At 70.9% G+C, this 57014-nt stretch carries 49 protein-coding genes and 1 tRNA gene (2 of these 50 running past the window's edge); 20 read left to right on the top strand and 30 right to left on the bottom strand.

Annotation, left to right across the window (positions count from 1 at the left end):
• On the bottom strand, positions 1-36 hold the 5' portion of the coding sequence (locus ACIA5C_RS26105; RefSeq protein WP_396058992.1) for a low temperature requirement protein A. It extends 1140 nt beyond the left edge of the window; the window shows 36 of its 1176 coding nt (coding positions 1-36); its start codon is at positions 34-36; its stop codon lies beyond the left edge, outside the window.
• Positions 29-451, bottom strand: a complete 423-nt coding sequence (locus tag ACIA5C_RS26100; protein WP_396058990.1) for a GNAT family N-acetyltransferase — start codon at positions 449-451, stop codon at positions 29-31. Before ACIA5C_RS26100 ends, ACIA5C_RS26105 begins: the two co-directional genes overlap by 8 nt.
• A 203-nt stretch (positions 452-654) precedes the next feature.
• Here ACIA5C_RS26100 and ACIA5C_RS26095 point away from each other — a divergent pair, with 203 nt between their 5' ends.
• Positions 655-3996 (top strand): Hsp70 family protein, encoded by a 3342-nt coding sequence (locus ACIA5C_RS26095; RefSeq protein ID WP_396058988.1) that lies wholly within the window; start codon positions 655-657, stop codon positions 3994-3996.
• Positions 3997-4041: 45 nt separating this feature from the next.
• Here ACIA5C_RS26095 and ACIA5C_RS26090 read toward each other — a convergent pair whose 3' ends face one another.
• The gene (locus tag ACIA5C_RS26090; RefSeq protein WP_396058986.1) at positions 4042-5127 is read right to left on the bottom strand and encodes an ABC transporter ATP-binding protein; all 1086 of its coding nucleotides are present in this window, start codon (positions 5125-5127) and stop codon (positions 4042-4044) included.
• A 136-nt stretch (positions 5128-5263) separates the two neighbouring features.
• Between ACIA5C_RS26090 and ACIA5C_RS26085 the strand changes: the two genes are divergently transcribed.
• Positions 5264-5337, top strand: a tRNA-Thr gene (locus tag ACIA5C_RS26085).
• 56 nt (positions 5338-5393) lie between these two features.
• On the opposite strand, the gene ACIA5C_RS26080 is transcribed toward ACIA5C_RS26085, so the two are convergent.
• Both ACIA5C_RS26080 and ACIA5C_RS26075 read right to left on the bottom strand, forming a co-directional pair.
• Positions 5394-6095: an HAD family hydrolase gene (locus tag ACIA5C_RS26080; RefSeq protein ID WP_396058984.1), complete on the bottom strand. Its 702-nt coding sequence runs from the start codon at positions 6093-6095 to the stop codon at positions 5394-5396.
• A gap of 21 nt (positions 6096-6116) precedes the next feature.
• A complete protein-coding gene (locus tag ACIA5C_RS26075; protein WP_396058982.1) occupies positions 6117-6959 on the bottom strand; it encodes a helix-turn-helix transcriptional regulator in 843 nt (280 codons plus the stop codon).
• Between the two features lie 135 nt (positions 6960-7094).
• Between ACIA5C_RS26075 and ACIA5C_RS26070 the strand changes: the two genes are divergently transcribed.
• Together ACIA5C_RS26070 and ACIA5C_RS26065 are read left to right on the top strand one after the other, a co-directional pair.
• Positions 7095-8279: an MFS transporter gene (locus ACIA5C_RS26070; RefSeq protein ID WP_396058980.1), complete on the top strand. Its 1185-nt coding sequence runs from the start codon at positions 7095-7097 to the stop codon at positions 8277-8279.
• 107 nt (positions 8280-8386) lie between these two features.
• A complete protein-coding gene (locus ACIA5C_RS26065; protein WP_396058978.1) occupies positions 8387-8965 on the top strand; it encodes a helix-turn-helix transcriptional regulator in 579 nt (192 codons plus the stop codon).
• Here the strand turns inward: ACIA5C_RS26065 and ACIA5C_RS26060 are convergent.
• On the bottom strand, positions 8958-10289 hold the full coding sequence (locus tag ACIA5C_RS26060; RefSeq protein ID WP_396058976.1) for a glycoside hydrolase family 16 protein: 1332 nt from the start codon (positions 10287-10289) through the stop codon (positions 8958-8960). The genes ACIA5C_RS26065 and ACIA5C_RS26060 overlap by 8 nt on opposite strands.
• 176 nt (positions 10290-10465) lie before the next feature.
• On the opposite strand from ACIA5C_RS26060, the gene ACIA5C_RS26055 reads away from it, so the two are divergent.
• Complete coding sequence (locus ACIA5C_RS26055) at positions 10466-12298, top strand: BTAD domain-containing putative transcriptional regulator (protein ID WP_396058974.1); 1833 nt, start codon at positions 10466-10468, stop codon at positions 12296-12298.
• 17 nt (positions 12299-12315) lie between these two features.
• Here the strand turns inward: ACIA5C_RS26055 and ACIA5C_RS26050 are convergent, their stop codons facing one another.
• Both ACIA5C_RS26050 and ACIA5C_RS26045 read right to left on the bottom strand, forming a co-directional pair.
• Entirely contained in the window at positions 12316-13734 is a 1419-nt protein-coding gene (locus ACIA5C_RS26050) for an aldehyde dehydrogenase family protein (protein ID WP_396058972.1), read from the bottom strand.
• 222 nt (positions 13735-13956) lie between these two features.
• Positions 13957-14862: an AraC family transcriptional regulator N-terminal domain-containing protein gene (locus tag ACIA5C_RS26045; protein ID WP_396058970.1), complete on the bottom strand. Its 906-nt coding sequence runs from the start codon at positions 14860-14862 to the stop codon at positions 13957-13959.
• Between the two features lie 80 nt (positions 14863-14942).
• Here ACIA5C_RS26045 and ACIA5C_RS26040 point away from each other — a divergent pair, with 80 nt between their 5' ends.
• Positions 14943-16517 (top strand): aldehyde dehydrogenase family protein, encoded by a 1575-nt coding sequence (locus ACIA5C_RS26040; protein ID WP_396058968.1) that lies wholly within the window; start codon positions 14943-14945, stop codon positions 16515-16517.
• A gap of 65 nt (positions 16518-16582) precedes the next feature.
• Here ACIA5C_RS26040 and rlmB read toward each other — a convergent pair whose 3' ends face one another.
• The 3 genes from rlmB to ACIA5C_RS26025 are packed head-to-tail and all read right to left on the bottom strand — an operon-like array spanning position 16583 to position 20527.
• Entirely contained in the window at positions 16583-17701 is a 1119-nt protein-coding gene (gene rlmB / locus ACIA5C_RS26035; RefSeq protein WP_396058967.1) for a 23S rRNA (guanosine(2251)-2'-O)-methyltransferase RlmB, read from the bottom strand.
• Positions 17701-19116, bottom strand: coding sequence for a cysteine--tRNA ligase (gene cysS, locus ACIA5C_RS26030; RefSeq protein ID WP_396058965.1), 1416 nt, complete (start codon positions 19114-19116; stop codon positions 17701-17703). The genes rlmB and cysS overlap by 1 nt, the downstream gene beginning before the upstream one ends.
• 22 nt (positions 19117-19138) lie before the next feature.
• Positions 19139-20527: a class II fumarate hydratase gene (locus tag ACIA5C_RS26025; RefSeq protein ID WP_396058963.1), complete on the bottom strand. Its 1389-nt coding sequence runs from the start codon at positions 20525-20527 to the stop codon at positions 19139-19141.
• 135 nt (positions 20528-20662) lie between these two features.
• Here ACIA5C_RS26025 and ACIA5C_RS26020 point away from each other — a divergent pair, with 135 nt between their 5' ends.
• Positions 20663-21175: a hypothetical protein gene (locus ACIA5C_RS26020; protein ID WP_396058961.1), complete on the top strand. Its 513-nt coding sequence runs from the start codon at positions 20663-20665 to the stop codon at positions 21173-21175.
• On the opposite strand, the gene ACIA5C_RS26015 is transcribed toward ACIA5C_RS26020, so the two are convergent.
• The 4 genes from ACIA5C_RS26015 to ACIA5C_RS26000 form a co-directional block, all read right to left on the bottom strand.
• Positions 21121-24090, bottom strand: a complete 2970-nt coding sequence (locus ACIA5C_RS26015) for a BTAD domain-containing putative transcriptional regulator (protein ID WP_396058959.1) — start codon at positions 24088-24090, stop codon at positions 21121-21123. The two genes, ACIA5C_RS26020 and ACIA5C_RS26015, sit on opposite strands and share 55 nt — an antisense overlap.
• Before the next feature lie 293 nt (positions 24091-24383).
• Positions 24384-26051: a fumarate hydratase gene (locus tag ACIA5C_RS26010; protein ID WP_396058957.1), complete on the bottom strand. Its 1668-nt coding sequence runs from the start codon at positions 26049-26051 to the stop codon at positions 24384-24386.
• A gap of 70 nt (positions 26052-26121) precedes the next feature.
• A complete protein-coding gene (locus ACIA5C_RS26005; protein ID WP_396058955.1) occupies positions 26122-27420 on the bottom strand; it encodes a hypothetical protein in 1299 nt (432 codons plus the stop codon).
• Positions 27421-27483: 63 nt separating this feature from the next.
• Complete coding sequence (locus tag ACIA5C_RS26000) at positions 27484-27969, bottom strand: Lrp/AsnC family transcriptional regulator (RefSeq protein ID WP_396058953.1); 486 nt, start codon at positions 27967-27969, stop codon at positions 27484-27486.
• 88 nt (positions 27970-28057) lie between these two features.
• Here ACIA5C_RS26000 and hppD point away from each other — a divergent pair, with 88 nt between their 5' ends.
• From hppD to hisC, 3 genes are all read left to right on the top strand, one after another.
• Positions 28058-29194 (top strand): 4-hydroxyphenylpyruvate dioxygenase, encoded by a 1137-nt coding sequence (gene hppD, locus ACIA5C_RS25995; protein ID WP_396058951.1) that lies wholly within the window; start codon positions 28058-28060, stop codon positions 29192-29194.
• An 85-nt stretch (positions 29195-29279) separates the two neighbouring features.
• Positions 29280-30371: an RDD family protein gene (locus tag ACIA5C_RS25990; RefSeq protein ID WP_396058949.1), complete on the top strand. Its 1092-nt coding sequence runs from the start codon at positions 29280-29282 to the stop codon at positions 30369-30371.
• A complete protein-coding gene (hisC, locus tag ACIA5C_RS25985) occupies positions 30368-31456 on the top strand; it encodes a histidinol-phosphate transaminase (RefSeq protein WP_396058947.1) in 1089 nt (362 codons plus the stop codon). The genes ACIA5C_RS25990 and hisC overlap by 4 nt, the downstream gene beginning before the upstream one ends.
• Positions 31457-31476: 20 nt before the next feature.
• Here hisC and ACIA5C_RS25980 read toward each other — a convergent pair whose 3' ends face one another.
• Entirely contained in the window at positions 31477-32700 is a 1224-nt protein-coding gene (locus ACIA5C_RS25980; protein ID WP_396058945.1) for an MFS transporter, read from the bottom strand.
• A 51-nt stretch (positions 32701-32751) separates the two neighbouring features.
• On the opposite strand from ACIA5C_RS25980, the gene ACIA5C_RS25975 reads away from it, so the two are divergent.
• A complete protein-coding gene (locus ACIA5C_RS25975) occupies positions 32752-33864 on the top strand; it encodes an ROK family transcriptional regulator (protein WP_396058943.1) in 1113 nt (370 codons plus the stop codon).
• Here the strand turns inward: ACIA5C_RS25975 and ACIA5C_RS25970 are convergent.
• The 4 genes from ACIA5C_RS25970 to ACIA5C_RS25955 are packed head-to-tail and all read right to left on the bottom strand — an operon-like array spanning position 33851 to position 37087.
• On the bottom strand, positions 33851-34642 hold the full coding sequence (locus ACIA5C_RS25970) for an SMP-30/gluconolactonase/LRE family protein (protein WP_396058941.1): 792 nt from the start codon (positions 34640-34642) through the stop codon (positions 33851-33853). The two genes, ACIA5C_RS25975 and ACIA5C_RS25970, sit on opposite strands and share 14 nt — an antisense overlap.
• A gap of 21 nt (positions 34643-34663) precedes the next feature.
• Positions 34664-35107: an SRPBCC domain-containing protein gene (locus ACIA5C_RS25965; protein WP_396058939.1), complete on the bottom strand. Its 444-nt coding sequence runs from the start codon at positions 35105-35107 to the stop codon at positions 34664-34666.
• 31 nt (positions 35108-35138) lie between these two features.
• Positions 35139-36245: a fumarylacetoacetate hydrolase family protein gene (locus ACIA5C_RS25960; protein ID WP_396058937.1), complete on the bottom strand. Its 1107-nt coding sequence runs from the start codon at positions 36243-36245 to the stop codon at positions 35139-35141.
• Complete coding sequence (locus ACIA5C_RS25955) at positions 36242-37087, bottom strand: hypothetical protein (RefSeq protein WP_396058935.1); 846 nt, start codon at positions 37085-37087, stop codon at positions 36242-36244. The genes ACIA5C_RS25960 and ACIA5C_RS25955 overlap by 4 nt, the downstream gene beginning before the upstream one ends.
• A gap of 80 nt (positions 37088-37167) precedes the next feature.
• On the opposite strand from ACIA5C_RS25955, the gene ACIA5C_RS25950 reads away from it, so the two are divergent.
• Positions 37168-38322: a homogentisate 1,2-dioxygenase gene (locus ACIA5C_RS25950; protein WP_396058933.1), complete on the top strand. Its 1155-nt coding sequence runs from the start codon at positions 37168-37170 to the stop codon at positions 38320-38322.
• A 39-nt stretch (positions 38323-38361) separates the two neighbouring features.
• Here ACIA5C_RS25950 and ACIA5C_RS25945 read toward each other — a convergent pair whose 3' ends face one another.
• Positions 38362-39570: a chitosanase gene (locus ACIA5C_RS25945; RefSeq protein ID WP_396058931.1), complete on the bottom strand. Its 1209-nt coding sequence runs from the start codon at positions 39568-39570 to the stop codon at positions 38362-38364.
• A 193-nt stretch (positions 39571-39763) separates the two neighbouring features.
• Here ACIA5C_RS25945 and ACIA5C_RS25940 point away from each other — a divergent pair, with 193 nt between their 5' ends.
• From ACIA5C_RS25940 to ACIA5C_RS25930, 3 genes are read left to right on the top strand one after another with little or no spacing between them, the layout of a single operon-like run.
• Positions 39764-40939, top strand: a complete 1176-nt coding sequence (locus ACIA5C_RS25940) for an ROK family protein (protein ID WP_396058929.1) — start codon at positions 39764-39766, stop codon at positions 40937-40939.
• Positions 40940-40962: 23 nt separating this feature from the next.
• Positions 40963-42228 (top strand): 6-phospho-beta-glucosidase, encoded by a 1266-nt coding sequence (locus ACIA5C_RS25935; protein WP_396058927.1) that lies wholly within the window; start codon positions 40963-40965, stop codon positions 42226-42228.
• Positions 42225-43238 carry an N-acetylglucosamine kinase gene (locus tag ACIA5C_RS25930; RefSeq protein ID WP_396058925.1) on the top strand — a complete coding sequence of 338 codons (1014 nt, stop codon included), beginning with the start codon at positions 42225-42227 and terminating at the stop codon, positions 43236-43238. Before ACIA5C_RS25935 ends, ACIA5C_RS25930 begins: the two co-directional genes overlap by 4 nt.
• A gap of 134 nt (positions 43239-43372) precedes the next feature.
• On the opposite strand, the gene ACIA5C_RS25925 is transcribed toward ACIA5C_RS25930, so the two are convergent.
• The 4 genes from ACIA5C_RS25925 to ACIA5C_RS25910 all read right to left on the bottom strand — a co-directional run bounded on the left by ACIA5C_RS25925 (position 43373) and on the right by ACIA5C_RS25910 (position 46339).
• The gene (locus ACIA5C_RS25925; protein WP_396058923.1) at positions 43373-44545 is read right to left on the bottom strand and encodes a hypothetical protein; all 1173 of its coding nucleotides are present in this window, start codon (positions 44543-44545) and stop codon (positions 43373-43375) included.
• 71 nt (positions 44546-44616) lie between these two features.
• On the bottom strand, positions 44617-45108 hold the full coding sequence (ispF, locus tag ACIA5C_RS25920) for a 2-C-methyl-D-erythritol 2,4-cyclodiphosphate synthase (RefSeq protein ID WP_396058921.1): 492 nt from the start codon (positions 45106-45108) through the stop codon (positions 44617-44619).
• Positions 45109-45114: 6 nt separating this feature from the next.
• Positions 45115-45807 carry a 2-C-methyl-D-erythritol 4-phosphate cytidylyltransferase gene (gene ispD, locus ACIA5C_RS25915; RefSeq protein WP_396058919.1) on the bottom strand — a complete coding sequence of 231 codons (693 nt, stop codon included), beginning with the start codon at positions 45805-45807 and terminating at the stop codon, positions 45115-45117.
• Positions 45808-45853: 46 nt separating this feature from the next.
• Entirely contained in the window at positions 45854-46339 is a 486-nt protein-coding gene (locus tag ACIA5C_RS25910; protein ID WP_026206027.1) for a CarD family transcriptional regulator, read from the bottom strand.
• A 333-nt stretch (positions 46340-46672) separates the two neighbouring features.
• Between ACIA5C_RS25910 and ACIA5C_RS25905 the strand changes: the two genes are divergently transcribed.
• Positions 46673-47458 carry a hypothetical protein gene (locus ACIA5C_RS25905; protein ID WP_396058917.1) on the top strand — a complete coding sequence of 262 codons (786 nt, stop codon included), beginning with the start codon at positions 46673-46675 and terminating at the stop codon, positions 47456-47458.
• A 34-nt stretch (positions 47459-47492) separates the two neighbouring features.
• Here the strand turns inward: ACIA5C_RS25905 and ACIA5C_RS25900 are convergent, their stop codons facing one another.
• The 4 genes from ACIA5C_RS25900 to ACIA5C_RS25885 are packed head-to-tail and all read right to left on the bottom strand — an operon-like array spanning position 47493 to position 50897.
• Entirely contained in the window at positions 47493-47948 is a 456-nt protein-coding gene (locus ACIA5C_RS25900; RefSeq protein WP_396058915.1) for a DUF6023 family protein, read from the bottom strand.
• Positions 47945-49012, bottom strand: coding sequence for a type III polyketide synthase (locus ACIA5C_RS25895; protein WP_396058913.1), 1068 nt, complete (start codon positions 49010-49012; stop codon positions 47945-47947). The genes ACIA5C_RS25900 and ACIA5C_RS25895 overlap by 4 nt, the downstream gene beginning before the upstream one ends.
• Positions 49013-49035: 23 nt before the next feature.
• Positions 49036-50190, bottom strand: a complete 1155-nt coding sequence (locus ACIA5C_RS25890) for an acyl-CoA dehydrogenase family protein (RefSeq protein ID WP_396058911.1) — start codon at positions 50188-50190, stop codon at positions 49036-49038.
• On the bottom strand, positions 50187-50897 hold the full coding sequence (locus ACIA5C_RS25885; RefSeq protein WP_396058909.1) for a methyltransferase domain-containing protein: 711 nt from the start codon (positions 50895-50897) through the stop codon (positions 50187-50189). The genes ACIA5C_RS25890 and ACIA5C_RS25885 overlap by 4 nt, the downstream gene beginning before the upstream one ends.
• A gap of 47 nt (positions 50898-50944) precedes the next feature.
• Between ACIA5C_RS25885 and ACIA5C_RS25880 the strand changes: the two genes are divergently transcribed.
• From ACIA5C_RS25880 to disA, 4 genes are all read left to right on the top strand, one after another.
• Entirely contained in the window at positions 50945-51772 is an 828-nt protein-coding gene (locus ACIA5C_RS25880) for a UbiA family prenyltransferase (RefSeq protein ID WP_396058907.1), read from the top strand.
• Positions 51773-51854: 82 nt separating this feature from the next.
• The gene (locus tag ACIA5C_RS25875; RefSeq protein WP_396058905.1) at positions 51855-52616 is read left to right on the top strand and encodes a hypothetical protein; all 762 of its coding nucleotides are present in this window, start codon (positions 51855-51857) and stop codon (positions 52614-52616) included.
• A 29-nt stretch (positions 52617-52645) separates the two neighbouring features.
• The gene (gene radA, locus ACIA5C_RS25870) at positions 52646-54067 is read left to right on the top strand and encodes a DNA repair protein RadA (RefSeq protein ID WP_396058903.1); all 1422 of its coding nucleotides are present in this window, start codon (positions 52646-52648) and stop codon (positions 54065-54067) included.
• A 73-nt stretch (positions 54068-54140) separates the two neighbouring features.
• Positions 54141-55325, top strand: coding sequence for a DNA integrity scanning diadenylate cyclase DisA (gene disA, locus ACIA5C_RS25865; RefSeq protein WP_396058901.1), 1185 nt, complete (start codon positions 54141-54143; stop codon positions 55323-55325).
• A gap of 1318 nt (positions 55326-56643) precedes the next feature.
• Here disA and ACIA5C_RS25860 read toward each other — a convergent pair.
• Positions 56644-57014, bottom strand: the 3' portion of a protein-coding gene (locus ACIA5C_RS25860) for a 2'-5' RNA ligase family protein (protein WP_396058899.1). Its footprint extends 148 nt past the window's final position; the window shows 371 of its 519 coding nt (coding positions 149-519); its start codon lies off the right edge, out of view — the gene reads right to left on this strand; the stop codon is at positions 56644-56646.

Here is a 57014-nt window from a genome sequence, read left to right as displayed (position 1 = left end):
CATCGGGCTGATCCAGCTGCGCACCGGGCTAGACATTTTCCACCAGATCCCAGTTGAGCAGCACGAACGTAGTCTCCTCGCCGGAACCCGCCCGCCGGTAGGTGGCCAGCGCCGCCTCGTTGTCGGTCTCGGTGCCCACCCACATGCCGTAGCAGCCGCTCGCCCGCGCAACCTCGGCCAGCGCCGCCACCAGACCCGAGCCGACCCCCTGCAACCGAGCCGCCGGCGCCACCCCCAGCTCGTAGATGAACATCTCGGTGCCCTTGTCGGGATGGGTCATCTCCACCCCCGAGATCATCCCGACCGGCCGCCCCGCATCGTCGTAGGCGAACAGCAGATGATGCCCCGGCGCGGCCAGAAACTTCTCGGTAGCCGCCGGCAGCGGCGGCGAATCGAAGAGATCGGCCCCCCGCAACACCGCCGCGACGTCGGTGACCCGCTCAATCCGCATGGGGCCAATCTAGGACGTGGTCCGGCCGGACGGCCCGCCGCCGACTCCGGAAGAGATACGGGGCCGTCCCACCCGCCCCGGCCACTCCGCCGGGCGCCGTCGCTGCCCACCCTCCGCGCGCCGCCGCCGGGCGGGCCCGCCCGGTCACCCTGGTCGGCCCGTAGAGTGTCGGCCGAGACGGATGGGGCGGAAGGGTGAGCGGCATGTTGCTCGGCGTCGATCTGGGCACCTCTCACACTGTCGCGATGCTGCGGCGGCCCGACGGTCGCACCCGGCCGCTGCTGTTCGACGGGCGGCCACTGCTGCCGTCCGCCGTCTATCTCGACACCACCGGCCGGCTGCACGTCGGGCCGGACGCGCTGCGGCTCGGGCACGCCGATCCGGGCCGGCTCGAACCCCATCCCAAGCGCCACATCGACGAAGATTCCGTGCTGCTGGGCGACACCGAGGTCCCGGTCGCCGACCTGCTGGCGGCGGTGCTCGGTGCGGTCGCACGGGAGGCGGTCGCCACGGCCGGGTTCCTGCCGCCGGCCGTCCTGACCTATCCGGCAAGCTGGTCCGCGCCGCGCCGGGAGGTCCTGGCCGAGGCGCTGGCCCGGGCGGGCTGGCCCCGCGACACCCGGCTGGCCCCCGAGCCGGTAGCGGCAGCGCACTACTTCACCGAGGTGCTCGGCCGCTCGGTGCCGGTCGGCGCCTCACTGGCCGTCTTCGACTTCGGCGGCGGCACCCTGGACGTGGCGGTGGCCCGCAACGACGGCGACCACTTCGCGGTGACCGCCTCCGGCGGCGACGACAACCTGGGCGGCCTCGACCTCGACGCGGCCCTGGTCGAACACTTGGGAAAGTCGTTGTCGGGCAGCGAGCCGCAGGCGTGGCGCACCCTGAACGCCCCGGTGACGCTGGCCCAGTGGCGGGCACGGCGCGAGTTCTTCCAGAGCGTCCGCGGCGCCAAGGAGATGCTGTCGCGCACCTCGTACGCTCCGGTCCCGGTCCCCGGCGTAGAGCAGGCGGCCAACCTCACCCGCGACGAACTCGAGGCCGCAGCCGCCCCCTTGACCGACCGCGCGGTGGCGGAAACCCGCGCCACCATCGCCGCAGCCGGCCTCACCCCACCCGACCTGGCCGCCCTGTTCCTGGTCGGCGGCGCCTCCCGCGTCCCGCTGGTCGCCCGCCTCCTGCACAGCACGCTGGGCATCGCCCCGACCATCCTCGAGCAGCCCGAATTCCCGGTAGCCGAAGGCGCCACCCTGATCCCTCCACCCACCACAACCGCACCAACGCAGCGGCCCGCCCCCACCCCCGCGAGCATCCCCTCGCCGGCCGCCGCACAAGCAGCCATCCCCAGCCAGCTTTCTCCGGCGGCAGGCGCTGCCTTGTCAACGCAGGCAGCCGACGCTACGCAAGCAGGCATCACCCACCCGGTTGCTCCGGGAGCCCCTTTCGATAGGACGGCCCCCACCCAACCGGGCCCTGACATGCATGCCGGACGGGCGGGTCACTCCCGGCCTACGGAAGGGGCCGGAAGCGGCAATCCGGCGAGGCCGGTGCAATTCGCGGTCGGCGTGGGCACCGCGGCCACCCCGACGCCGACTCCGCGGACGGTGCCCAATGAGCCACCGCCGATCACCGATACCCGGGCCGACAGTGCGCCCATCACGCCGACCATGCCGGGCAGCAACGGCATTTCCGCCGGTGAAGGGCGACCGAGCGGTCCCGCAGCGTCAGGCAACGCGAGCCCGAACGGCCGCGCCCCGGAGGCTGGCCCACCCACACCCGGCGAGAACATGAGACTCCCAGCGACAGCCGCCGAAAGCGCAGACCCCCCGGCGGCAGCCCCGAAGATCCCAGCCGGCTACCCAGTAGCGGCACAAACCCCCGCGGGTCACCCCGCCCCACCGCAAACCCCATTGGGTGGCCCCGCGACAGCGCCAAGGACACCAGCGGACCAGCCAGCAGCAGCGCCTGGCAACCCGCCCGGCCGCGCGGCGGCAGCAGCGCCCAAGGCACCGGAAGGCCCGGCTCGCCCGGCACCAGCACCACGAGCGGCCGCCCAGCACGACGACCGGGTCTATGCCGAGCCGGTCGACCCCTGGGCGACCGGCGAGGCGGCCGCGATCGCGGCCGGTGGGCACGGGCTGTTCCCCACCTCACCGGCGGCGCCCTCGCTGCATCACCCGGAGGCGCCGGCCGGAAACGAGCGCGGAAAAGCGCGCCGGAGGGCGTACGTCCTCATCGCCGGCGCCGTTGCCGTCCTGCTGATCGTCGGCGGGGTTTCGGTCTGGTACTTCTGGCCCGGCTATCGCGGGCTCGACTATCAGACGCTGAGTGTGGTCGGGCATGTGCCGGCGGCCGTCCCCCTGAGCTATTCGTTCGCGGACGCCGAGGTGCGCGGTGACCGGGTCTATTTTGCGAGCTCGGACGACGGCCGCATCGGCGTCGTCGCCGCCGACGCCGGCGGCGGGAAGAAGCCGGTTGTCTGGAGCAGCGCCGAAGGTGGCCAGGCTGATCGATGGGAGTCGATGACCGCGCTCGCCGACGGGGTGGCGCTGCTGTCCGGGAGTGATCTCAACAGCCAGCGCCGGCTGGTTGTGCTCCGCGGCAAGGACGGGCATTCCGCCTGGTCACGCACGATAGGCAGCAACGACTACGTCTACTACGTCGGTGACGTCGCGGTGCTCGCCGACAATGCCGGGCACCAGCTGATCGGGTTGCGGCAGAGCGACGGCACACCGAAGTGGCGGCTCGCCAACCCGAAAACCGACTACGGCTCGACCGCGGTCTTCTTGGCCACCACGACGAAAGACCTGAGCGGCCCGGCCACCGTGAAGGGGCGGCCGCTCGACCCCGACACCGGCGACGACACCCGCATCGTGCAGGTCAGCGCGGACCGGTCGGCCCGGGTGGTCGACGCGGAAGCCGGCACGGTGGTGACCGGGACGCCCGGCGTGGCCGGCACCGACGACGAAGTGGTCGCCAACGACGGGCGGTTGATCGTCCGGCAGTCCGAGGGCACCCAGCGGATCGTCTCGTACGACCTGGGCAAGCTCGGCGAACCCAAGGTGCTCTACACGGCGCAGGGCGAGAACGGCCACCTCAGCCACCTCGCCCCGTGCGGAACGAAGAAGATCTGTTTCGTGGAAGACGCCGGTTACGACTCGAAAACCGACGTGGTCACCGCCGTCGACCTCGACAAAGGCGGCCGGATCTGGAAACGCCCGCTCGCCGGCGTCGACGGCCTGGTGCCGGTCGGGCCGGCACTGCTCGTCGACAACCAGTCCCAGACCACGCTGCTCAACGGCAACGGCAAAACTGTCTGGGCCAACGGCGGCGCCGCGGCCCGGCTCGACGGCGGCAACCTGCTGCAGTTCGCGAAGCCGCTCTCCGGCTACTCCGACGACCCGGCCCTCGCCGGCCAGCATCTCGGCGACCAGCCGGTGCAACTCGGGCCGCTCAACGACGTCCGCACCGACACCTGCTCCTGGAACAAGTCGGTCATCGCGTGTGTCGGCGACAAAGACTTCGTCATCCTCAAGTTCGCAAAATAAAAACGGGCGACCCGAAAGGGCCGCCCGTTTCCGTAATGCCGGAACTCAGATGCGCTGGCCGGATGTGGCGTTGAACAGGTGGATGGAGCTCGTCTGCGGCCGGATGTAAACCGTCTCGCCCATGCTCGGCATGTTGCGCCGGTCGGTCCGCACCACGAACCGCTCCGAACCGCCGTCCAGCGCCGCGTGCCCGTACACGTTCGCGTCCGAACCGAGGTCCTCGACCAGGTCGACCACGACCGGCAGCGAGTTCGTCGACTCCGACACCAGGTCGGCCGCCTCCGGGCGGAAACCGACCGTGACCTTGCCGTCGCCGCTCTGCGCCGCCGCGACCTGCTCGCGGGTCAGCGGAACGTCCAGAGCGCCGAACGTGGCGCCCGTCTCGGTCAGCGGAACCGTCTTGAGGTTCATGGCCGGCGAACCCATGAAGCCGGCGACGAAAACGTTGCCGGGCGTGTCGTACAGCGCACGCGGGGTGTCGACCTGCTGCAGCTCACCGTCGAGGAGCACCGCCACGCGGTGACCCATCGTCATGGCCTCGACCTGGTCGTGCGTCACGTAAACCGTTGTGACACCCAGCTTGGCCTGGAGCGTCGCGATCTGCGAGCGGGTCTGCACCCGGAGCTTCGCGTCCAGGTTCGACAGCGGCTCGTCCATGAGGAAGACCTGCGGCTCACGCACGATCGCGCGACCCATCGCCACACGCTGACGCTGACCACCGGAGAGGGCCTTCGGCTTCCGCGAGAGGTATTCCTCGAGCTGCAGAAGCGCCGCCGCCTCCTTCACCCGGCGGTCGATCTCCGCCTTCGAGGTCTTACGCAGCTTCAGCGCGAACGCCATGTTCTCGTACACCGACATGTGCGGGTACAGAGCGTAGTTCTGGAAGACCATCGCGATGTCGCGGGACTTCGGAGGCAGGTTGGTGACGTCCTTGCCCTCGATCAGGATGCGGCCCTTGTCGACATCTTCAAGGCCGGCGAGCATGCGCAGGCTGGTCGACTTGCCGCAACCGGAGGGGCCGACCAGAACGAGGAACTCCCCGTCACCGATCTCCAGGCTGAGCTCGTTGACAGCCGGACGCTCAGAGCCCGCATAGATCCGGGAGGCATGGTCGTAAGTAACGGTGGCCATGGTTGAACCAACTTTCTTTCCACCGGCAGGAACGTGCCGGACGATCCGAGTGGAGGAACAGCGCTGTAAACGTAAAGCTTTTTACGTGACCTGCCAAGCAGGCCGCCGAGAAACAGGACGTTATGCTGATCCCCACGCCCCTGTAGCTCAGTTGGCCAGAGCACCCGTCTTGTAAACGGGAGGTCGTCGGTTCGACCCCGACCGGGGGCTCCGTTTTTGGCGCGTTTCCGTGGAAACTGTCCGCTGCCGCCGGGCCCGGCGGCAGCTCATCGCCGGACGGCGTCGTCCGGTGCGCCGACCAGGGCCGGGAGATCGGCCATCGCCGTGAAGACATGGCTGGCGCCGGCGTCCAGCAGCACCTTGGGCGGGTGGTGAGCGGGGCTGTCCGGCGGACAGAAGCCGAAGACGGTGGCACCGGCGGCCACGCCCGCGGTCACCCCGGGAACCGTGTCCTCGACGACGGCGGCCCGGGCGGGGTCGATGCCCAGCGAGGCCGCCGCGGCCAGGTAGACGTCGGGAGCGGGCTTGCTGCGGGGCTGGTCCATGCCGCTGAACATCTTGCCGGCGAAGACCTCGTCCAGGCCCACCTTGTGAAGCTGCAGCCGCACCTTGCCGAGGTCGGCGCCGCTGGCACAGGCAATCATGCCGCCGGTCAACTTGTCGATCTCGTGGACCGCGGCCACCGCCCCGGGAATGGGCTCCAGCGACGCCTCCAGGGCGGCGTTGCGGCGGAGGCGGAAGTCGAGCAGCCATTCCTCGGTGACCACGAAGCCCGTGTGGGCGGTGATGATCGCAGTCTCGTCCTTGAGCGCCCGCCCGACGAAGAGCCGGAAGCAGTCGTCGGCGCTGATCTGCCAGCCCAGCTCCTGAAGCATCGTCCGGAGCACCCCGTTCGTGATGCTCTCCGAGTCGACGAGAACTCCGTCGCAGTCGAACAGCACGGCGTCGAACGAATCGGGGTCGGCCATGACCGCGAGGCTACCCGGTTCTTATCGGTGCGCCGGCTGAGCTACGGGCAGCCCGGCCGAGGCCAGCAGGGCCAGTTTCTCGTCGTCGGCCGACCCGGCGTCCGGGTGATAGAGGACGAGCATCAGGCCGTCCGATCCGCCGATGGCCAGCCGTTCCCGGTTGAGCACGAGTTCCCCGACCTGCGGGTGGTTGAACCGGATCGTCGTTCCGACCTGGGCCCGCACCTCGTGGCGCGCCCAGAGCCGGCGGAAATGGGCGCTGCCCAGCGAGAGCTCCCCGGTCAGCTCGATGAACCGGGGATTTTCGATGTCGGTGCCCACGGCCTGGCGCAGGCTCGCCACGTAGCATTCCGTCATGGCCGCCCAGTCCGGGTAGTAGGCCTGCTCGGCCGGGCTCAGGAACAGATCTCTCAGCTGATTGCCGCCCTCGGTCAGGCCGGGCGAGAGGGCTCGGGCGAGGCTGTTCGAGGCCAGGATGTCGAAGTAGCGCCCCTCGATGAACGCGGGCTGGACCAGCGAGTCGAGCAGTTTGAGCGCGCCGGCCGGAACGACCTCCTTGCGGGGTCGGCGTGCGCGCTTGCGGGGAGCGTCCGCGACCAGCGTCAGAAGGTGGGCCAGATGCTCGTCGTCGAGCCGGAGCACCCGGGCGATCGATTCGAGCACCTGAACGGACGGGTGACGATCGCGGCCCCGCTCCAGGCGGAGGTAGTAGTCCGCGCTGATGCCGGCGAGCATCGCGACCTCCTCGCGCCGTAAACCCGGCACCCGCCGCACGCCCGTGTCCGGGATGCCGGCCTGCTCCGGTGTCACTCGCGCCCGCCGGGCGCTCAGAAACGCGCCGAGAGTGTTCGGTTTCTCGCTCACCGATCCATCGTATGGCCGGGCCGGGCGGTCTCCGGGGGTCCTGCTGGACCCCCGGCTCTTCAGGGCTCTGGGGCGGCCGGTCGGGCGCGCCTAGCGTCCGAATTCGAAGCCGACCACGACGACCAAGGTGGAATCTTGACCAACACGACCATGCCGGCCGAGGCGCCGGCCACGGAGCGTCCGCCCTCCTGGGCCGGCGTCCTCTCGCTGAGCCTGGGGATCTTCGCCATCGTCATGTCGGAGTTCCTGCCGGCCAGCCTGCTTCCGAGCATCGCCGGCGATCTCCATGTGTCGGCCGGCGCGGCCGGGCAGGCGGTGACCGTGACCGCGTTCGCCGGCGCCCTGTCGGCGCTGCTCATCTCGGTCGTCCTGCCCCGGGCCGACCGGCGGCGGGTGAAGATCGGCCTCACGCTGCTCGCCGTCGTCTCCAACCTCGCCGTCGCCGCGGCGCCGAACCTGTACGTCCTGCTGGCCGCGCGGCTCCTGCTCGGTGTCGCGCTCGGCGGATTCTGGGCGATGGCCACCGCGATGGCCGCGCATCTGGTGCCGTCCCAGCATCTCGGCCGGGCCCTGACGCTGATCAACTCCGGCGTCGCGGCGGCCACGGTGGCGGCCGTACCGGTCGGCGCCTGGCTGGGCCACGTCTGGGGGTGGCGGGGCGTGTTCCTGCTCGGCTCCGGTGTCGCGGGGGTTGCTCTGGCCGTACAGGCGGCGACTCTGCCGCACCTCACGCCCGCCGGAACGAGCGGGCTCCGCGCCCTCGGTTCGGTACTGCGTTCCGGCGTCGTCCTGGCCGGGCTGTCCGCCATCCTGCTGATCTTCGGCGGCCACTTCAGCGGATTCACCTACATCCGGCCGGCCGCGGAGAGCATGTCCGGAATGGGCGCCGACGGCTTCGCCGCGCTGCTTCTGGTGTTCGGCATCGCCAACTTCCTCGGTACGGCGCTCGCCGGGCCCTTGGCCGACCACTCGCCGCGTACCGGCGCGTTCCTGTTCCCCGCCGTGCTGGGGGTCGGAATGCTCGTCATGTATGTCAGTGGCGGTACGACGGCCGGCCTGTTCATCGCCGCCGTGGTGTGGGGCTTCGGCTTCGGCGGCGTGCCCACAACGGTGCTGAGCTGGGGCGCCCGAACCGAGCCGGAGCGGCTGGAACAGATCGGCGGGGTAATCGTCACGATCTGCAACATCGCGATCTCGCTCGGTGCGATCGTGGGCGGGATCCTCGTCGACCAGGTCGCGGCCGAGGTGCCCCTGCTCGTCGGCGGCATCGGCGCGATTGCCGGCGCGGCGCTGCTCACGAGTCTGCACAAGCGCGGATGACGAGGCCTCGCGCCGTCCTGACCTGCGCTTTCACCGCGATCTGACCTCGCAATGACCGTCGTGCCGATCCTCGGCCGAAAGCAGCGGACGGCACGAGGGGGAACGTCATGGGTTCTGTGATCCGGGTCGGGGTGCGCGGACTGCCGCCGGTGGTCGCGGACGGGGTGCGCGGGTGGTTGCGCGGCGACCGGCGATTCGTGCCGGTCGGAGCCGGGACCGCGGCGAACGTCGTCGTCCGGGACCCGGCCTACGACGGCGCCTCGGTCGCGCCGGGGGAACGCGTGGTGGCGTTCAGCCCGGTGACCTCGGCCGAGGCGGCCGGCCGGCTCATGGCGTACGGGGTCGAAGCCGTCGTGCCGCAGAGCCGCCACCGGCGGCACCTGATCGAAGCGATCGTGGCGGTCGCCGGCGGCGACGCGATGCTCATGCCGCGGCCATCCGCGCCCCGGCTGTCGGACCGGGAGCGGATGGCTCTGGCGTGGTGGCTGCGGTCGATGACCAAGGCGTCGGTCGCCCGCCGGATGGGGGTCTCGCCGCATACGGTGGACATGTACATCAAGCGGATCCGGGCCAAGTACGCCGCGGTCGGCTACGTGCTGCCGACCAAGGCCGACCTGCTGGCCCGCGCCCTCGAGGACGGGCTCGTGGGGCCGGAGGACGTGCTGACCGGCCCGGTCGTCAGCTGACCTGGGTGAGGCCCGGAATCGGGTAGACCCGGGTCCAGTCGACGTCGAAAGTGGCCGGTTGCTGGTTGGTGCCGTCGAAGTCGTCGAGCTGGAACGTCTGGTACATCGGCCCGGGCGGGCACTGGATGCACCCCTGGTCGAAGGTGAACCACTGGACGCCGTCGAGGTAGCCGGTGACATGGTTGCCGGTCCACTCGAAGCCGAAGTTGTGCCACTGGGTGAGGTCCACGCCGCACTTCTCGGCCTTCTCCTGCTTCTGGTCGTGCTGCGGGTAGTGCATGAATGCCACGGCGCACTGCTCGCCCGGCGCGCTGTTCTCCATGTAGTCGTACTCGCCGTCGTCCGGCCACGTGCCCGAGTCCGGCCAGAGCAGCGCGACCGGGTGATACTCGTTGCCGTTGTCCGCCCCGGTCGCCTGCGAGCGGGCCCGGATCTCCCAGCGCCCGTACTTCAGCGACGTCTTCGACCCCAGCCAGCCGCTGTCGCCGTCGGCCTCGCCGGTCTCGCGCACATAGGTGCCGGTCACCCGGGTGTTCTTGCCGCACCGCAGGCCGGCGGCGTGGCCGTTCCAGCAGGCGCTGCCGTCACCCGGCAGCGACCACTTCGCCGGGTCCGGGACCGCCGGCGCCGCCGCGCTGCCGTAGTTGAACTCGTCGGAGGCGGCCGTCAGCGGGGTGCCCCAGCCGAGACGGCCGGCCGCGGTGTCCTGATCGGGTGGGGTGGTGGTCGGCGGCGTAGAAGCAATGCTCACCGGCTGGTAGTCGCAGGCCGTCGCGGCCCACGACATGCCGGCCGGGGCGGCGAGCCGGGCGGTGACGTTGGCCCGGGTGGCCCCGGCCGGTGCCGTGAAGTCGCCCGCGATCCGGGTCCAGTGCTCGGTGCTGCCCGCGGTCACCGGCACCTCCGGACCGTTCGTGTGTCCTATGTACGCGCTACCGCTTCCGTACCAGTCGACCTGCATGCGCGCGGTCACCGCGGTGGCCGGGCCGTACGCCCAGGTGTCCATCGCCAAACGCCATTGCTCGCCGGCGGCGACGTCCTTCTGCGGCAGGTACATCTCGGGGTCGGCGCCGTTCGACGACGGCTGCACGTAGGCGTATTTGGCGACCACGTGCGCGGACACGGCAACGCGCGACCCCGCGGCGCCGTTGGTGTGCGCGCCCCAGCCGGTGGTGTCGCGCTCGAGCAGCGGGTTGGCGCAGGAGCTGACCACCGTGCCCGTACGGGCGCCCGCGGCCGTGGCCGCCCGGGCGGTCGCCGCGGCGGCGGTCGCGACCAGCAGACCGCAGGCTACGGCGGCGACCGGTTGTCTGAAGGATTTCATGAGCCCTCCGTGGGAGTGTTTCCCCGCACGCTAGGGGCCCCGCGGCGGTCGGCACACGACCCCCGAACCGGGAACACGACCACGCCCGTGCGGTCAATCCACGGTGAATCGGCAGGTCAGCAGGGGGCGCCGGTGCCCTACTGTGGAATCCGTCGATGTCGATGGGTGGAGTGGTCGTGTCAGAGGAAAACGTGCGGGCGGTGCCGGTTTTCGTGGCGCTCGGCCCGCTCACCGTCACCAACCCGGACGGGCTGCCGCAGGCCATGGCCCCCGGCAAGCGCCGCGACCTGCTGGCCGTGCTGCTGCGCCGCCGGAACGCCTGGGTGTCGGCCGACGAGCTGGCCGAGGCACTGTGGAGCTCCGACGATTACCCGAGCTCGGTGAGTGGCAGCCTCAAGACGTACGTACATCAGCTCCGCAAGATCCTCCCGCCCGGCGCCGACGGGGAACGTCTGGCCGGGCGCCGCGGGGCGTACCGGCTGACCGTACGTCCCGGCGAGCTCGACCTGGAACTGGTCGAGTCCTTGGTGACCTCGGGTGTCACCGCGTTCGGCGAGGGCCGCACCGACGACGCCGTCGCCCTGCAGCGGCGGGCGTTGTCGCTGTGGCGCGGGGCGCCCGACGACGACATCGTCGACGTGGTCACCGCCCGGCACCTGGACGAGGTCCGGTGGACGGCCCGCTACTGCCTGGCCGACGCGCTGCTGCGGCGCGGGGACGCGACCCAGGTCATCCTCCTGCTGCGAGCGGCGCTCGCCGAGGACGCCGTACGGGAACCGGGGTGGGAGCGGCTGCTGCTGGCCCAGCGTGCGGCGGGCTGGCAGGTCGACGCGCTGGCCAGCTACGAGCAGGTACGGGTGGTGCTGCTCGACCGTTTCGGTGCCGAGCCGGGCCGGCGCCTGCAGGAGATCTACCAGACCCTGCTGTCGGAAACGGCCGGCGGTCCGCCGCGCCGGCCGCCCGCCGCGCCGGCGCGCGCGCCCCGTTCTGATCGGGGCTGGACCCGCGCCCTGCTCGCCGCCGGTCTGGCGGTCCTGCTGCTGTCGGTTTCCGGGTCATCGGTCCCGGCGGTGCACTCGACGTCCCCGGCGACCCTGATGGCCCCGCCCACGGCCCGGTCGCCCAAAATCCTTTTCGGACTCGGCCCTGACCCGATCTCGGCCAACAAGTCGCCGCTCATGTCCGCGGGCATCGGCATGGTCAGCGTCTGGTATCACGGGGAATACCAGCTCGAACAGTACGTGAACTGGAAAGACGACGTGATCCCGCGGATCTACGCCTCCGGGCGGGCCGTCCACCTGATCGTCGGCCCGGACAAGCCGGGCGTCTCGATCGACACCAAGTACGGCCGCGCGTGCGGGCAGCAATACCCGCTGGAGCAGGACTTCCTGACCGACATGACCCGGCTGGCCCGCGCGTTCGCCGGTCCCGCCAACGGACCACCGCTCTACGTCTCGATGTTCCACGGCCTGCAGAAGCTCACGTGCGCCAACGACGGCTACCTCTCCGACCCCGCCACCACCGCGTACTACCTGGCGCTCAAGGACCGGTACTTCCAGGTTCTCGACATCTTCCACAAACAGGCGCCGAACGCGAAGGTCGGGCTGAACTGGGACGGCTGGATCGCCTCGTACGACGAACCCCGGAACGGCGCGGGCCGCTCGATGTTCCAGTACTTCGTCGAGGCGATGACCGCCTCCGACTTCCAGAGCTTCAACGCCTTCGTCCCGGAGGGCAACGCCGAGCAGATCCGGCAGATGGTCGCCACGCTCGGCCGGTACGGGCCGGTGATGGTGGCCTATTTCAGCCCGTACCGGGGGCGAGTGCCGAGCTATCAGGCCGATCTACAGGGGACGTTCACACCGGACGCACTGGCGAAACTGGTCTCGGAGGGCCTGTTCGCGTTCAGCTTCCGCGACGATGAGGTGCTCCGCGCGTCCCCGTCCACCATGACCATGGCCACCACCATCGTGCGCGACTACGGCGGGCCGGCGACCCGCGGCGGCTAGCGCCCGACCGCCGCCGGTCAGAGCATTATCGACCTGGGCTCCAGGAAGCCCTCAAGCCCGAAACTGCCGTACTCCCGTCCGAGCCCGGACTGCTTGAAGCCGCCGAACGGCGACAGTTGTTCGAAACCGCCGTTGACTGACACTCGGCCCACCTCCAGACGGGACGCGATACGGCGCGCTCGCGCGAGGTCGCCGGAGAACACGTAGGCGTGCAGGCCGAAGGTGGTGTCGTTGGCGATCTCGACGGCTTGGTCCTCGTCCCGGTAGGTGATGACTGTCAGTACCGGTCCGAAGATTTCCTCACGGGCGATCGTCATGTCGTTGCTGACGTCGGCGAACACCGTCGGCCGCACGTAGTACCCGTCGGGGAGTTCGTCGGGGCGATCGGGCCCGCCGACGACGACTCGGGCGCCTTCCTCGATACCACGGTGGATGTAGGACCGCACACGTTCCGCCTGCCGCTCGCTCACCATCGGGCCAATGGCGGTCGCGGGGTCGCGGGGGTCGCCGACGAGGTAATCGGTCTCCACCTTCTTAGTGATAAGTGCTAGGACATCGTCGAGATGGTTCTCCTGGACAAGGATGCGAGTGCCGGCGACGCAGGCCTGCCCGCTGTTCACGAATCCGGCCCGCAGCGCGCCGGTCAAGGCCTCCTCGAGGTCCGAGTCGTCGAGGATGATCGACGGAGACTTGCCGCCGAGTTCGAGCGTCAAGCTCTTCAAGGTGCCGGACGCCTCGCGCATGATGGTCTTTCCGACTTCAGTGGAGCCGGTGAATGAGATCTTGGCGATGTCGGGGTGCCGGTTGATGGTGGGGCCGAGGACCTCGCCACGGCCGGTCACGACGTTGAACACCCCGTTGGGCAGTCCGGCCGCGTGTAGTGCCTCGGTGAGGATCTGAGTTTGCGTCGCGCTCATCTCGCTCGGCTTGATGACGGCGGTGCAGCCGGCGGCCAATGCGGTCGCGAGTTTGTCGCAGATGAAGAACGCGTCGGAGTTCCACGGCATGATCAGGGCGGCAACACCGATCGGTGCCATCTCCACGATCGCGTTGCCGGCCTGCCGGGTGAACTCGAAGTTCTCCAATGTTTTGATCATGTCGCCGAACGCGCCAACGATCGAATCGACCAGGTAGGAGTTGCGCACGGGGCCGCCGTACTCCACCACGACGGCTTCCCGGAGATCCTCCAGGCGCGCGGCAGCTGCGTCACGAAGCCGGCGCAGCGCGTCGATCCGTTCCTCTCGCGAAGTCGCGGACCACGCCGGCAGCGCACGCTTCGCCGCTGCGATAGCGGCCTCGGCATCCGCTTCGTCGGCGAGCCGAACCTGGCCGATCACCTGCCCGGTGGACGGATTGTGCAGGTCGAAGAGTTCCGTGCCGTGCGGGGTGACGAACTCGCCGTCGATGTAGATCTTATTGATCAAGTTTTTTGGCATGAATGTGGAACTCCTGCTCTGGTTCGCGGCTGGATCCGGGTCGACGCACCGGCGGTTATGCGATGGGTAACCGGAGATGCGGACTACTCGGATGGGGCCATCCGGCACCGCAGTGGCGGAATCCGTAGCGCCTTCCGATATCCCCAATTACAGGCCGGCCGCGACAAGCGGGCTAGCGTAATGGTGTCGTGTGGTTGCACGATCCTCTTGGCTCGCGCTGGTTCACGGCAGCGCTGCGGCGGCCGAAGCGGCCCCGCCACGGATACGCGCCGCATCAACGCTGGGCGGAACACCGAACTGGCGCCGGTACTCCCGGCTGAACTGCGACGGATTGTCGTATCCGACCTTCTGGCCGACGCCGGTGATGTCGTTCGGACGGCTCGCCAACAGCAACCTCGCCGCCTGCAGCCGGAGGTGCTTCTGAAACTGGATGGGGGACATCGCCGTCACCGCCTGGAAGTTCTTGTGGAAGGCGGAGACGCTCATCCCCGAGAGTTGCGCTACTTCCTCCACCCGGAACGGCCGACGGTAATTTTCCCGGATCCACTGCACGGCACGCCTGATGTGCGCCAGGCTGCTGTCGGCCAGACCCAGCTGACGGACGACGTCACCCTGTTCCCCGGTCATCAACAGCCAGAGAATTTCCCGCTTGACCAGTGGGACCAGGACCTTCCGGTCTCTCGGCCGGTCAAGCAGTCGCAGTAGTCGCACGATGGCGTCGAGCAGTTCTCCTGGGGCCTCGGTCACGGCGATTCCCGGCCGTACGACGCCCGGCGACATCGGCAGATCCCCCGGGCCGGCCTCCAACAGCAGCTCCGCGATGACAGCGGGCTCGAGGGTCATGCCGAAACCGAGTGCGGGGCGGCCCGGGACCGCATCGACGTACTGGCCTGTCACCGGGAGGTCGACCGAGGCGATGAGGTACTGACCGGCGCCGTACTCGTAGATGTGGTCGCCCACTGCCAGACGCTTGGAACCCTGAGCGACGACCGCCAGCACCGTGCCGGACATTGAGGAGCCCGGCGAGACAGTGCGGTCGGCCGCGCAGACCCGGACACCGTCGATCGCAGTGCTCAAATCGGGACGCGCATGCCGTTGCAGCAGTTCACGAAGCTCCTCCGCAGACACGTCGCCAGTACAGCACAAACCCGCGCCTGCCTTCAGGCGCGAAAGGATCGCGCAACGCCCGGCGGGCAGCTGAGCCGATTGTGCAAGAAGCAGCGCGAATCGTGCTAGATGGCCAGGGCCCCGAGAGCTTGGATGGAGGCGCCGGTCGGCCGAAAATCCCGCTTTCACCAAGCCGGAAGAAGGAATTGATGTCCACTTATCCAGTCGACAGGACACGTCCTCCCGTTCATATCCGCATCGGGTCCGTCGCCCGCCCGACCGGCTCCGGCGGGACCTACGACCACGTCGATCCGACCAGCGGCGAAGTCGACGCGACAATCCCGATGGCCGGCCGAGCCGAGGTGGACGAGGCGGTCGCCTTGGCCGACGACGCTTTCCACGAATGGAAAAACGTCCGCCCCGCGCAGCGTGCCGGGCTGCTGTTGCGGCTCGCCGATCTGCTCGAGGAGCACCATGACGAGCTCATCCGCCGCACGGTGCTCGACAACGGCACCCCGGTTCGTACCGCCGAACTGGCGTTCCAGCTCGCGCCGGAGTGGATCCGCTACTACGCCGGTTTCGCCGACAAGATCGAGGGTCGCGTCGCCACGGCGTTCGGCCCCGACGGCGAGTTCGGATACACGTTGGCTCAGCCGTACGGCGTGATCGGCGCGATCACCACATGGAACGCGCCGCTGGCGTCGATCGCGATGAAGGTCCCGGCGGCGCTGGCCGCCGGCAACACCGTCATCATCAAGCCGTCTGAATTCACGCCCTTCGCGCCCGAGCTGTTCGGCGAACTCGCCGAAGTCGCCGGCTTTCCGGCCGGCGTCATCAATGTCGTGCCCGGTTCGGTCGAGGCGTCGTCGCGGCTGGTCGAGCACCCCAAGGTCCAGAAGATCACGTTTACCGGTGGGCCGGCGACGGCGCGTGCGATCTTGCGGTCCTGCGCCGAGCACATCAAGCCGGTGGTGATGGAGCTCGGCGGCAAATCGGCGAACCTCGTCTTCGAGGACGCCGACCTCGAGAGCGCTATCAAGTACGGCACGCTGCGCGTTCTTGGCCTGCAAGCCGGACAGGGTTGCGGGTTCCCCACTCGCATGCTCGTACAACGCTCGGTGTACGACCAGGTCCTCCGCGGCGTCATCGAGACCGCGGAGGCGATCAAGGTCGGCGACCCGTGGGACCCCACGACCGACATCGGGCCAGTCATCAACGCCGCCGCGGTCGACCGCGTCCTCGGGATGATCGAGCGCGCCGAGCGCGACGGCGCCAAGCTCGTCACGGGCGGCGGCCGGGTCAATGTCGACGGCTTCGAGGGCGGCTATTTCCTGCAGCCGACGGTCTTCGCCGACGTCGACCCGGACTCCGAGTTGGCACAGACCGAGGTGTTCGGACCGGTGCTCGCGGTGATGCCGTTCGAGGATGAGAAGGAAGCTGTCGAGATCGCCAACTCGACGAAGTACGGCCTCACTTCGTACGTGCAAACCAACAACCTGCGCCGCGCGCACCGTGTCGCCGAGCAGCTCGTCGCCGGCGGCACGATGATCGGGGGCGCCCCCAACGTCCACGCGCGGCGCCCGTTCGGCGGCCTCGGCATCAGCGGATTCGGCAAGGAAGGCGGACCCGAGGGCATCGCCGAGTTCTTGCGAGTGAAGGCGGTCGCCATCGTCTGACCCACGGCCGGGAACCGAAAAGCCGCCCCGAAGATGTGCTTCCGGGGCGGCTTACGGGGCGCGGTTTACGTGTAGAGACGGCGGCGGGTTACCTCGGCCAGGGTCACCGCGGCGGCGACGCTGGCGTTGAGGGACTCGACGTCTGCGGCCATCGGGATGCGGACCCGCAGGTCGCAGGTCTCGCCGACCAGGCGGGAGAGGCCGCGCCCCTCGGAGCCGACCACCACCAGCAGAGGACCGACCGCGGCCTCCAGCTCGTAGAGGTCGGTCTCGCCGTCGGCGTCTAGCCCGACGGCGGTGAAGCCGGCCTTCTGGGCCTCCTTGATCGACCTGGTCATGTTGACCACCTGGGATACGGGGACCCGGGCCGCGGCGCCGGCGCTGGTGCGCCAGGCCGTGGCCGTGATGCCGGCGGCGCGGCGCTCGGGCAGGAAGATGCCGTGGGCGCCGAACGCCGCCACCGACCGGATGACCGCGCCCACGTTGCGGGGGTCGGTGATGCCGTCCAGGGCGACCAGCAACGGCGCCGTCTGCTCCAGCGCGGCGGCGAGCAGGTCGTTGAAGTCCTCGTAGGCGAACGGCGGGATCTGCAGGCCGATGCCCTGGTGGAGCACGCCGCCGGTCATCCGGTCGAGCTCGTTGCGGCTGATCTCGAGGATCGGGATGCCGCGGTCGCCGGCCGTACGGACGATCTCCGTCACGCGGTCGTCGACGTCGATGCCCTGGGCCACGTAGAGAGCGGTCGCGGGAACCAGAGCGCGCAGCGCCTCGACCACCGGGTTTCGGCCGAGCAGCAGCTCGGGGCCTTCCCGGGTCGGGTTGGACTTGCGGCCGGGGGCGACGCGCGGGCCGCGGTTGGGCAGTTTGCCGCCGCGCTGCTGCTGCATCGTGCGTCCGGTCGCCCGGCCACCGCCGCGGCCCCAGGTGGTGTCCTTGCTGCCCGGCTGGCCGACCTTGGGCGCGCGTCCCTGTGCCGCCGCCTGACGGCGTTCCTTGTCCTGCTTACGGGCGGTCTTGTCGGGCAGTTGCTCGGTGCCCGAGTAGCCCTTGTGCCACGGCCGCTCGTCGGCGGGCAGGGTTTTGCCGCGACCCTTGAGGCTGTCGCGGTTCTTGCCACCCGTACCGCGGACCGCGGTCTTCTTGGACGTGACCCGCTTGCTGGCGTTACGCGAATTTCCTGGCATCAGTGCTGCTCTCCTACCGTCCATCGCGGCCCGGCCGGAGTGTCCTCCACCTGAACTCCCGCGTTCTTGAGCTGGTCGCGGACCGCGTCGGCGGCCGCCCAGTCCTTACGTGTGCGGGCCTGCGCCCGCTGCTCGAGCGCCAGCTTGACCAGCGCGTCGACGACCGGCTTGAGGTCGGCCTTGTCTTCCTTGCCACGCCACGCGGCGTCGAACGGGTCGAGGCCGAGCACGCCGAGCATGGCCCGGACCGCGGTGAGCGCGCCCCGGATGCCGGCCTCGTCGCCGGCCGCCAGCGCGGTGTTGCCCTCGCGGATCGTGTCGTGCACGACGGCCAGCGCGGCCGAGGTGTTGAGGTCGTCGTTCATCGCGGCGGCGAACGACGGCGGCACGTCCTTGGGCCGGCCCGGGCCGACCACCTCGGCGGCCCGCTTCACGAAGCCTTCGACGCGCCGGTAGGCCACCGCGGCCTCGCGCAGCGCCTCGTCGGAGTAGTCGATGCGCGAGCGGTAGTGCGGCGTGCCCATGTAGTAGCGCAGCTCGACCGGCCGGATGCCCATGGCCTGCACCGCGGCCAGGTCGATGACGTTGCCCAGCGACTTGCTCATCTTCGCCTCGCCCAGATTGAGCAGGGCGTTGTGCACCCAGTACCGGGCGAACGGCAGGCCGGCCGACCGGGACTGGGCCAGCTCGTTCTCGTGGTGCGGGAACGTCAGGTCGAGGCCGCCACCGTGAATGTCGAACTCGGCTCCCAGGTAGCGGCGGACCATCGCGGAGCACTCGATGTGCCAGCCGGGGCGCCCGCGGCCCCACGGCGAAGGCCACGCCGCGTCCTTCGGTTCGTCGGCCTTGGCACCCTTCCACAGGGCGAAGTCACGATAGTCGCGCTTGTCCGGCTCGCCGCCGTCGGTCGGCGGGCGCATGTCGTCCGGGTCCTGGCCGGACAGTGCTCCGTACTCCGGGTATGACGGGACGGAGAAGTAGACGTCGCCCGACCCACCCGCCGCCGGGTAGGCCCGCCCGCGCTCGACCAGCTCGGTGATCAGCTCGTGCATCTCGGGGATGTGACCGGTCGCGAGCGGCTCGTAGGTCGGCGGCAGAACGTTCAGCGCGCGGTAGCTCGCGTCGAGAGCCAGCCGGTTTTCGTACGCGAGGGCCCAGAACGGCCGGCCGGACGCGACCGACTTGTCGAGGATCTTGTCGTCGATGTCGGTCACGTTGCGGACGAGGGTGACCTCGAAGTTGGTGTGGAGCAGCCAGCGTCGAAGAATGTCATAGTTGATCCCGGACCGCAGGTGGCCGATGTGCGGGCTCGACTGCACGGTGAGACCACACTGGTAGATCCCGACCTGACCGGGCGTCAGCGGGACGAAGTCCCGGACGGATCGGGTCGCGGTGTCGTACAAGCGCAGAGTCACCGTACAAGGGTACCGACCTGGGTCAGGGCCGGGTCATGCGGAGCACGTCGAGTGCCGCGTCCAGCTGCTCCTCGGTCAGCGTGCCGTTCGCGACGTGGCCGCGCTCGATCACCACCTCGCGGATGGTCCGCTCCTCGGCCAGCGCCTGCTTGGCGATGGCGGCCGCCTCGTCGTAGCCGAGGACGCGGTTGAGCGGGGTGACGATCGACGGCGACCCCTCCGCGTACGCCCGCGCGACCTCGACGTTGGGTGCGAGGCCGTCGATGCAGCGGTCGGCCAGCAGGCGGGCCGCGTTGGCCAGCAGGCGAATCGACTCGAGCAGGTTGCGGGCCATCACCGGGAGCATCACGTTGAGCTCGAAGTCGCCCTGGGTGCCGGCGAACGCCACGGTGGCGTCGTTGCCGATGACCTGCGCCGCGACCTGGCGGACCGCTTCGGGCACGACCGGGTTCACCTTGCCCGGCATGATCGACGACCCGGGCTGCAGATCGGGCAGGCGCAGCTCGCGCAGGCCGGCGCGGGGCCCGGAGCCCATCCAGCGGATGTCATTGACGATCTTGTAGAGGCCGACGGCGATCGTACGCAGCTGACCCGACGTCTCGACCAGCGCGTCGCGGGCGCCCTGGGCCTCGAAGTGGTTGCGCGCCTCGGCCAGCGGCAGGCCGGTGACCGCCCGCAGCTTCTCGATCACCGCGGGGGCGAACCCGGCCGGCGTGTTCACGCCGGTGCCGACCGCGGTGCCGCCGAGCGGCAACTCGGCCAGCCGCGGCAGCGCCGACTCGAGCCGCTCGATGCCGTTGGCCACCTGCTGGGCGTACCCCGAAAACTCCTGACCCAGGGTGACCGGGGTGGCGTCCATGAGGTGGGTCCGGCCACTCTTGACCACTTCGGCCCAGGCCGAGGCTTTCGTGCCCAGTGCGGAGGCCAGGTGTTCGAGCGCGGGGATCAGGTCGCCGGTCACCGCCGCGGTGGCGGCGAGGTGGATCGAGGACGGAAAGACGTCGTTGCTCGACTGGGAGGCGTTGACGTGGTCGTTCGGGTGCACCGGCTGACCCAGCTCGCGGGACGCCAGCGTGGCGATGACCTCGTTGGCGTTCATGTTCGACGAGGTGCCCGAGCCGGTCTGAAAGACGTCGATCGGGAACTGGTCGTCGTAGCCACCGTCGGCGACGTGGGCCGCCGCGGTCGCGATCGCCGCCGCCAGCTCCTTGTCGAGCACGCCGAGTGACGCGTTGACCTGCGCTGCCGCGCCCTTGATCTGGGCCAGCGCCCGGATGTGGGCGGGCTCCAGGCCGCGCCCGGAGATCGGGAAGTTCTCCACCGCTCGCTGCGTCTGCGCCCGCCAGAGGGCGTCGGCCGGCACGCGGACCTCGCCCATGGTGTCCCGCTCGACCCGGAATTCAGAAGTCACTAGGCCATCCTCCCTCCTTTTCGGCGCGACGAGGACGGCGGAGGGGTATTGCGATGATCACGCACGGTTGGACGACTCCGGCCGCGGAACGTAACGTCGGGCAGGTTTGGTCCCCCCGACGACGAAGGAACTCTCATGCGACGCGCCCTGCTGGTCGTGCTCGCCGGCGGCCTCCTGCTGCCGGTGGCCGCCTGCGACAACGCGAAGAAGAGCACCGCGGCCCCGGCCGTCTCCGTCGCACCCCAGCCTTCCCTGCCCCCGCTGCCCGACTACTCGGTCGACACCCAGCAGCACTGCGCCCAGTTGCAGGCCGTCTACAGCGGTGAACTACGCGACTTCGGCACCGCGATGGGCAAGCTGGTCTCGCTCCGGGAGGCCAAGCAGACCGCCGACGCCGAGAAGGCGGAGACCGACGCGGCCGGTAAGCTCAAGGCGGCCGGCGCCAAGGTCCGGCAGGACACGGCCACCGCCCGAGACCCGGACTTCCAGGCCGCCGGCGAGACCTCGGCGGCCAAGTTCGAGCAGAGTGCGACCGACCGGAAGTATTTCGATCGGGTGAAAACGCTGACCGACCTCAACAACACGCTGCAGCCTCAGATGGCGCAGTGGCTGACCCCGGTCTCCTCGTTCTGCCAGTCGGCCTCCTGAAGCCGGGCCTCGGCCTCGTACCGCTCGGGCACTCCCAGCTGAATGAAGATGTCGGCCGCGGCCTGCCAGTGGGCCCGGGCCTCGGCCCGGTCGGACGCGCAGTCGCCCAGACCCAGGCGCGCCCGGCCGATCTCGGAGATCTGCGAGACGGTCTTCGCGATCTCGACCGCCCGCCGGTGCAACTCGGCCGCGGCCGTGGTGTCGCCGGCCGCGCACCGGATCGTGCCCAGCGTGTTCAGCGTGCGGGCCCGGAAGCGCAGCTCGTCGGACCGGTCGAACATCTCCAGGGCCTGCTCGAGCTGCTCGGCTGCCTCGGCGTAGCGGCCCTGCCGGCGCAGCACGTCGCCGAGTTCCGCGCGGGCCTCGGCGGCGACCTCCGGATAGCGGACCCGGATCGCCCGACGCAGGATGATCAGTAGAGCCCGCTCGGACGCCGGCGGCGCTATCCGGCCGGCCCGGCGCCGGATGATGATCAGATTTAGCAGGCAGTGCACCATGTTCGTCTCGTCCTGAGCCTCGAGCACGCCCTGCAGCCGGCGCCGCTGCAGGCGCAGCGCCTCCTCGTAACGACCGATCTTCTGCAGGCCCATCGAGTGCGCGTCCAGGCGCATCATCACGACGTGGTCGTCGCCGGCCCGCTCGGCCAGCCGCAACGCCTCCCCGGAGATCTCCACCGCCTCGACGAACCGGTCGGTCGAGGCGTAGATCGCGCCGAGGTTGCCCAGCGAGATCGACAGGGCGACCTGGTCGCCGAGGCCCCGCCGGATGCGGATCGCCTCCTGCAACAGGGCCAGCGCATCATCGAACTGGGCCCGCCGGAAATAGCTCGACGCCAGATAGTTGGCGCAGGTCGCCTGGGCAGCGCCGTTACCGACCCGGCGGGCCTCGGCCCGGGCCAGCGTGAACAGGTCACGGATCTCGTCGCCATAGCCCAAAGTCGACAGTCGCCACCAGGCCGCCCGCGCGAACTGCCAGGAATATTCGGAGCGCCCGGCCGCGATCGCGGCGGTGATCAATGCGCGCAGATAGAGCCGCCCGCGGTCGAGCCGGCCCAACGGGTCGGTCACCTGCTCGGCCGGCCCGGCACCGGGCACGTCCGGCAGGCCCAGCTCGCGCAGGACCGACCGACGCCGGGGCGGCGCCAGAGTCAGCAGCGCCGCGCCCAGTTCGAGATCGAGCAACCGGTGCAGGGCCGCCTGCCGCTCGTCCGGAGGCAATTCGGCGGCGAGGGCCGAGGCGTACTCGTGCAACAGGTCATGCATCCGGAACACGTCCGGCTCCGGCTCCTCGATCAGGTGCACGTCGATCAGATCGTCGAGCAGATCGTGCGCCTCGTCCGTCGGAAGGCCGGTCAGTGCGGCCGCGGCGGGAACGTCGAAGATCCGGCCGGGATGGACGCCGAGCAGCCGGAACGCGTTCCGCATCGGCTCCGGCAGCTGACTGAAGGAAAGGGCGAACGCCCCGGCCACCGTACGGCTCTCGGCCGCCAGCTCGGGCAGCGCCGCGTCGCCGAACCGCCGGACCAGATCGGCGACCTGCCAGCGCGGCCGGTGGGCGAGACGGGCACCGGCCAGCCGGATGGCCAGCGGCAGCCCGCCGCAGCGCCGGACCAGATCGGTGGCCGCCTCGGGTTCGGCGAGCACCCGGTCACCGGCGATCCGGGCCAGCAATGCGACCGCCTCGCTCTCGTCGAGCACCGGCAGCGATTCGGGGTGCACGCCGTCCAGGCCGAGGAGCCGGCGCCGGCTGGTGACCAGCACCAGCACCCGGGCCGAGGCGGGCAGCAGGTCGAGGATCTGGACGCTGGAGGCGGCGTTGTCGAGGATCAGCAGCGCGCGACGCCCGGCCAGCTCGCCGCGCCACAGGTCGATCCGCTCGTCGAGCGACTCCGGCACCCGGTCGGCGGCGACGCCGAGCCGGCGCAGCAGCACGAGCAGCGCGGCCGACGGGTCGAGCGGCTCACGCTCGCTGTGCCCGTGCAGGTCGATGTAGAGGTGGGCGTCCGGGTAGCGGTCGCCGAGGCGGGCCGCCAGGTGCAGGGCCACGGTGGTCTTGCCGCTGCCGGCCATGCCGTCCAGCGCCAGCACCGCCGGGCCGCCGGCGGCGGCCCGCCGCACCAGACGATCGATCAGCTCCGCACGGCCGGTGAAGTCGGCGACCGTACGCGGAAGGCTGCGCACCACCGGCCGCTCGGGCACCGGGGCCGGCGCCGTCCCGCCCGAAAGCAGCTGCCGGAAGACCTCCTGCAGCGGCCGCCCCGGATCGATGCCCAGCTCGTCGAGCAACTGCTCGCGGGCCTGCCGGAACTCGGCCAGTGCATCCGCGGTGCGTCCGGCCGCGGCCAGCGCCCGCATCAGCTGCCCGCGCAGACGCTCACGCAACGGGAACCGCTTGGCCAGGTCGGTCAGCGGGCTGATCAGGTCACGGTGGTTCCCGGCCGCCAGCTCGAGCTCGGCCCAGTCCTCCAGCGCCGCACCACGCTGCTCGTCCAGGGACGCGGCGAGCCGGCGTACGGTCTCACTCTCGACGCCGGAGAGTGCGTCGCCCCGCCAAAGATCGAGTCCCTCCCGCAGCAGCGCCGGGTCGCCTGCGGAGCGACCGGCCGCCACCAGTCGAGCAAAAACGACCGCATCCAGGTCGTCCGGACCGATAGTGATCTGATATCCGGCCGGATCGCTGCCGATCGTCGGAAATGGCAGAATTCGGCGCAAGCGAGAAATGCAGTTCTGCAATTGGCCGCGGGCGGTCGCGGGCGGCTCGGCTCCCCACACCGCCTCGATCAGAGCGTCCACGGTGACGACGCGACCCGGGTGGAGCAGCAGCATGGCCAGAACGACCCGGTCGCGGGCCGCGGTGATGACCACATTTTGTTCGTCCACAATGACGGAAAGTGGTCCGAGGATGCGAAACCGCATGACGCCCCCCGAGATACCCGGCAGAACCGCCAGCCTAGTCCGGCCGGCGAGAGCGGGATGAGAGCCGATCGACAGCGGCGCCGCGCAGCATAAACGGGCGGCGGCACGGAACGCGGATTCGCCCCTTGCGTTCCGTACCCGCTCACGGGGATGAACTGGCCCGCCTGCGCCCCAGAACGCGGGCGGGCCCGTTCAGAGTCGGGGGTCAGGGCGCGTTGATGATGTTCAAACCAGAACGGCTTCGTCTGTACGACTTCAAATCGAGCCTTCTGCCGAGGAGCAGGCCGACGCGCTCAGGGTCGGGCGCCGATCTGCATGACGCTCTTGGGACGGGTCACCTCGGCGAAGAAGTCGTTGCCCTTGTCGTCGACGACGATGAAGGCGGGGAAGTCTTCGACCTCGATCTTCCAGACCGCTTCCATGCCCAGCTCCGGGTATTCGAGGACCTCGACGTGCCGGATGCAGTCCTGGGCCAGCCGGGCCGCCGGGCCGCCGATCGAGCCGAGGTAGAAGCCGCCGTACGTGTTGCAGGCCCTGGTCACCTGGCCCGAGCGGTTGCCCTTGGCCAGCATCACCAGCGAGCCGCCCGCGGCCTGGAAGCTCTCGACGTAGGAGTCCATGCGGCCGGCCGTGGTGGGGCCGAACGAGCCGGACGCGTAACCCTCCGGGGTCTTCGCCGGGCCGGCGTAGTAGACCGCGTGGTCGCGCAGGTAGTCCGGCATCGGCTCGCCCGCGGCCAGCCGCTCGGCGATCTTCGCGTGCGCGATGTCGCGGGCCACGACCAGCGGGCCGGTCAGCGACAGCCGGGTCTGCACCGGGTATTTGGCCAGCTCGGCGCGGATCTCGGCCATCGGACGGTTGAGGTCGACGTTGACCACGTCGCCGGAGGAGAGCTCGACGTCGGGCAGGAAGCGGGCCGGGTCGGTCTCGAGGCGCTCCAGCCAGACGCCGGACGGCGTGATCTTGGCGAGGGCCTGGCGGTCGGCCGAGCAGGAGACCGCGATTGCGACCGGACACGAGGCGCCGTGGCGGGGCAGGCGGATCACCCGGACGTCGTGGCAGAAGTAGCGGCCGCCGAACTGGGCGCCGATGCCGAAGTCGCGGGTCAGTTCGAGGACCGCGGCCTCCAACTCGACGTCGCGGAAGCCGTGCGCCGACATGGTGCCGTGGCGGGGCAGGTTGTCGAGGTATTTCGCGCTGGCCAGCTTGGCGGTCTTCAACGCGTATTCGGCGCTGGTGCCGCCGATGACCACGGCCAGGTGGTAGGGCGGGCAGGCCGAGGTGCCGATCAGGCGGAGCTTGGAGTCCAGGAACTCCATCATCCGTGCCGGGTTGAGCAGCGCCTTGGTCTCCTGGTAGAGGTACGACTTGTTGGCCGAGCCGCCGCCCTTGGCCATGTAGAGGAACTTGTAGGCGTCGGGCTGGCCGCCCGGGTCTTCGGCGTACAGCTCGATCTGGGCCGGCAGGTTGGAGCCGGTGTTGCGCTCGTCCCACATGGTGAGCGGCGCGAGCTGCGAGTAGCGCAGGTTGAGCCGGGTGTAGGCCTGGTAGACGCCCTGCGCGATGGCCTCTTCGTCGGTGCCGTCGGTCAGCACGTGCCGGCCGCGCTTGCCCATCACGATCGCGGTGCCGGTGTCCTGACACATCGGGAGCACTCCGCCGGCCGCGATGTTGGCGTTGCGCAGCAGGTCGAGGGCGACGAACCGGTCGTTGGCCGACGCCCGGGGGTCGTCGATGATCGAGCGCAGCTGGGTCAGATGGGCCGGCCGGAGGTAGTGCGCGATGTCGTGCATCGCCTCGGCGGTGAGCTGGGTGATCGCGGCCGGGTCGACGGTGAGGAACTGCCGGCCGCCGGGCCCGCTGACCACGTCCACGCCCTCGTCCGTGACCAGGCGGTACTCGGTCAGGTCGTCGCCGAGCGGCAACAGCGGCGAGTACGAGAATGCGGCGCCTCTGCTCATGAGCGGAAAGCCTAGGCCAGCCGCCAGGCGAACTGCGAACCGCTCCCGCGTTGGCCGGATACCAGTTCGGTTAACGGAAAGGTAGGTAGGCCATGTCGCGTCCGGAAACAACGATCAGCCCGCCGGTGCCGGACGTGAACACTTTCGCGTCGGTCTTCACATCGACCAGAACCGATCCGCTGCGCGGGTCCAGCGCGAGGACCCGGCTCGGCTTCGTGGTCACGACGATTGACGCGTACGGCGTGACGGCCGCCGAGACGTTGGCGCCGACGTCGCGTTTCCAGGCCGTTCCGCCGGTCGAGAACGACCACGCGCGCACGCTGGCGTGGTTGGGGCTGCGGATCAGGGCGTACGCGTCGTTGACCGAGAGCACGTTCTCGCCCTTGTCGCCGTGCCAGAGGATCCGCCCGTCGTGGGCCGCGATCAGCTCTTCCCGGCCGACCGGGTCGACCCCGAGCACCACGTCCTCGCCACCGGCCGGGTCGCGGTCCTGCTTGCATGCCGACCCGTTGCCGGCGGTCCGCAGGTTGAGACCGTCCCGTTTCCAGATCGTCTGCCCGCCGGGCGGGTCGGTGGCGACCACCCCGTAGTAGCAGGTGCCGTCCCCGGCCGTACCGGTGACCGTGAGCACCCGTCCCCCGACCACCACCACCTTCTGCCCGGCACCCGGGGTGACCGTCTCGGAGACCTTGCCCGTCGCGGTGTTGATCACCCGGACCTTGCCGTCGTCGGGCAGGCCGATCAGGCCCGGCAGCGCGCCCCGCCCGGCCACGTCGTCGTCGATGCCCTTGCCGGTGATCTGCTTGGTGTCGGGCAGGTCGGGGTCGGCGGCGTCGAGCACGAACCCGATCCCGCCGGTGCTGACCTGCCAGCGCGGCTGGGTGCCGTTGGGCGACCACGCGGTGAGCGTGCAGTCGCTGCCCTTGGCGCAGGTCAGGTCGAGGACGGCGTCCTGGTAGGTCCAGACCGCGGTGGCCGAGGTGTCGGCTCGTTTGACCGCACCGCTGCGGGGGTCGAGCACCTGGTAGCCCTTGGTCAGCAGGCGGCCGGTGACGACCACCGCGTCGCTGCCCTGGCCGGCGACCGACGCCCAGTCGGCGTCGGAATGCCAGAGCTTCACGCCGGCGCCGAGGCCGTAGGCCTCGACCGAGGTCCGGTACGAGACGACGACGGCGTCGGAGGCGATCTGCACCTTCTGCGGGCTGCCGCCGATCCGCTGCTGCCACTGCGACGCTCCGGCGGCGATCGGGCTGCTGGTGTTGAACCAGTTCCAGAACTTGGGCCAGGGGTTCCAGGTGTGGGTGGTGGCGAGAACGATCAAAATGATCACGACAGCCAGCAAGTAGGACTTCCACCTGCCCTGGGCCATGTGGAGCAAGGTAGCCAGCGAGATCACCCGAGCGATGGATCTCCAATTGTCCGTGTCGATGGCTTATGCGTTGGATGCCGCTTTTACCAGAGGCAGTGTCCGGTAGGGAATCAGCTCGGCCAGGGCGATGATCGTCGACGCCCGCACGATGCCCTCGTAGCCCACGATCTGGTCGATCACGCGCTGGAGGTCGGCGTTCGAGCGGGCCACGATGCGGCACAGCACGTCGCCGGTGCCGGTGATCGTGTGCGCCTCGAGCACCTCCGGGATGTCGGCCAGGTGCTGGGCCACCTTCACGTGCCCGTACCGCTGGCTGATCTCCAGCGTCACGAAGCTCATCACGCCGAAGCCGATCACCGCCGGTGAGACCTCGGGACCGAAACCGAGGATCGCGCCTCGCGCAACCAGCTTGTCGAGCCGGGCCTGAACGGTTCCGCGCGCGACGGCGAGACGCCGCGACAGTTCCAGTACGCCGATCCGCGGCTCCGCTTGCAACAGTTGCAGGAGCCGTGCATCGAGGTCGTCGAGCTGAACAGATCGCTCAGTCATTCCTCAGTTTTACCGGACGGATTGTGCAGGCTGACCATCTTTTCGGTCAACTGTTGCCCAGCTCGGCGTTAGCGACGAGCCTCGGTCCATGACGCAGACGATGGAACACGCCCAAGGGACAGTCGACGTCTTCCCGGTCAAGGGCGTCGACTACCTGCAGTTCCTGGTGGGTAACGCCAAGCAGGCGGCCCACTACTACTCGACGGCCTTCGGCATGACGTGTGTGGCATACCGCGGTCCCGAGCAGGGCTACCGCGACCACGCCGAATATGTACTGGTCAGCGGCTCCGCCCGCTTCGTGATCACCGGCGCGGTGCACGCCGGCGCGCCCGGCGCCGACCACGTCGCGAAACACAGCGACGGCATCTACGACATCGCCATCGAGGTTCCGGACGTGGACGCGGCCTTCAAGCACGCGGTCGCCTCCGGCGCCCGGGGCGTCACCGAGCCGCACGACCTGACCGACGCGAACGGCACCGTGCGGATCGCGGCCATTGCGACGTACGGCGAAACGATCCACTCCCTGATCGACCGGTCCCGCTACGACGGGCCGTTCATGCCCGGCTTCGTCTCACGGGCGCCGATCATCGACCGTACCGGCCTCCCGAAGCGCTATTTCCAGGCCGTCGACCACGTCGTCGGCAACGTCGAACTCGGCAAGATGGACGAGTGGGTGGAGTTCTACAGCCGCGTCATGGGATTCACCAACATGGCCGAGTTCATCGGCGACGACATCGCCACCGACTACTCGGCGCTGATGAGCAAGGTCGTCGCGGACGGCCACCGCAAGGTCAAGTTCCCGCTGAACGAGCCGGCCGTCTCCAAGCGCAAGTCGCAGATCGACGAGTACCTCGAGTTCTACGACGGCCCGGGCGCCCAGCACATCGCGATCGCCACCAACGACATCCTGGCCAGCGTCGACGCCATGCGGGCGGCCGGCTGCGAGTTCCTCGACACGCCGGACTCGTACTACGACGACCCTGCGCTGCGAGCCCGCATCGGCGAGGTACGCGTGCCGATCGAGGAACTCAAGAGGCGCTCGATCCTGGTCGACCGGGACGAGGACGGCTACCTGCTGCAGATCTTCACCAAGCCGGTGCAGGACCGCCCGACGGTCTTCTTCGAGCTGATCGAACGGCACGGGTCCCTCGGCTTCGGCAAGGGCAACTTCAAGGCGCTGTTCGAAGCTATCGAGCGGGAGCAGGAGCTTCGGGGCAACCTGTAGCCTCCTGGGGTGCGCTGCCGCCGGGCTTTCCCGGCGGCACCCTTCCAGCAGGTCCGGCCCAAACCGCGGTGGTTAAGGTTTCCGCATGAGTTCGCTGCCCGCCGGTTGGTACAAGGACCCGGCCGACACCTCGACCCAGCGTTACTGGGACGGTGACGGCTGGCTGGGGAAAGCCATCCCCGCCGACGCGGTCCCGCCGGACGGACCGCCCCCGGTCGAGGAGGAGCCGCCGCCGGTCGCCGAGCCCGCCGCGCCGGTCGCCGGCGAGCCGGTTCCGCCGACCGTCCAGGGCTGGCCTCCGCAGCAGTTCCCCCCGTCCGGCCAGTTCCCGCCCGGCCAATTCCCGCCCGGCCAGTTCCCCCCGGCCGGCCAGATCCCGCCCGGCCAGGTTCCTCCGCCGGGGTGGGCACCGCCGGGTTACGGGCAGGCGCCCCCTCCGGGCTACGGGCAGATGCCCCCTCCGGGCTGGGCGCCCCAGCCCGGCTGGGCCCCGCCGCCCGGCTGGCAGCCCCCGCCCGGCATGCGGATGGCCGCCTTCCCGTTCCCGGTGCAGGCTCGCCCGCACGGCTATGCGCTGGCCGGCCTCGGCCGGCGCCTCGTCGCCCGGCTGATCGACATCGTCGCCGTGCTCCTGCTCAACGTGGTGGTCAACGGCTACTTCGCCTACCAGTGGGGCCGCGAGTTCGCCCCGATCTGGCACGACGCGGTCAACAAGATGTCCAACGGAGGCAGCGCCTTCGACACGCAGCAGGCCTCCCCCCGGATGGACGCGCTGCTCTGGATCATGCTGATCGTGGCCACCCTCCTCTGGCTGGCCTACGAAGCGCCCGCCCTGGCCGGCCGCGGCCAGACCCTGGGCAAACGCATCATGCGCATCAAGGTCCTGCCGGTCGAGAGCACCGCGCCGCTCGGTTTCGCCCGGGCGTTCCGGCGCTGGATGCGGCTGGGCATCTGGACGCTGGCCTGGAGCTGTCTCGGCCTCGGTCTGCTCGTCCAGTTCATCGACGCGCTGTCGCCGACGTTCGACCCGCTGCTGCGGCAGGCCTTCCACGACAAGGTCGCCGGCACGGTCGTCGTCGAACTGCCGCCGGCCGGCGCCCCGCCGGTCGAGGTGCCGGCCGGTGCCGGCTCCTCGTCCTCCCCCTCATCGCCGTCGTCTCCGGAGGGACGCTCATGACCCGCCTGACCCGCGCCGACCTCGAAGGTCTGCCCAGCTACGTGCCCGGCCGCAGCCTCGCTGACCTGACCCGCGAACTGGGCATCGCCGAGGCGATCAAGCTGGCCAGCAACGAGGTCCCGTACGGCCCGCTCCCGGGCGTCGTCGAAGCGGTCACCGAGGTCATGCTGGGCTCCCACCGCTACCCCGACATGGGCGTGGTCGAGCTGCGCGACGCCTTGGCCGGCCGTCTGGGCGTGGCCGCCGACCGCATCGTCACCGGCTGCGGTTCGGTGGCACTGGCCGAGACCCTCGTCAAGGCCACCTGCCTCCCCGGCGACGAGATCGTCTACGCCTGGCGCTCCTTCGAGGCCTACCCGATCGTCGCCGCCGGCGTGGGCGCCACCAGCGTCCGCATCCCCAACACCGCTGACCACGGCCACAACCTGTCCGCCATGGCCGACGCGATCACCGACCAGACCCGCCTGGTGATCGTCTGCAATCCCAACAACCCCACCGGCACCGCCCTGCGCAAGACCAAGATCGACCGCTTCCTCTCGCGCGTACCGTCCGACGTGCTGGTCGTCCTCGACGAGGCCTACCGCGAGATGGTCACCGACCCGGACGTGCCGGACGCGATCCAGACGTACGCCGACCGGCCCAACGTGGTCGTTCTGCGCACGATGAGCAAGGCCTGGGGCCTGGCCGGGCTGCGCATGGGCTATCTGGTCGCCCAGTCCGGGGTCGCGGCCGCGATTCGCAAGGTCCTGACCCCGTTCTCGACCAGCCTGGTCGCCCAGGCGGCGGCGCTGGCCGCGCTGCAGCAGGAAGACGAGGTCAAGCGCCGCTGCGCCCTGGTCGTGGCCGAGCGCGACCGGGTGACCGAGGCGCTGCGCAAGCTGGGCGTCGACGTACCCGACTCGCAGGCCAACTTCGTCTGGCTGCCCCTCGGCGACCGGGCGGCCGCGTTCGGCACCGCCTGCGAGAACCGGGGCGTCATCGTCCGGGCCTTCCACCCCGATGGCGTCCGCGTCACCATCGGCACCCCGGCCGAGAACGACCAGTTCGTGGCGGCCGCCGAGGCCGCCCTGGACCAGAACGCCTGAGACCGGACGTTCACCGCTCGCTAGCGGGAAAGCCCGGCCAGTTCGGCCTCCGCGCGGTGGTGGTCCTCCTCGGTCAGGCGGGCCGGGAAGACCTGCCGCGCGAACACCACCGACACGCAGGCGATCAGAGCCAGCGACGCGGTCAGCACCGGCAGCCACCCGAGCCACCCGGCGCGCACGAAACGCTCCCCGACGAACGCCCCGCTGCCGATCCCGACCTGGAACGCGACCACGTACAGGGCCGACGCCGCATCCCGGGCTCGCGGCGCCACCCGGAGCACCGTCGCCTGCAGGCAGGCCGGGATCGCCGTGAACGCCCCGCCCCACAGCAGCGTGCAGATCCAGGTCGGCACCGCGCCGAGCCGGGGCGTCAGCAGCGCGACCGACACCACCATCGTCGCCAGCACCCCGCTCAGGAGCACTCCCGGCCGCCGGTCGATGTGCCGTCCGATCAGGAAGTTGCTGATCAGCCCGGCCGCCCCGAAGCCGAGCAGCAACGCACTCAGCGAGAGCCCTTGCAGGCCGCCGTCCCGCAGCGCGAGCGGCGCCAGGTAGGTGTACGCGGCGAACTGGCCGATCACCATCACCGTGGTGATGGCGCACAGCAACGCGACCTTGCGGTTGCCGAAGACCCGCACCGCGGCCCGCAGCGACTCGGCGGGCCGTGCGGCCAGGTCGTGCGGCAGCGCGGGCAGGGCGGGCAGCACGCGGAGCAGGGCGAGCACGCTCACCACGCCGCCGATCGCCATCGCCCCGATCGCGACGCGCCATCCCAGCCACTGGCCCAACGCCGTACCCAGGGGGACCCCGAGCACGATGGCCAGTGAGTTGCCGACGAAGACCAGCGCCGTCGCCTTGCCGGACCGGCCGGGCGGCGCCAGCCGCGCGGCGACCGGCGCGAGGACCGACCAGAAGACGCCGTGGGCGAGCGCGGCGACGAGCCGGGCGAGCACGAGGGTGAGGAAGGTCGGCGCGAAGGTGGCGATGCCCTGCGAGACCGCGAAGATCGCTACGGTGGCGGCGATCAGCAGGTGCCGGGGCACGCGCATGGTCAGCGCGGTGAGCGGGATGGTGCTGAGGCCGGCCACGACGGCGTAGCTGGTGAGCAGTAGCCCGACCGAAGCTTCGTCGACTTTGAGACCATGGGCGATCTGCGGGAGCAGGCCGACTGGAAGTGTCTCGGCGGTGACGTAGAAGAAGGCGGAGATGCCGAGCACGGTCAGAGCCGGCCGGTTCAGGTGCATGCTCGCAGAATAAGCTCTGAACCAGAGCAAAAAGAAGGGAACGTGGAAGCTGTGACGACGCGCTCCACCGAACTGCTTCGCGTCGCGCACGCCCACCCCGGCGTGACCAGGGCCGATGCGGCACGTCTGCTCGGCGTCGGCACCGGCGCGGCGACCGAAATCGTCGCCCGGCTGGTGCAGACCGAGTTGCTGGCCGAGGTACCGGCGGCCCGCAGCGGTGCCCGCGGCCGGCCGACCACGGTCCTCGTCCCGCACCCCGGCGGGCCGCTCGTGCTGGCCGCCGAGATCACCCAGGAAGCGTGGCGGGTGCAGGTGGTCGAGCTGGGCGGAAACGTCCTCGTCACGGCGGCCGAGGAACACGACGGCGCGGCGTGGGCCGAGGTCGCCGCGCCGCTCACGGCCGCGATCGGCCACTTCCGGGACCGGTACGCGGGACGCCCACGAGCTCTCGGCCTCTCGGCACCCGGCACGGTCTCGCCCGACCGCCGGCTCGATGCCGCCAACCTCGAATGGCGCGACGTCGACCTGCGCACGCTCTGGCCCGGGCCGGAGGTGTTCGTGGCCGGCAACGACGCCACGCTGGCCGCCTCGGCCGAGTCCCGCCGGGGCGCCGCGACCGGCGCCGCAGTCGCCCTGCACCTGCGCATCGAGGCCGGTCTCGGCGGGGCGGTCGTCGACCACGGCAACGTGCTGATCGGCGCCACGGGTGCGGCCGGCGAGTTCGGGCACATGCCGTTCGGCGACCCTGGGGTCGCCTGCCCGTGCGGCGCTCACGGCTGCTGGGGTACGGCGGTGGACGGTTCCGCCCTGGCCCGGCTTCTGGGTCGCCCGACCCCGCGCGACCAGGTCACCTTCGCCCGCCGGGTGATCGCATCGTCCGCTGATCACGAGCGGGCGGCGGTCGCGGCCGTCGCCCGCAACCTCGGCCGCGGCATCGCGGGCCTGGTCAACGGCATCGACGCCGACCTGGTGACGCTCGGCGGCCTCGGCGTCGACCTGCTCACCGCCGCCCCCGACGAGTTACGGGAGGCCTACCTGGGCGGCCTGATGGCGTACCGTCGCGACGACCCGCCGCCGATCGTCGCGAGTGCGCTCGGTGACGACGGCCCGATCGCCGGCGCGGCCGAGGAGGCGTGGGCGGCGCTGCTGGTCACGCTGGGCTGACCTTGGTGGCGTGCAGCTTGCCGGTCCGCTTGGCCAACATCTGCGGGTCGGTGTAGTCGGCGGTCACCGTGTAGAGCGTCCCGTCGTCGCCGAGCGCGCAGTCGAACGCCCCGTCGGTGAAGCCGACGCGTTGTACCACGTCGCCGCCCTCGCGCACGAGCACGCACTGCCGGTTGGGCACATCCGCGTACCAAACTGCGCCGCTCGGGTCGAGGCAGATGCCGTCCGGCGCCGACCCTTCGACGGCGGCCCAGACCCGCCGCCGGCTCAGCGACCCGTCCGCTTCGATGTCGTACGCCGTGAGCCGCCCGGCGTGCGACTCGGCCACGATCAGCGTCGAGTCGTCGGCCGTGACCGCCATCCCGTTCGGGAACCGCAGCCCGGCCGCCACTGTCCGGACCACCCCGTCCGGCCCCACCACCGCGATGATCCCGGGCTGCTCCCGGCCGCCCGGAAAGTCATAGCCGATGTTGTTGACGAAAACGTTGCCCCGGGAGTCGGCCGCGACGTCGTTCCACGGATGCGCCCCGTCGACTCCGCTCAGGTCGGCCCACCGCTTTCCGTCCCGGGTGACGACCGCCTGCCGTCCCTCGACGACCAGCAGTTCGCCCGCGGGCGTCCACTCCAGGCAGAACGGCAGCCCCTCGACCCGCCGGACGACCTCGGCCACCCCGTCGACGACCCGCACCACTTCGCCGGCGCCCCAGTCCGAGAACCACAGCACCCCGTCCCGCCACCGGACCGACTCACCCATCACGATCCCGCCGAGCATCTCCATGCGGCCCACCGTACTGAACATTCAGGCGGCCGCGGCCAGGTCGTCGAGGTCGCGGCGCAGGGCACTCTCGGCGGTCTCCGCGGCCAGGCCGCCGAAGATCCAGGCCAGGAACCGGCCGGCCGGCGCGGTCGGCCGGCCGTCCTGGGTGACCGTGACGTGCGTGCCGCCCCGGTGCGGCCGGAACGTGTACGTCATGCGGTAGTCGGCGCCGATGCCGGGTGAGGTGACCACGAACCGTTCGAGTTCGACCGCCTCGAGGACGCGGAACTCCTCGGTGACCGCGTCGCCCCCGGCCGCTGTCCGGGTCTCGGCCCAGACCGTGCCGGTCCGGAACGGGCCCGGCGTGCGCAGTTCGGCCCGGCGCACCGCGGAGAGCCATCCGGCTCGCCCGGGCAGGTCGGTGACCACCCGCCAGACCGCTTCGACCGGCGCGTCGATCGTCCGGGTCACCGCTACCGTCGACATAGCGTGACCCTATCGCTACGAGACCACCTTTCTATCCGGTGGCAGGACGGATCGTCCCGGAGACCGAGCCGAGCCCGATCTCGACGCCCGCCGCCCCGATCGCGGTGCCGCCGATCGTGACCCGGTCGCCGTCGAGCAGGAAGCCGCGGGTCGTGCCGTCGGCCAGCTTGACCGGCTCGGCGCCGTTCCAGGTCAGCTCAAGGAACGAGCCGACCTGGTCACGGCCGGGCCCGGAGACCGTGCCCGAGGCGTAGAGGTCGCCGGTGCGCACCGACGCGCCGTTGCTGGTCAGGTGGGCCAGCTGCTGGGCCGCGGTCCAGTACATGCCGGCGAACGGTGGCGACGACACCCGGGTGTCGTTCCAGTCGACGGTCAGCCGCAGGTCGAAGCCGGGACCGGGCGGCAGCAGATAATCGTGCGGCGACGGATCCTGCGGCGGCGCGGGAATCGGAGCGAGCGCCTCGAGCGGCACCACCCAGGGCGAGATCGAGGTGGCGAACGACTTGCCGAGGAACGGGCCGAGCGGCCGGTATTCGAACGCCTGGATGTCGCGGGCCGACCAGTCGTTGAGCAGCACGACGCCGAAGACGTGGTCGGCGAAGCCGGTCGTGGGCACCCGCCGACCAGGCACGCCGACCACGAACCCGACCTCGGCCTCGATGTCGAGCCGCTGCGAGGCGCCGAAGACGCCGTCGGCCAGCTGCCCGGAGGGCCGCTCGACCGGGGTCTCGGACACGACCACGGTGGCCGAACGGCCGTGGTAGCCGATCGGCAGCCGCCGCCAGCTCGAGGCGAGCCCGGGCGACTGCGGCCGCAGGATCCGGCCGGCATTGAGCGCGTGCTGCTCCGAGGAGTAGAAGTCGGTGTAGTCGGCCACCTCGAACGGCAGGTGCAGCCGCACCTGGTCGAGCGGCGTCGCGGACGAGCCGGCGGCGACCACGGCGGTCGCCTGGGCCCGTGCCGCCGCCCACGCCGGAGGACCGGCCGCGAGCAGCGGGTTCAGCGTGCTCGCCGCAAAGAGGCCACCCAGCGGCGAAAGATCAACGACGCCGGACCCCAGACGTACGCCGATCCGACGGGTCCCGTCGTCGCCGCTGAAAACCCCGTAGGGCAGGTTTTCGATGCCGTACAGGCTCACTCGTAACCACCGTTGATCAGGCCGAGCCGCACCAGCTCGGTCAGCGGTTCCACCACGTTGGCCGCGCCGAAGCCCACGAACAGCGGGCGTCGCTCGTCGCGCCGGCTGCGGGCCGGCTCGACCAGCGGCAGCGGGTGGGTGGCGGCCAGCGCCTCGGCCACCTCGGCCACCTCGCCGCCCTCGATCGCCATCAGCGAGGCCGCGAGCACGTTGAGGAAGCCGTGGTGGGTGAAGCCGGTCTCCGGGTCGGTGTGCCGGATCGCGTGGCGCAGGCCGGAGGCCAGCCGGAACGGCAGCTCGCGGTCGCGGCACGCGCAGATCACCGCGGCCAGTTCGACCGGGGTCGGGAACAGCTCGGCGGCCAGCCCGCCGACCCGGAACTTGGGAGCGATCCGCAAGCCTTCACCGCGGGCCTCGGCGACCGCGTCGAGGGCGGCGAGCAGGCCCCAGCTGAGCGGGATCTCGGCGTACACCTGAAGGTCCTTGTCTCCCCCGGCGAGCGTGCGCAGCGCGGCGAGCCCGGGCTGCGGGTCTTCCCCGCGGCGGGCGACCGCCGCCTCGAGGTGGAAGACCGCCGCGCCGCACGCGCGCAGCTTGTCGACCGCCACCGGCACCGCGCTCACCGCGACGTCGCCGATCAGCGCGACCGGCAGGTCCTGAGCGGGCACGGCGGCGCCGACCGACGAGGCCGGGACGAGCAGCGGACCGAGCAGTCCCGCGTACCAGGCGGTGCGATGCTCGGCATGCTTCGCGTACGCATCGGCCAGACTGATGAAGCTGGGCGGGAGCAGGGACGCGTCATCCACCAGCCCGGCGAACAGTGTTGGCACCAGCGTTGACACGAAGTTGAACCTAATAGACGCTTCGAATGACGGACAACCACGTCCGCTATGTCAGTTTTTTGGTTACGTGGGAGGCGACGATGCCGTACTACCGCAGCGTCGGGGAGGTGCCCCACAAACGGCACACCCAGTTCCGGCGCCCCGACGGGGGTCTCTACTCCGAGGAATTGATGGGTCAGGAGGGCTTCTCCTCCGATTCCTCGCTGCTTTATCACCGTCATCCGCCGACCGCGATCGTCTCGGCCGAGGTGCACGAGCCGGCCCCGCACAAGCAGTCGGCCAACCTGCCGCTCAAGCCGCGGCACCTGCGCACGCACAAGCTCGACCACGGTTCGGCCGACGCGGTCCTCGGCCGGCAGCCGCTGCTCGCCAACAACGACGTCCGTATCGGCTACGTGGTGGCCGACCAGCCGTCGCCGCTCTACCGCGACGCGATCGGCGACGAGTGCCTCTACGTCGAGGAGGGCAGCGCGACCGTCGAGACGACGTTCGGCGCGCTGACCGTCGGCACCGGCGACTACATGATCATCCCGACGTCGGTGGTGCACCGGATCGTGCCCGACGGCCCGGTCCGCCTGCTCACGATCGAGGCGACCGGCCACATCGGACCCCCGAAGCGCTACCTCTCGGTGCGCGGCCAGTTCCTGGAGCACGCGCCCTACTGCGAGCGCGACCTGCGGGCACCGTCGGCACCGTTCCAGAGCGACGAAACCGACGTCGACGTCTACGTGAAGCACCGCGCCGGCTGGACCCGGCACGTCTACGCGCACCACCCGTTCGACGTGGTGGGCTGGGACGGCTGCCTCTACCCGTGGGCGTTCTCGATCCACGACTTCGAGCCGATCACCGGGCGTGTGCACCAGCCGCCGCCGGTGCACCAGACGTTCGAGGGGCCCAACTTCGTGGTCTGCTCGTTCGTGCCGCGCAAGGTCGACTACCACCCGCTGGCGATCCCGGTGCCCTACAACCATCACAACGTCGACTCGGACGAGATGATGTTCTACACCGGCGGCAACTACGAGGCTCGCCGCGGATCCGGCATCGAGCAGGGGTCGATCTCGCTGCACCCGTCCGGGTTCACCCACGGGCCGCAGCCGGGTGCCGTCGAGCGGGCGATCGGGGCCGAGGCGTTCGACGAACTGGCGGTCATGGTCGACACGTTCCGGCCGCTCGATCTGTGCGACGCCGCCGTCGAGGTGGAGGACACCGCGTACGCCTGGACCTGGAACCGCTGAGCGGAAGGGGAGCCGGCAAGCCGGCTCCCCTCAAGATTTTTACCCGATGTGGTACGGGTCGCCGTAGGTCTGGAAGTCCAGCGGCGTGTTCAGGTCGAGGTTGCCGGCGTTGAGGAACACCCGCTGCTCGGTGTCGACACGCGAGGTGTCGTCGTGGGCAGCTTCCTTCTTCATCTCGATCACGCGCTCGTTCAGGTACGCCTGGAGGTACGCGGTCTCGTTGCCACCCTGGGACGGCGGCTTCGCGTCCTTGATCGCCCGGGCCCGGATCTGCTGCTCGCCGTCGAAGCCGTGCATGACCGCGGCGTCGTAGTAGGCGAACTGGCCGAGCGCCCGCAGGCCGTCCGCCTTGGCCTGGTTGACCGCCGGGGTGAAGTAGGTGTCGTCTCGCTCTTTGTCCTGCGCGGCCTGGAACACCGGGTCGGCCGCCGCGGTCTTCCAGTCCTTGGTGAAGTTGGGGTCGAGCCCGGTGTGCGAGTCGGTGTTGTTGACCTTCTGCAGCGCCGGCAGGTACTTGGCGAGCACGTTGCCCGGCTCGGTCCTGGTGTACGCCTGCACCAGTTCGAGCATGTCGCCGGTGCCGGAGCAGAAGCCGATGATGCCGGCCGTGTAACCGCGGCCGTCACCGATGTCCTCGATGTACTTGTACTGGGCCTTCCAGTCGAGCGACGAGTTCTCGGCCGCCGAGACGAGTTCCATGGCGACCTCCTTCTTCGCCGGGTCGCTCAGGTCCTTGCCGGACGGCGCACTCGAACTCGGCGGGGTGGTTGTAGTGGTGCCCATGCTCCAAATCTGGTTGGTCGTGCCGCCGCATGTCCAGATCTGGAGGCGGGCGCCGTTGGCGGTGCTTTTGTCGACGACGTCGAGGCACTTGCCCGAACCCGAGTTGATCAGCTCGCCGCTGGAGGCCGTCCACTTCTGGGCGCCGGTGCTGTTGCAGTCGTAGAGCTGAATCTTGGCGCCGTTGGCGACGGACGCGCTGGTCACGTCCAGGCACTTGCCCGAACCGGCATTGACCAGTGCACCGCCGGACAAACTCCACTGCTGGGCGGCCGAGCCGCTGCAGGTGTTCATCTGGGTGGCGGTGCCGTTGGCGGTGGCGCCGCCGGCGACCTCGACGCACTTGCCGCCGAGGCCGGTGATCGGGGCGCCGGCGGCGGCGCTGGCCGGGAGCAGACCGTAGATCACGGCTGCACCGGGGACGACCAGACCACCGAGGGCATAGACGAACGTTCTCCTGCGAATCATGGCGCTCCAGTCGAGGGGGATGGGGGAAGGGCGCGCGCGATGGGCTGAGACGTTAGAACAGTTAAATAGGTTTATCAATCCCCGTCGATCACGGGCATCTAGGCTGATCGGGGCAGGCCTTGACACAGACGGGTGGCCTGCCTAACGTCCGAGCAAACTGTTAGGCAGTTTGCCAATCTTCAAGGGAGCTCCTGTGACGCGTCTCGCCGGCTCGTCCAAGCTGCTCCGCGCCATGAACGAGAGCGCGGCACTGGCGCACCTACTCGAGCCGGGCATGCTGACCCGGGCTGACCTGCGCAAACTGACGGCGCTCTCGACGCCGACCATCTCCGAGGTGCTGCGCCGGCTCACCGACGCCGGCTTGGTCACCGTGGTCGGGCACAACAGCGGCCGGCCCGGGCCCAACGCGGAGATCTACGCCGCCAATCCGGACGCCGCCTTTTCGGCGGCTATTTCCGTACGCGACATCGGGGCCAGCGGCTCGCCCTCGGTCGCAGCGGCGCTCTGCGACCTCACCGGTGCCGTGCGCGCCCGCCTCGAATCGCCGATCGACTTCCTGGTCACCGACCCCAAGACCGCGATGCTGCAGGTCGTCGTCCAGCTGAGCGAGCAGGCCGGGGTGCCGGCCGAACGCATCCGGCACGTGCAACTGGGCGTTGCCGGGTCGTACGACACGCGCACCCAGACCATCCACCACGTCGACGTGCCCGGCTTCGGCGCAACGGGCCTGGTGCCCGAGATCGCCGAGGCGCTCGGCACCCACGTCGGCGTCGACAACGACGTCAACCTGGCCGCGGTCGCCGAGCGGCGCCGGGGCGTCGGGCGCGACACCGACGGGTTCGCCCTGCTCTGGCTCGGTCAGGAAGGCCTCGGCCTCGCCATCGACATCAACGGGCAGCTCCTGCGGGGTGCCCGGGGTGGTGCCGGTGAGATCGGCTACGTCCCGCTTTATGCGCCGGACGACACCGGGCGCAAGCTCGATCTGCAGGACCTGTTCGGCGGTGCGGCCATCCTCGACCTGGCCCGGGAGTGCGGGGTCTCCGGGCGTACGCCCGCGGAGGTCGTCGCCACCGCCTCCGCCCTCTCCGCCGGCGACTTCCTGCCTCGGCTCGCCGATCGCATCGCGATCGGTCTGGCCGCCGTCATCGCCGTGCTCGACCCCTGGATGGTCGTGCTGGCCGGCCCGATCGCGCAGGCCGGCGGCGAGACGCTGCGCGGCGCGGTGGCGACCGCGATCCAGCGCGCCGCCCCACTCGAGGGCTCCATTGCCATCACCGGCCTGGACGACGACGCAGTGTTGCTCGGCGCCCTCGACGCGGGTCTCACCGCAGTACGCGAGACGCTCATCGGCGCGATCCGCGATAGTTGATCCATCTCTGATAGGTGCAAAACATGAAAATCGCGGTCATCGGTGGCGGATCGACATACACGCCCGAGCTCGTGGACGGGTTCGCCCGCCTCCGCGACTCCGGCCTCGACGTCGACGAGCTCGTGCTGATCGACCCGGCCGCCGAACGGCTGGAGATCGTCGGGGCGTTCGCCGCCCGGATCTTCAACCAGTACGGCCACCCCGGCAAGGTCACCTGGACCTCCGACCTCGACGCCGGGGTCACCGACGCCGACGTCGCGGTCATCCAGCTGCGGGTCGGCGGCCAGCAGGCCCGGATCACCGACGAGACGTTCCCGCTCGAGTGCGGCTGCATCGGCCAGGAGACGACCGGTGCGGGCGGGCTGGCCAAGGCTCTGCGTACAGTCCCGGTCGTTCTGGACGTCGCCGACCGCATCCGGCAGCGGGCCAAGCCGGGCGCCTGGATCGTCGACTTCACCAACCCGGTCGGCATCGTCACCCGCTCGCTGCTCGACGCCGGCCACAAGGCGGTCGGCCTGTGCAACGTGGCGATCGGCTTCCAGCGGCGCTTCGCCGGCTACCTCGGCGTCGACCCGTCCGCGGTCGTGCTCGACCACGTCGGCCTCAACCACCTGACCTGGGAGCGCGGCGTCTACGTCGACGGCGTCGACCACCTGCCGGCCCTGCTCGCTGAGCATCTGCCCGAGTTGGCGGCCGAGGTCGACGTGTCTCCGCTCGTCCTGGAGACGCTCGGCAACGTCCCGTCCTACTACTTGTCGTACTTCTACGCCCACGACCGGCACGTCCGCGAAGCCATCGGCGTGCCGACCCGCGGCCAGCGGGTAGCCGAGATCGAGGCGACGCTGCTCGAGATGTACCGCGACGTGTCCCTGGTCGAGAAGCCCGCCCTGCTCGGCGAGCGCGGCGGCGCCTACTACTCGGAGGCCGCGGTCGGCCTGATCGCCGCCCTCAACGGCCTCGAGCCGGACGGCGTCCACTCCGTCAACGTCCGCAACAACGGCACCCTGCCCTTCCTCTCCGACTCCGCGGTCATCGAGGTCTCGGCCCGGGCCGGCCTCGACGGCCCGGTCCCGCTGGCGGTCAACCCCCTGGCGCCCGACCTCGCCGGCCTGGTCGCGCACGTTTCCGGGTACGAGGAACTGGCCATCGACGCCGCCCTGCGCGGCGGCCGCAACCGGGTCTACCACGCGCTGCTCGCCCACCCGCTGATCGGCCAGCACGAGTACGCCGACGCATTGGCCGACAAGCTGATCGCGGCCGGGCGCGAGCACCTCGCGTGGGCGAAATGAGCGTGTACCTCGCGATCGACGGCGGGAACTCCAAGACCGACGTGGTGCTGGGCGACTCCGACGGCCACGTCCTCGGTTTCGTCCGCGGCGGCACCTCGTCGCCGCACCAGGTCGGCCTGCCCGGCACGGTCTCGGTCCTCGACGCCCTGATCCGGGCCGCGCACGCCGACGCCGGATTGCCGTTCGGCACCCCGATCGACCTGCTGACCGTCTACCTGGCCGGCGCCGACCTGCCGATCGAGGTGCAACGCCTGCACGACCTGGTGTCGGCACCCGGCTGGGCTCGCCGGTCCATCGTGGACAACGACTGCTTCGCCCTGCTCCGCGCGGGCACCTCGATGCCCGACGCGGTGACGGTCGTCTGCGGTGCCGGCACCAACTGCGTGGGCGTCACGGCCGACGGCCGCACCGCCCGCTTCCTGGCCCTGGGCCCCATCTCCGGCGACTGGGGCGGCGGCCACGACCTGGCCGAGTACGCCCTCCGCTACGCCTGCCGGGGCGAGGACGGCCGCGGCACCCCGACCGCGCTGCAGGCGGCGGTGGCCGCACATTTCGGTCTGCCCACAGTGGAGGCGGTCAGCATCGGCCTGCACTTCGGCGAGATCCCGATGGAACGCATCCCGGAACTCGCCCCGGTCCTGTTCGAGGTGGCCGCGGCGGGCGACGAGGTGGCAACCTCCCTGATCGAGCGCCAAGCCGAAGAGGTCCTGGCCCAGCACCGGGTCGCGGCCACCCGGCTCGACCTGCTCGACAAGCCGCACGCGCTGGTCCTCGGAGGCGGGGTGCTCCGGGCCCGCCACCCGCAGCTGGAGAAGCTGATCGACGCGGGTGCCCACGCCACAGCGCCCCAGGTTTCGATCTCGGTGCTCGACGCACCACCGGTAGCCGGCGCGGCCCTGCTCGCCCTGGACGCGCTGGGCGCGACCGCAGCGGAGTCAAAGCTGCGCACCGAGATCCGCTCCCGCGAGCCGGAGTCGGCGGCCGTGCCGCTGGAGGCCGTAGCCGACTGACGTCCCCCGCCCGCCCGGCCGCTTGGCCCACGCGAATGGCGGGAGTAGTGGGTCACCGGCCTGAATGGCCCGCTGGTCGGGGGGCGGCCAGGCTGAGGGCGGGACGCCGGGGCAGCGGGGCGGTGATCCGCGGATCAGACGGCGCGATTCCGGGTCGTCAGGACGATCATCTCGGCGGCGGCCGCCAGCACCATGCCGGCGACCAGCGGAACGACCCCGCCGACGAACGTGTAGATCAGCAGCAGGATCGGCGCCGCGAAGGTCAGGTAGGTCGCCCAGGCCAGCGACCGATGGTGCCCCCGCAACCGGGCCAGCGCGGCCGCCAACGGCTCGGGCAGCTTGCGGTTGAGCCAGAACGTGACGCCGCCCAGGATCAGCAGGCCGATCAGCGCCGCCCACACGCGCGAGATGCCGTCGCTGGCCAGCGACATCGCGGCGGCGATCACGGCCGCGACCAGGGTCCAGTTGGCGCCGTAGAGGACGGCCTGCCGCGCGGTGGCGACGGTCTCGCCGGAGGGGTCGAGCACCGGGCCGGCCGGGACGCTCACCGGCGGCTCGATCCAACTGGCCGACGACGGAGCGGCCGGCACGTCCGGCAGCGGGCGGTCGGGCGCCTGGTAGGGACGCGGGAACGGCTCCGGGTAGGGGGTGTCCTCGATCGGCTGCGGCTCGGCGGGCAGGGAGGCCTGGTCGGCCAGGCTCTCCAGGGACTGCGCCCACCGGCGCCTCTCCAACCGCACGATGCCGGCGTCCCGCTGGGCCTCGCCGACCGCGGGATCGAGGTCGAGCGCCTCGGCGTACGCCCGCTGGGCCAGGTCGAACAGCCGCAGCCGGGCCGCCACCACGGCCAGCACCAGGTGCGCCTCGGCCTCGGCGGGCGCGACGCGTACGCCGTTCCACGCCGCGTTCAGCGCGTCCTGCCCGTTGCGCGACTCGCTGAGCAGGGCGGCGCCGGTGCGCTGGGCGTAGGCGTCGGTCGGCCAGTTGCGCAGGATGTCGACGGCGACCTGGGCCGCCTCGGTGTAGCGCCTCGAATCGGTGAGCGCCATGGCCCGGACCACGAGCGTGTGCAATATCGCCGGGGCGGCCGCGTTGGCCCGGTCGGCGGCCCGCAGCGCCTCGCCGGGCTGTTCGGCGATGAGGTGGATGCGGGCCAGGGTGGCCAGCAGGTTGGGCTCCTCGGGGGCCGCGTCGAGCCCGGCCGCGATCTCGCCGGCCGCCTCGTCGTAACGCCCGAGATCGGCGAGCAGCAGGGCACGCTGCCGGTACTCCTCCGGCGTCGTCTCTGGCTCCAAGGGCGCGGCCACGCGTCGAGCGTAGGCCGCCGACGCGAACCTCCGCGGCCCGGGTGGTCAGCAGCGATCCGGGCTCCCGCCGATTACGACAATCCGGCCGCCGGCCGCCGGATGATCAAGGCGATCGCGGTCGCGGCCAGGCCCTCCCCGCGTCCGGTGAGGCCCAATCCGTCGGTGGTCGTGCCGGAGACGGTGACCGGTGCGCCGACGGCCGCCGAGAGGGCCTCCTGGGCCTCGGCCCGGCGCTTGCCGATCTTGGGATGGTTGCCGATCACCTGGATCGACACGTTCCCGATCTCGTACGCGGCGGCACGCACCAGCCGCGCCGTCTCGGCGAGCAGTGCAACCCCCGACGCACCGGCCCACTCCGGCCGTGAGGTGCCGAAGTTGCTGCCCAGATCACCCAGCCCGGCCGCAGCGAAGAGCGCGTCGCAGGCGGCATGCGCAGCCACGTCACCGTCGGAGTGCCCGGCCAGGCCGTCTTCGCCCGGCCAGAACAGGCCGGCGACCCAGCACGGCCGCCCGGCCTCGAAGGCGTGTACGTCATTGCCGATGCCGACCCGCTGATCACTCACAGGGGGTCACTCTAGGTGGAGCAGCGCCTCGGCCAGTACGAGGTCGAGGGGGCGCGTGATCTTCAGCGCGAGTTCCGAGCCGGGGATGCAGGTCACCGGTAGCCCGGCCTTCTCGACCAGGCCGGCGTCGTCGGTGAGCGGGTCGGTCGCGGCCGCGTGGGCCGCCGCCAGCACGGTGTGCCGGAACCCCTGCGGCGTCTGCACGCTGCGCAGAGCCGCTCGATCAACGGTCCCCACGACAATCTCGGCGGGGTCGACCTCTTTGATGGTGTCGACGACCGGGAGGACCGGGATCACCGCGGGCGCCCCGGCGCGTACGGCCGCCGCTACCGCCTCGATCAGGGCGGGCGGGGTCAGGGAACGGGCCGCGTCGTGCACCAGCACGATGCCGATCTCGGGCGGCACCTGGGCCAGGGCGATCGCCACTGATTCCTGCCGCTCGGCGCCGCCGGCCACGACCGTGACGGGCGCGATGGGGGCGAGCAGGGAACGCACCGCCGCGACGTCGGCGGCCGGTGCGGCAACCACGATCTGCCGCACCGAGGAGGCCGCGGCGACGCGGCGGATCGCGTGAACCAGGAGCGGCTCACCGGCGAGAAGCCGCAGGGCCTTCGGGCCACCGGGACCGAGCCGCAGCCCGGCACCCGCGGCCGGAACGAGGACCGCGACGTCACCCCGAGCATTAAGCTGCGCGGTCACGTCGCGGTCCTTGTGAGGTTTAACCGGGAGGGATGGTCAGGCTTGCTCAGGCCTCGGTGAGGACCTTGTCGAGGAGAACCTCAGCCTCGTCCTTGGTGCTCTTTTCCGCCAGAGCCACCTCGCCCACCAGGATGTCGCGGGCCTTGGCGAGCATGCGCTTCTCTCCGGCCGAGAGACCACGCTCGCGCTCACGACGCCACAGGTCACGAACGACCTCGGCGACCTTGAGCGGGTTGCCAGATGCGAGCTTCTCCAGGTTGGCCTTGTAACGCCGTGACCAGTTGGTCGGCTCCTCGGTGTGCGGAGCGCGGAGGACGTCGAAGACCTTACCCAGGCCTTCCTCGCCAACCACTTCGCGCACGCCGACGATCTCGGCGTTCTCAGCGGGCACCCGAACGGTCAGATCACCCTGGGCAACGCGCAGAACGAGATACTGCTTCGGCTCGCCCTTGATGACCCGTGTTTCGATTGCCTCAATGAGTGCGGCCCCGTGGTGGGGGTAAACAACGGTCTCGCCGACACTGAAAACCATAGGTTCGAAGCCCCTTTCGCTGTGTCTAGGGTAACACGCCCAGGCAGCGATGTCCCGCCCTGCCGGTGACTGTTAGTGCAGCTCAGAGGCCCTGTGACAGGGCTTTCTCGGGCTTGACAGGAGCGCCACAAGCTGCCTCAGTAACGCAAAGTGACGAAAGCGTGACCGCTATGGTCAGCGAGTCGGTTATTTCGTACTTACGGCGTTTGTGTGGTCAAGCTTATCGCTAAGGTCCGCAAGCGCGCACTACTGGCGGTCGGGCGCGGGTTAAGGGAGGCTGGGATCTGGATTCCCCGACCGGAACGCTCTATCGGCAAGGGGGGAGGGTGAGTCATGGCTGGTGCGCACGATAACGACGGCAATTCGCCGGACGATCTGCCTGACCTCCCCGAGGAGTGGGGCGTCATCGTCATCCCCGACGACTTGTCGGAACTTGCGGATGAAGTCGAGGCGGTCCGCGCTGAGATCCGGCAGACCGATCGATCCGACCGCTGGCGCCGCCTGTTCGACCGGCCCGGCCTCCGCCAGCTGCGTCAGGTCGGCCTCGCTCTCCTGCGCGCCCCGGTGCTGATCATCTCGATGGCCGTTCTGGTGACCGTGGCCAGCCTGTTCGCCTCGGCGTGGCCCGGCCCGCCCCGGCAGCCCGTCGTCCAGCGCACCAACGACGAACACCACGACTCGCTGCCCGCCCTCGACCTGGTCGGCGACGACGGCCGCACAGTACCGCTACGGGCCAAACTGCCGGCCGTCATCCTGGTCACCGACGGCTGCGACTGCGCCGGCCTGATCTCCGCGACCGCCGCCGCGGCCAAGGACCGCCCGCAGCTCGCGATCATCGTGATCGGTGCCGCCCTGAGCAGCGCCGCGAGCAGCAAGCCGACCGGCAGCAAGGCCGGGCAAAATACTCCGGCCACGCAGACCACTCCGCACAGTTCGACCAGCCCGGCCGTCGAGGTCCTGCACGACCCGCCGAGCACCGATGTGCGCGCACAGCTCAAGCTCGGGCAGCCCGACGGCACCGCCGCGGCGCTGTTCGTCGACAGCAAGGGCCTGATCGTGAAGACACTCGGGCGGACCGCCTCGGTCGGAGAGATCCAGCCCTACCTGGCACGGATCTGAAAGAACAAGAGAGCGAATCTGACGGAAGAAGAGGTCAGTCCCCGATCCGGACGACCGAGTAGCGGAAGACGACCGGGCTCGACCCGGTGACGTTCAAGTTCATGTGCAGGTGGTCGACCAGGAACACCTCGAAGTGGGTCGGCGCCTGAACGTCGGTGCAGTGCAGCCCGCGGCCCGAGTCGTCGACCGTGCCCAGGCTGACCCGCACGATTGTCTCCGACTCCCCCACGCACACCACCGAGACCCGCTGGTTGCCCGTGTCGACGGGGGCGTCGACCTGCCGGCCGGCGCCCGCACCCAGCTCGATCGTCTTGGTCGCCTCGGCGCCCGGCGGTTCCGGAAGCAGCCGCTCGGCGGCCACGGTCCACCGCGCCAAATCGGGGTCGTTCTGCGGCGGAGGCTCGGCCCGGACCCACCACGTCCCACCGGCGACCAGCAACAGCGCGGCACCGGCATAGAGCACGGCGCCCCGGGCACGCTCGCTGGTCACACCGCGACTCTAGATGTCTCGAGCAGCGCTCCGTACAGGGTGAGACCGGGCCCGAAGGCCAGCATCACCACCCGCCGCGGCGGCGCCGGGCGCCGCCGCAGCTCTTCCAGCACCAGCAGGACGGTGGGTGAGGAACAGTTCCCGTACGCCGAGAGCACCTCCCGCGACGGCGCGAGTGCCGCATCGCCGAGCCCGAGCTGCTCCTGCACGACATCCAGGATCTTGGGACCGCCGGGGTGGACCGCCCACCCGTCCACCTCGCCGATCGTCAGCCCGTGCCGCCCGAGCAGGTCGTCGACCAGAGCGCGGACGTGCAGCGAGAGCACCTTGGGGACCCGCGGCGAGAGGCCCATCCGGAATCCGAGGTCGGTCACGTCCCACGTCATGTGGTCGGCCGTCGTGGCGTCGGTGACGGCGGCGATGTCGGTCACCGCGTACCCGAGACTCGCGTCCCCCGGCGTGAGCACGACGGCGGCCGCCGCGTCGCTGAAAAGCGCGTGCGAAACGATCTGTTGAATGTCCATGCGGGTGGTCGGCGGCTGGAGGTGCAGGCTGGTCAGCTCGGCGCAGAGCAGCAGCGCCGGCTGCCCGTGCGCGACCACGAAGTCGGCCGCGGTGGCCAGCCCGGGCAGTGCGGCATAGCAGCCCATGTGACCGACGAACAGCCGGCGGACGCCCGGCGACATGCCGAGGTCACGGGCCAGCAGGATGTCGAGGCCGGGGGTGGCGTAGCCGGTGCACGAGCAGACCACGAACAGCCCGATCTCGTCGGCGGCCAGCCCGGCGTCGGTCAGCGCCCGGCCGACCGCCTCCTTGCCCAGCGGCATCGCCTCGACCTGGTAGCGGCGCATCCGACGCTCGGTCGACCACTCCGACACGTCCTCGATCAGCGGGTTGAGGGCGGCCTGCCGGGTGCGCACGCCCGAGTTGGCGAAGATCCGCCGGGCCAGCCCCCGGCGGTCGTCGGCGAAGCGACGAGCGAAGAAGCCGTCCCAGACGTCGTCCTGCACTACCGGGGGTGGCAGCGAGATACCCAAGCCGGCGATGATCGCGTTCCGGTCCACTCGTGCCTCCCTAGGAGCACCCGCTACCAGCGGGGCGCTGTGCCGTCGCTGTCCGGGTCGCCGCCCAGCGCCTCGACGCCGAGCCAGTCCGCGCAGACGTCACTGGTGGCCGGCTGCAACGATCCGGCGCGGGCGTCCCGATAGAGGCGTTCGAGGGGGTGGCCGCGGCGCATCGCCGAGGTGCCGGCCGCCTCCAGCATCGATGCGGCGACCTCGGCCGCGGTGGTGCCGGCGAGCAGCTTGGCCCGCCACACCCAGCGGTTGGTCTCGGCCTCGCCGGGCGCCTCGTCGACCCGCCGGGCCGCCTCCATGACCGCGAGGTGGGCAGCGGCAACCGCGGCGTCGGCCCGCCCGATGCGGGCGCGGACGGCCGGCAGGTGGCCGAGTTTGCGCTCGTTGACGTGGTCGACCGCGGCGTCGACGGCGGCCCGGGCCACGCCGACGTAGACCGCGGCATAGCTGGCCACCATCCAGTGCGGCGCCAGCTGGGCGACCAGCAGGGCCAGGCCCTCGACCCCGCCGAGCAGGGCCCCGGACGGGACGGTCACGTCGACGTGCAGGTCGTGCGAGCCGGTCGCCCGCATGCCGAGGGCGTCCCAGGTCGGCTCGACGGTCACGCCGTCGCCGGACGGAACCAGGAACTGGGAGACCTGGGTGGGATCGCTCGCGCTGCGAGCGGCGATGAGGTACGCGTCGGCATGTCCGGCCCCCGAGCAGAATGTCTTCGACCCGGTGATCTGGTAGCCGCCGTCGACCGCCCGGTAGGAGGTCGTCATCTGCGAAAGGCGGGAGCCGGCGCCGCGCTCGCTCATGGCGACCGCGTACCACCGGCCGTCGGCGGCCGCCCGCAGGTAGTCGTCGCGGGCCTTCAGCGCCTCCGGCGGCAGGCTGAGGGCGTCGGCCAGTTCGTCGGTGACGCCGGCCAGCGCGCCGGTCACCGAGGCGTGCATGTTGAAGATCAGGGCGGTGGCGCCGTTGCCGCGGGCCAGTTCGTAGGCGATCGCGGCGTAGTCGGCGAAGCCCGCTCCGGCACCCCCGAGACGGGCCGGGGCCATCAGGCCGAACAGACCGGAGCGGCGCAGGTCAGCGAAGTCGTCGGCCGGGAACGAGCCGTCCCGGTCGTGGCCGGCCGCTCGCGCGGCGAACCGGGGTGCGAGCCGGCGTGCCTCGTCGATCACGTGGTTTCTCCCTCTTTGCGGCCTTTGCCCTGGTAGAGAACGACGGTGGAGGGAGCGGCCACGATGCGGCCGCCGGGCCTGCGGAGCAGAAGCCAGCGGAACAGCCCGGTGGCGGTCGGGCGTACGCCGCGCACGTGCAGGCGTACGCCGTGCCGCTCGAACTCGGCACTCAGACGCTTCGGGGCGACGAACAGGGCGGGGTCGTGCAGACCGATCGGGGCCACCCCGAACCATTCCCCCGCGGTGACCGTGATGAATCGGCTCACGGCTGTCGCATTGACTGTGTCGAGCACCACCAAACCTCCCGGGCGTAACACGCGACACAGTTCGGCCACGGTCGCGGAGAGGTCGGAGACGTGCTCGAGGATCTCCCCGGCCGCGACCACGTCGGCACTGCCGGAGGCGAACGGCAGCGCGGTCACGTCCCCGCAGATCGGCTCGACGCCGTGCGACGCCGCCGTGACGAGGCCGGCGACCCGCACGTCGACGCCGATGTGCCGGTAACCCTTGCCGGCCAGATGGGGCCCGAGCAGGCCGCCGCCGCAGCCCGCGTCGATCAGGAGCGCGTTCGGCACAGCGGCCGGCGGGATCAGGGCGGCGCGGGCGGCGGCGAGCCAGTGGAGCAACTCGAAGTCGCCGGCCGGGCGCCACCACTCGGCGGCGAGGTCGTCGTACTGACGCGGATCGTTACGCATCATCGACGACATGTGATCGAGCGTGGCACGACCGGTGCACAACCACCACACTTGCGGTCATGAAGCGCGCGCTCGCCTTGCTCCGCTCCTCGCATCCCGAGCCGGGCGGGGCGGTGACGGTCGCCATGACATTGCTGGCGGTCGGGGCCGGGCACCGCGGATGGGCGCTGGTCGGGATCTTCTGCGCGGTCGGCGCCACCCAACTCGCCGTGGGCTGGGTCAACGACTGGCTCGACGCGGATCGCGACCGGGAGTCGGGCCGCCGCGACAAGCCCGTTGCCTCCGGGGAGGTCTCCCGGCGTACGGTCGGGGCGGCGGGCCTGATCGCCGCCCTGGCCATTCCGTTGTTCGGTCTTCCGTTCGGAGCGACCGCGACGATCCTCATTTCGCTGGTCGGCATCTTCGCGCTGCTCTACGACTGGCCGCTGAAGTCCACGGTGTTCTCGGTCGTGCCCTACCTGGTCGCGTTCGGTCTGCTGCCGGCCTTCGTGGTGGTCGCGCTGCCCGGGCATCCGGCGCCACCGTCCTGGCTGATCGCCGCGGGCGCGCTGCTCGGCGGCGGGGCACACTTCGCCAACGTGCTGCCCGACCTGGCCGACGACGCGGCGACCGGGGTGCGCGGCCTTCCCCATCGCCTCGGCGCGCTCGGCTCCGCCGTCGCCGCCGCGGTGCTCCTGGTGGGAGCCACGCTCACGCTGGTCTTCGGGCCGCCCGGGCCGCCGTCGTGGGCGGGCTGGACGGCGGCCGCGGCCACCGTCGTGGTCCTTCCGCTCGGGGCGTACGCGTTCCGGCGCGCCGAGGGACGGGGCGTGGCGATGTTCCGCGCGGTGATCGTGGTGGCGCTGATCGACGTCCTTTTGCTGATCTTCAGTGGCCGCGTGGTGTGAATGGACGGGTCGGCGCACGAGCCGGATCACGGACCTCTAGGCTGAGCCTCACGCAGTTGGCGTCTTTGGTTGGAGGATCCTGATGCGCTCCCTGGGCAGAGTTCGACCGTCGGCCGGCCGCACCGCACAGGTCGCGGGTGCTGCCACGGTCGCCGCGCTCGCCCTTGCTGGGTGTTCGGCCGGGCAGACCGCCGAGACCAGCATTCTCCAGACGCCAGTCTCGGGCATCAACACGGCCAGCCCCGACGGCGGCCTGCAGATCCGCAACCTGCAGGTGGTCTACAAGGACCCCGCGGGTTACCCGGCCAACAGCAGTGCCCCGCTCGAGGTCAGTCTGTTCAACCAGACCCAGCAGGAAATCACCGTCACGATCACCAGCAAGCCACAGCAGACCGTGACCGACGGCATCGTCTCCGCCCAGCAGGTCGGTCTGACCGGGCCCGCGCCGACCCCGTCGTCGAGCATCGCCTCCGGGCCGGTCGGTGGCGGCGACACCTCACCAAGTTCCCCGCCCAGCGCGGGCACCTCGGGTGAGGTCAGCCCGCCGGCCAGCGCCCCGTCGGCGCTGCCCACCGACACGGCCACCCCGCCACCCGCGTCCGCACTGTCCCCGGCCAAGTTGACCATCCCGGCGCTCGGCTCGCTGACGTTCCTTCCGGGCGGCCAGACCGGCCTGATCGCCTCCGGCCTGAGCGACAGACTGGCCCCGGGCTTCTCGCTGGCGCTGACCGTCCAGAGCAGCACGAGCGCCACCCCGATCGACGTGCTGGCCCCGGTCTCGATCCCGCTGTCGCCCGCGTCGCGCGGCCCGGCCGTCGAGGGCGAAGACTCCGAGGGCGAGTAATTGTCATACCCTCCGGCTAGCTTGGCCGAGTGACTACCTCCCGCAGTGCCACCAAGGCCGCCCGGCCGACGTATGTCTGCGACGCCTGCGGGCATCAGCCTCCGAAGTGGCTGGGCCGCTGTTCGGAGTGCAACGAGTGGGGCTCGATCATCGAGTCCGCGGTCACCTCACCGCTCGGTGCCGGCCGGGTGGTCAGCTCACGCATGCCTTCCGAGCCGGCCCGGCCGATCGCGACGATCAGCGCGGCCCCGGCCAAGGCCGTCCCGACCAACGTCAGCGAACTCGACCGGGTGCTCGGCGGCGGACTCGTGCCGGGCGCGGTGGTGCTGCTGGCCGGTGAGCCGGGCGTCGGCAAGTCGACGCTGCTGCTCGACGTGGCCCAGCAGTGGGCCGCCGGAGCCGGCACACCGTCGCTCGTGGTCAGCGGCGAAGAGTCGGTGAGCCAGGTGCGGTTGCGGGCCGAGCGCCTAGGCGCCCTCCACGACAAGCTTTATCTGGCGTCCGAGAGCGACCTCGGCGCCGTGCTCGGTCACCTCGACGCGGTCAAGCCCGGGCTGCTCGTGCTCGACTCGGTGCAGACCATCTCGGCCCCCGGCACCGAGGGCGTCCCCGGTGGCGTCACCCAGGTGCGGGCGGTCACCTCGGCGCTGGTCGGCGTGGCCAAGGAACGCGGCATCGCGACCGTCCTGGTCGGCCACGTCACCAAGGACGGTCAGGTCGCCGGCCCCCGCGTGCTCGAGCACCTGGTCGACGTCGTGCTCCACTTCGAGGGCGACAAACACTCCTCCCTGCGCCTGGTCCGCGGGGTGAAAAACCGCTACGGCGCGGCCGACGAGGTGGGCTGCTTCGAGATGCACGAGGGCGGCATCACCAGCCTCGCCGACCCGTCCGGCCTCTTCCTCACCCGCTATCAGGAACCCGTTCCCGGCACCTGTGTGACCGTCGCGATGGAAGGCCGCCGCGCCCTGGTCACCGAGGTGCAGGCGCTGATCGGCGCCGAGGTGCAGGGTTCGCCCCGGCGCACGGTGTCCGGCCTCGACAGCGCCCGGCTGGCCATGGTGCTCGCCGTGCTCGAACGCCGCACCAAGCAGCTCAAGCTCTACAACCGCGAGGTCTTCGCGGCCACCGTCGGCGGCATTCGCCTCGTCGAACCCTCCGCCGACCTGGCCATGGCCCTGGCCGTCGCCTCCGGCGGCCTCGACCTGGCGATGGCACCGGGCCTGGTCGCGATCGGCGAGGTCGGGCTGACCGGCGAGATCCGGCGGGTCGGCGCGGTCGGGCGGCGGCTGGCCGAGGCGGCCCGGCTCGGCTTCAAGGTCGCCCTGGTGCCACCGGGCGGCGGACCCGAGACCGGCAGCGTCCCGCGGGGCATGCAGGTGATCGAGGTGAGCGATCTGCGGTCGGCGCTCCAGGCGGCCGCCCGGGCCTCCGCTTCGCATGACCGCACGTAACAATTCATTACGCTACGGAGCATTCATCGAACCGCGCGTCGTTGCGCTGGATGACAGTCCGTAGAATGTACAGGTGCCGCTCGACCGCGATGGTTCCAAGCCTGCCGCCAGCCCGACGCCGCGCCCCGGCATCAACGGGTCGGGGCACCGTGCGACGACCTCCTCCAGTCCCGGCCTCACCGGGGGCGGCGTGAGCGCCGACCCGCTGCGCGCCAACCTCGCACTCATGGCCCCGGGCACCGCCCTGCGCGACGGCCTCGAACGCATCCTGCGCGGCCGCACCGGCGCGCTGATCGTGCTCGGCCACGACCCGGTCGTCGAAAGCATCTGCACCGGCGGCTTCACGCTCGACGTCGAGTTCTCCGCGACCCGGCTGCGGGAGCTGTGCAAGATGGACGGCGCGGTCGTGCTCTCCAGCGACGGCACCCGCATCGTCCGGGCCGCCGTCCACCTGATGCCCGACCCGTCGATCCCGTCCGAAGAGTCCGGCACCCGCCACCGCACCGCCGAACGGGTCGCCAAGCAGTCCGGCTTCCCGGTCATCTCGGTGTCACAGTCGATGCGCATCATCGGGCTCTACGTGAACGGTCAGCGCCACGTCCTCGACGACTCGGCCGCCATCCTCTCCCGCGCCAACCAGGCGCTGGCCACGCTCGAGCGCTACAAGCTGCGCCTCGACGAGGTGTCCGGCACCCTCTCCGCGCTCGAAATCGAAGACCTGGTCACGGTCCGCGACGCGGTCGCCGTGGTGCAGCGCCTCGAAATGGTCCGCCGCATCGCCGACGAGATCTCGGGCTACGTGGTCGAGCTGGGCACCGACGGCCGCCTGCTCGCCCTCCAACTCGACGAGCTGATGGCAGGCGTCGACGCCGACCGCACCCTGGTCATCCGCGACTACCTGCCCACCGGCCGCAAAGCCCGCACCCTCGACGAGGCGCTGGTCGAACTCGACCTGCTGAGCGCCACCGAAATGATCGACCTGGTAGCAGTGGCCAAGGCAATCGGCTACCCAGGCGCTTCGGATGCCCTCGACGCGGCGGTCTCACCCCGCGGCTTCCGCCTGCTGGCCAAGGTCCCCCGCCTGCCGGCCCAGATCGTCGACCGCCTGGTCGACCACTTCGGCAGCCTCCAGCGCCTACTCGGCGCCACAGTCGAAGACCTCCAGGCCGTCGACGGCGTCGGCGACGCACGCGCCCGGGGCGTACGCGAAGGCCTCTCCCGCCTGGCCGAGGCTTCGATCCTCGAGCGCTACGTCTGAGCCCGGGCCGCCGCGCCACCTCTGAGGCCAGTCGCTGCACTACAGCCAAGGGCCCTGCCTCGCCTCCTACGTCCGGGGCTCCGCGCCCGCGGCCTGCTACGTACGTCTAAGGGCGGCCCTGCGCCACCACGTCTGTGCGCCCCCTGCTACATCTGACGGTCCCGCCGCGCCACCTTTTGACGGCCCGCCGCGCTGCGGCAGAGGGCGCCGCGCTACCACGGCTGAGAGCCTGCCCTCCGTACGTCTGACGGCCCCGCCGCGCCCGACCGCCCGACCGCCCCGCCGCGCCCGACCACCCCGCCTAACCGCCGCGCCTCGCCGCGCCTCGCCGCGCCCGCCTAACCGCCCCGCCGCGCTGCTCGGCGCCACGTCCGACAGCCCACCGCCCCGCCGCGCTGCTCGGCGCCACGTCCGACAGCCCACCGCCCCGCCGCGCTGCTCGGCGCCACGTCCGACAGCCCGCCGCGCTGCGGGCTGAGGGCGCCACGCGCCACCACGGCTGAGAACCTGCTCCTACGTCTGACGGCCCCCTCGCGCCCCGCCCGACCGCCCCGCCGCGCTGCGGCTGAGGGCCCCTCGGCGCCGCGTCTGACAGCCCACCGCGGTGCGGCTGAAGGCCCTCGACCCGCTACGTATGAGGCCCACGTCCCGCTATGGCTGAGGGGCAGCCGCCGCGACCCGGCCGTTGGGTGTCCGCTGTCCGGTATGCGCGGGCGATCGGTCAGCAGGAAGGCCAGCCGGGAAAGCCTGAACGGCGTGCGTTCGGTCTGAGAGCACGAACGTTCCGCGCTTCCGAATGCCAGCCGTGGTCGAGGGCGTACTCGGATGATCGCCGGACATCGGCGGCGGTGCGGCAGACGTCATCGATCCGGCAGGCTCCAACGGGCGCTGACCGGATGGGAGACAGCAGATCCGCATGCAGCGCCCCGCTCGCCCAGCCGGCTCCCGAGACGTGGAGGCGAATGCAGCAGTGGCAGTCGCCGTTCCCCCGCATCTGACGGATCTCCCTGCGCCACTCGAGCGCCCCGCGCCACAGGAGCACCCCCGCGCCACAGGAGCACCCCCGCGCCACAGGAGCACCCCGGCGCCACACGAGCACCCGGGTTTTAGGAACACCCGCGCGCCGATGTGCAACCGCCGCAGCCGCCGCGCCCTCATGCCTGTCGCCCCGATCGGGAACCTGCCTGCCGCCCGCCGGTCCTTCGCCCACGCCCCGGCCCGGGGGCCGGCCGCGCCGCTAGGCCGCGTCTACGAAGGCATGAGGCCGGATGCACACGGTGGACCGCCCGCGTAGGGGGTCGGCCCAGGAGAGGATGTCTCAGCGCGACAGCGGGTAGGCGATGTCGTTGGCGTGGTCGGTGATCGACGCGCCGGTCACGGTCGCCGGGAGGGGCAGCACCTCGAGACAGCGGCGAATCGCGGCCGCCATCGACGGGTTGGGTACGCGCATCGAAATCGTGCAGTGTGGCACCCAGCGGACCGGGCGATAGAGCTCCCAGACCTCGACGCCCGCCGAAGCCAGGCGGTCGTGGACCAGCCGGTGGTGGGTCAGGAGTTCGACGGTCGGGACGACGCCCAGCCACAGCACCCGGCCGACGAACTGGCCGACGAAGTCCATGTCGACGCGCAGCCCTTCGCCGATCGGGATGCCGTCCAGCGCCGACGCGACCGCGTCCGGGGCCAGGGTGC

This window comes from Actinoplanes sp. NPDC051343 (genome assembly GCF_044455125.1).
Classification (GTDB): domain Bacteria; phylum Actinomycetota; class Actinomycetes; order Mycobacteriales; family Micromonosporaceae; genus Actinoplanes.
This window is presented reverse-complemented; position numbering and strand designations above follow the sequence as displayed.

What these genes read in the sequence shown, in the direction of transcription:
- ACIA5C_RS26100 (WP_396058990.1), bottom strand. Translation starts at nt 451, where the DNA reads ATGCGGATTGAGCGGGTCACCGACGTCGCGGCGGTGTTGCGGGGGGCC.
- ACIA5C_RS26095 (WP_396058988.1), top strand. Translation starts at nt 655, where the DNA reads ATGTTGCTCGGCGTCGATCTGGGCACCTCTCACACTGTCGCGATGCTG.
- ACIA5C_RS26090 (WP_396058986.1), bottom strand. Translation starts at nt 5,127, where the DNA reads ATGGCCACCGTTACTTACGACCATGCCTCCCGGATCTATGCGGGCTCT.
- ACIA5C_RS26080 (WP_396058984.1), bottom strand. Translation starts at nt 6,095, where the DNA reads ATGGCCGACCCCGATTCGTTCGACGCCGTGCTGTTCGACTGCGACGGA.
- ACIA5C_RS26065 (WP_396058978.1), top strand. Translation starts at nt 8,387, where the DNA reads ATGGGTTCTGTGATCCGGGTCGGGGTGCGCGGACTGCCGCCGGTGGTC.
- ACIA5C_RS26060 (WP_396058976.1), bottom strand. Translation starts at nt 10,289, where the DNA reads ATGAAATCCTTCAGACAACCGGTCGCCGCCGTAGCCTGCGGTCTGCTG.
- ACIA5C_RS26050 (WP_396058972.1), bottom strand. Translation starts at nt 13,734, where the DNA reads ATGCCAAAAAACTTGATCAATAAGATCTACATCGACGGCGAGTTCGTC.
- rlmB (WP_396058967.1), bottom strand. Translation starts at nt 17,701, where the DNA reads ATGCCAGGAAATTCGCGTAACGCCAGCAAGCGGGTCACGTCCAAGAAG.
- ACIA5C_RS26020 (WP_396058961.1), top strand. Translation starts at nt 20,663, where the DNA reads ATGCGACGCGCCCTGCTGGTCGTGCTCGCCGGCGGCCTCCTGCTGCCG.
- ACIA5C_RS26015 (WP_396058959.1), bottom strand. Translation starts at nt 24,090, where the DNA reads ATGCGGTTTCGCATCCTCGGACCACTTTCCGTCATTGTGGACGAACAA.
- ACIA5C_RS26010 (WP_396058957.1), bottom strand. Translation starts at nt 26,051, where the DNA reads ATGAGCAGAGGCGCCGCATTCTCGTACTCGCCGCTGTTGCCGCTCGGC.
- ACIA5C_RS26005 (WP_396058955.1), bottom strand. Translation starts at nt 27,420, where the DNA reads ATGGCCCAGGGCAGGTGGAAGTCCTACTTGCTGGCTGTCGTGATCATT.
- ACIA5C_RS26000 (WP_396058953.1), bottom strand. Translation starts at nt 27,969, where the DNA reads ATGACTGAGCGATCTGTTCAGCTCGACGACCTCGATGCACGGCTCCTG.
- hppD (WP_396058951.1), top strand. Translation starts at nt 28,058, where the DNA reads ATGACGCAGACGATGGAACACGCCCAAGGGACAGTCGACGTCTTCCCG.
- ACIA5C_RS25990 (WP_396058949.1), top strand. Translation starts at nt 29,280, where the DNA reads ATGAGTTCGCTGCCCGCCGGTTGGTACAAGGACCCGGCCGACACCTCG.
- hisC (WP_396058947.1), top strand. Translation starts at nt 30,368, where the DNA reads ATGACCCGCCTGACCCGCGCCGACCTCGAAGGTCTGCCCAGCTACGTG.
- ACIA5C_RS25980 (WP_396058945.1), bottom strand. Translation starts at nt 32,700, where the DNA reads ATGCACCTGAACCGGCCGGCTCTGACCGTGCTCGGCATCTCCGCCTTC.
- ACIA5C_RS25970 (WP_396058941.1), bottom strand. Translation starts at nt 34,642, where the DNA reads ATGGAGATGCTCGGCGGGATCGTGATGGGTGAGTCGGTCCGGTGGCGG.
- ACIA5C_RS25965 (WP_396058939.1), bottom strand. Translation starts at nt 35,107, where the DNA reads ATGTCGACGGTAGCGGTGACCCGGACGATCGACGCGCCGGTCGAAGCG.
- ACIA5C_RS25950 (WP_396058933.1), top strand. Translation starts at nt 37,168, where the DNA reads ATGCCGTACTACCGCAGCGTCGGGGAGGTGCCCCACAAACGGCACACC.
- ACIA5C_RS25945 (WP_396058931.1), bottom strand. Translation starts at nt 39,570, where the DNA reads ATGATTCGCAGGAGAACGTTCGTCTATGCCCTCGGTGGTCTGGTCGTC.
- ACIA5C_RS25935 (WP_396058927.1), top strand. Translation starts at nt 40,963, where the DNA reads ATGAAAATCGCGGTCATCGGTGGCGGATCGACATACACGCCCGAGCTC.
- ACIA5C_RS25930 (WP_396058925.1), top strand. Translation starts at nt 42,225, where the DNA reads ATGAGCGTGTACCTCGCGATCGACGGCGGGAACTCCAAGACCGACGTG.
- ACIA5C_RS25910 (WP_026206027.1), bottom strand. Translation starts at nt 46,339, where the DNA reads ATGGTTTTCAGTGTCGGCGAGACCGTTGTTTACCCCCACCACGGGGCC.
- ACIA5C_RS25905 (WP_396058917.1), top strand. Translation starts at nt 46,673, where the DNA reads ATGGCTGGTGCGCACGATAACGACGGCAATTCGCCGGACGATCTGCCT.
- ACIA5C_RS25885 (WP_396058909.1), bottom strand. Translation starts at nt 50,897, where the DNA reads ATGTCGTCGATGATGCGTAACGATCCGCGTCAGTACGACGACCTCGCC.
- ACIA5C_RS25880 (WP_396058907.1), top strand. Translation starts at nt 50,945, where the DNA reads ATGAAGCGCGCGCTCGCCTTGCTCCGCTCCTCGCATCCCGAGCCGGGC.
- ACIA5C_RS25875 (WP_396058905.1), top strand. Translation starts at nt 51,855, where the DNA reads ATGCGCTCCCTGGGCAGAGTTCGACCGTCGGCCGGCCGCACCGCACAG.